Genomic DNA, 55,747 nt, shown 5'->3' with positions numbered 1-55,747 from the left:
GCGGGTCACCGGGTGATCGGTGACCCGCCGCAGGCTCGTGCCGGTCAGCAGTAGCCCATCGGGCCCATGTCCGTGTAGTAGACGTAGTCGACCTTGACCCAGCCGGTGACATTGCCCCGGTGGGCCGTCAGGTAGATCCAGTGGCCGTCGCCGTTCCAGCAGTGGGCGGTGAACGTCTCGCGGAAGTACCCCTGGCCGTGGATCGTGCCGTCCACCGGCCTGCTGCGGATGTTGACGCCGTCGCCGAGGAAGTAGCCGCCCCGGGACTGAACTTGCTGGGTCGACGTTCCCGAATCGGGCGCCTGCTCCTGGGCGTTGGCGGTGACGGGCGACAGCATCAGGGCCGCGCCCGCGAGGGCGAGACATGCGGCGCGCCGGAGGTGTCTGCGCATGACTGACTCCTTCTTGTCGTCCTGTGTGGTGGGGGTGCGGATCAGTACCAGCCGGTCGAGGTCAGGTCGTGGCCGTCGCACGAGAGCAGCGCGCGCGAGACGCGACCGTTGAGGTTGTTGCCCATCTGCGTGTAGGCGTAGTTGATGCCGGGGTCGACGGTCTCGGAGACCCATCCGTCGACCCGTCCCGCGCCACTGTTGGATCGCTGCAGCACGGCCGCGCAGCCGGGCCGGGAACTCTCGATCCGGGCGAAGGAACCGCACTTGTCGGAGTAGAAGTACTTCAGGGCCATGCCTTCGGCGTACTTGGTGGCCCCGATCTGCCGGAACGAGCCCGAGCAGAAGGAGGTGGTGGGGTACTGCCCCTCCATCCCGTAGGCCCCGTAGTTGCCGCCCGAGTACGGGGCGGCCTGGGCGGAGGTGGGGAGGAGCGCCATCACCGCGGCGGCGCCCCCGGCGGCCAGCAGTGTCCTGAGCGATCGGCGGCTCATGAGCTCTCTTTCGTTGTCGACGGGTGGTCTGGTCGTGACCGTAAGGGCCGTCACCACATCCCCGACACCTGACACTTATCAGGGTCGAACCCCCAGGTCGTCCCGTTTCGGGGGCTCCCTGACATACGTCAGGACCGCCCGCCCCCGGCCTCCTCCTAATGTGGCGGCGCGGGGCAGGTCCCGCCGGACACTCGGGCGACATGAAGGGCAACCATGCGCACTCTCCTGCGCGGCGCCGCCGCGCTCGCGACCGTCGTCACGATCGTGTCGCTTCCGGGCGGCGCGACGGCGGTCCCCCGGCCGGCCACGGCCGTTGAGGCCGACCGGAGCGCCGAGGCCGTCCGGATCCCGGACGGTGTCACCGCCGGGGTCGCGGTCTTCGACCGCCGTACCGGCACCTTCACCGAACAGGTCGACGAGAGCGCGCGGTTCCGGTCCGCGTCGGTCGTCAAACTGCTGCTGGCCCTGGACTTCCTGTGGGACCGCGGGCCCGACTACACCGTCCCCGAGGCCGACCGGGCCCGGCTGGAGCCGATGCTGCGCAGCAGCTGGGACGATGCCGCGGACCACTACTGGTCGAATCGCGGCGGCCCGGCGATCATCGACCGGATGTCCGCCCGGCTCGGCCTGCGCGACACCGCGCCGCCGCCCGCCGGGTACGAGGGCTACTGGGGCTACACCGCCCTGTCGGCCCGCGACACCGTGGCGATCTACCGCTACCTCCTGGACAAGGCGCCCGCGCCCGTCCGTGACTTCGTCATGGACAATCTGCGCCGCTCCACGCGCTGCGCCTCGGACCGCTTCGACCAGCACTTCGGCATCGCCGGGTCGTTCGAGCGCCCCTGGGCGGTGAAGCAGGGCTGGTCCGGGAAGTACGCGAAGGGGACGTGCGGCGCGTCGGGAACGACGGCCGCGGCGGAACCGGCCCCCGCTCCCGCCGCGAAGGGCGCCGCGGCCGTGGATCTCACCCGTCCCGCGCTGCACACCACCGGCACGGTGGGCACGGACGACCGGACGATCGTGGCGGTGCTGACGCTGCATCCGGTCGGGACGTCGTACGGGAAGGCCTACACCGACCTCGGCCGGCTGACCCGCTCGCTGAACGTGCCGGGCGGGGTGCGGCCCGCCGGGACCTGGTTCGGCACCTGGGGCGAGTTCGTGAACGTCCGCAACGGACCGGCCACGGGCGACGGCCGGGTCACGCAGCTCCCGGCCGGGGTCGAGGTGCTGGTGGGCTGTCAGGTCCGGGGCCAGGTGGTCAGCGTGCCGCCCTACACCAACGAATGGTGGGCCTACCTGCCCCAGTACGGGGGCTACATCTCCAACATCTACGTCAGCTCGCCGGACAACCGGCTGCCGAACGTCCCGGAGTGCGCCTCGGCGCGGCCGTGACGGGAACGGGGGACGAGCGGTGGGCGGGGCCCTGTCGGGTCCGGCCCACCGCTCGCGTGTGCCCGGGGGTCAGCGCTCGTACTCGGCCAGGTAGCGCAGCACCTTGTCCACGTGCGGCCGCACCCGGGCAGGGACGCCGCCCTCCTCGATGACCGTGCGGTCGCTGGTGCGGTAGCCGGCCGCGACCAGCGCGGGGAGGTCCTTCTTCGGCAGCCCGGCCTGTTTGAAGCGCTGGTCGAGCCAGCACACGTAGAGGCTCATCGTGGAGATCGCGTCCGGCGGCGACATGTGGTCCTTGTCGCCGTCGCCGTCCCCGTCCACGGCCCAGGCGCGGAACACCGACGGGGTCCACATGGCGATGCCGTACTCCTCGCTCTCCGGGCGGGACGCCTTCGTGTCGAAGCCGCTCTCGGCCTTGATCAGCGCGGCGAGCAGGACGGGCGTGATCTCCTCGTCGGTGCAGCGGTGGGCGGCGCGGGCGATGACGGGGCGCAGCGCCTCGGGTACGTCGGAGTCCGCGGGTATCTCGCCCGGCACCGGTCTGCGCGCGTCGGTGACGGTGGCGGAGACGTCGCCGTCACGGTCGTCGTCCCACGTGCCGATGCCGCCGCCGAGCAGTGCCACCCCGGCGACCGCTCCGGCGGTCAGGACGACGAACCCGGCGGCGACGGCCGGTACGAGGCGTCGCCGGCGGCGGCGCGGACTGCCGGTGATGTCCTCGATCCGGGCGGCGATGTCGGACGCGGTGTGCGGGAGGCGCGTGGTGTGGTCCGGGGCCAGGCAGTCGGCGATCAGCCGGCGCAGGTCGTCGCCGAGGCCGGCGTCGAGCCGCAGGGGCGCGGTGCCGCGCGCGTAGCTCTGGGCGGAGAGCGAGCGGGCCCGGGCCGTCGCGCCCGCGAAGGGATGCAGTCCGCCGGTGAGCACCTGGTGGGCGAGGACGCCGAAGGCCCAGATGTCGGCGGTGGGCCGGACGACGGCGCCCTCGGTGCCGGTGCGCTGGGACCACCACTCGGGCGGCAGATGGTCGAGGGTGCCGAGCGGCGGCAGATGGGCGTGGGTGCCGTCGAGTTCGGTGGCCAGTCCGAAGTCGGCCAGCCACACCCGCCCGCCCGGGCCCAGCAGGACGTTGGCGGGTTTGAGGTCGCCGTGCACCCAGCCGGCGTCGTGCATATGGGCCAGTCCGGCGGCGACTCCGCGCAGGACGCGTTCGGCAGCGTCGATGGGCCTGCCGCTCGCCGCGGCGTCCAGTACGTCCTTCAGGCTCGCCTCCGCACGGTCCATCACCAGCGCGATCGCACCGTCCAGGGCGGGCAGTTCCGGGGCCTCGACCGTGCACACGGCGTGGGTCCTCACGAGGTGGGGGTGGTCGGCCTCCGCGCTGAAGCGGACCTCGCGTGCCACGAGTTCACCGAGCGCGGCGCGCTGGCCGGGGCCCAGGGCACCGGTCGGCAGCACCTTCACCGCCACGGGCGTGCCGTCGGCGACCGTACGGGCCTCGTACACGGTCCCCCAGCCGCCGGAGCCGATGACCGCGCCGACTTCCCAGCCTTCGATCCGGAAGCCCTCGGGGAGTCGAGGGCGGGGCGCCTCGAGGTCGTCGTCCCGGGATTCCTGGGAGTCCCGGGATTCCTGGGGGTTCTGGGCGTCGGGTGTCGTCATGCTCCGGCCTCCTGCGGGGCGAGGCGGCCGGCGCTGCGGGGCGGCAGCAGGCCGAGGTGCTCTTCGCGCACCAGGCCGAAGCGCAGGGCGACCGAGGCGAGCCGGGTGCGCTTGGCACCGGTGCGGCCGCCGTCGGTTCCGGCCGCGGCCTCCTCGCCCAGGTCCAGGCGCAGTTTGGCGAAGGCGAGGTAGTCGATGTGGTAGTTGACCGCGGAGCGGGTCAGGTCCCGGCAGCCTTCCAGTGGCCGCAGCCGCTCCACGATCTGTCCGACGCCGGGCAGCGCCGAGTCGGAGGGATCGCGCAGCCGGGGCTCGCACAGGGCCACCAGGACGAGGAAGTACTTCGACGTGGGGTCCAGGGCGAAGGGATGGACGGTCTGTTCCCCGCCGCCCGGCACGGACCGCTCGCCGAGGTAGGCGTGCTGGGGTGCGAACACCTTGAAGGTCGCGTTGCCGGACAGGGCCGGGAGCACCACCCGGGAGAACTCGAAGGGCACGGGCGCGCCGAGGCGCCCGGGGGCGACGGTGAGGTACTCGCCGGCTCCCTCCAGGTTCTCCACGACGTACGACACGCTGCGGCTGAAGTTGGACAGCCGCCAGTAGTCACCGGCCGCCTCGAGTTGCCCGGCGCGGCGGGAGACGCCGGGGTCGGTCAGGGTGATGCGCACGTCTGTGCCGCCGGGCATGCCGCGTCCGAAGTCGGCGATGTCCCCGGGGCCCAGGTGGATCAGTTCGGGACTGCCCGTCTCGTCCGCACTCCACGGTGCGGGACCGGGCAACTGCACGATGATCGTTTCCACAACAGGATCTCCCCCGATGCCGACGGCCCCCGATTTGGTCGCGAGGATTGTACGGGCGGATTCCGGTTGCGCAGAGCCGGCGGGGCCGTCTCAGTGAGCGGATTCCGGACGTCGCGCGACGAACACGAACTCCCTGCCCGGCCGGTCGGGCGCGTCACGTACGTCCTCCACCACGAAGCCCCGCGCGACGAGTTCCGTCTCGACCTCCCGCCGCTCGCGGAAGCGCAGCGTCGACTCCGAGGTCAGCACGTGTCCGTCCGCGGCGAACCGATAGACCTGACGGAAGGTCACCAACGGGCCGGACACGTCGAGCAGTTCGACCCAGTACTCGACGGCGCCGCTTCCGGGGATGTCCGTCGCGGCGTACGTGGCCTCGCGATTCCACTCCTCCCAGGCGCGGCGTGCCGGGATCCGGGTCTCGAAGACCAGGCGTCCGCCCGGCCGCAGAGCCGCTCGGGCTCCCCGCAGGAACGCGTGCCAGTCCTCGGGTTCGGTGATCTCTTGCGCGGCGTTGCCCGTCATCGTCGCGAGGTCGGCGGCCAGGGGCGGGAGGGTCGTCGCATCGCCGTGGATCCAGCGCACCCGCTCGCCGCCGGGCTTGCCGCGGGCCACGTCGAGGGACGCCTCGGCGGGATCGACGCCGACGACCTGGATTCCGCGTGCGGCCAGGCGCAGCGCGAACGTGCCTGTCCCGCAGCCGATGTCGAGCACCCGACGCGCCCCGAACTCCTCCGCCATGCGCAGATACGGGTCGAGGTCGCCGCGCTCGGGGTCGAGCGGGTCGTAGACCGCGGCGAGCCGCGGATGCCGGAAGCACTCGTCAGCCATACGCCCGAAGGTACGAAGAGCGGGCCTCGGGCGGCCACCGGTTTTCGGCGACCGCCCTCTCGTCGCTCAGCCCAGGCAGATGACGAGCAGGCAGAGTTCCTTCGGCTTCGAGTCCGAGCCCGATCCGGAGTTCGAGGGAGAGGACGGCGTGGGGCTCGCCGACGGCGGGGGTGTCGTGGAGTCCGCGGGCTGCCGCGTGTCCGCACCCCTCCCGGACGCGGGCGGTGTCGTCCGCTCGGTGGCCTCCGACGTGGCCGCACCGGCGGTGCCGGTGACCGTGTCTGCGGTGCTCGGGACGCTGGTCCGCTGCTGCGGGGTCGTCAGCGGCAGCTCGCGGGGCGTGGCGGCCGCGTCCGTCCGCGGGTCCGCCGGCGTGGTGCGGGGAGCGGCGGTCCGGGGCTGCTCGCGGTGCGGGGCCTTGCCGGTCGCCGGCTCCGTAGGAGTGGAACGCGGGGTGTCGCGCTGGGTCGACGTCGGTTCGGTGTACGCCGAGGCCTCTCCCCCGGCGCCGCCCATGGTCGTGTCCTCCGGCGCCGTGGCCGCCTGGACTCCGGGCTTGGCGTCCCCCTTCATGGCGGCGACGGTCAGACCGCCTCCGACGAGCGCGACGGCGGTCGCCACCACGGCCCGGCGCTGGTTCTTCTTCCAGCGGGCCAGCTGACGCCGCCGGGCCGCCCGCCCCTGCTGCGGGGCCCGGTAGTCGTCGGCCGGGGCGGTGTCCGCGCTCCCGTGGCCGTCGGACGGCGCCGTGTCCGGGGTCTCGTGGCCACCGGCAGGGTCCGTGACCGGGTCCGCGGCCGGGGTCTCGCGGCCTGCGAACGGCCCGGGGTACGCGAGGTGGAGCTCCCGTGTGCCGGCGCGGTTCTCGTCCCACACGGTCCGGTCGTCCCACACGTTCCCGTCACGCCACGCGGGGGGCGCGGAGGGGTCGATGTCCGGGGCGTAGGCACCGCACCCCGGGCAGACCAGGGCGCCGTTGAGGTGCCGACGGCACGAGGAGCAGTAGTCCATGTGTGGTCTTCCCGATCTGGCTGGCTGTGTCGGCGTGCGCGCCGGCCGCAGCCTGGTCACGTTCGCACGTGGGATCGAGCCGTAACGCTAACGAGACTTTGAAAGGGCCGTGTGCAGCCTGTGTGACACCCCTGCGCAGATCCTCTGCACTTCGCGTGTGCCATAAGTGACCCGTGAGTAAAGCCGGATGAGTCTGGGCACACTCGCGCACCCTCCGTCTCGCCTGAATTTCCCGCGAGTTGGCGCACAACCCTTTGGACGGCCTGCGGGTCACATCATGCAGGAGCAACCACCTCGAAGAGTTGCAAGGGGGAAATATGAGATTCACCCGTTCCGTCCTGGCCGCGTCCGCGGTGGCGGCGCTGTCGATGGGGACCATGACCGCCCTGGCGTCGCCCGCCTCCGCCGCGCCCAACACGACTCCGCAGAAGGTCTGTGGCAGCGGCTACAAGACCGTGAACTCCGCGGCCGTCGGCTCGCTCGGCACGATCTACCTCACGTACAACGCCTCCAACGGACACAACTGCGTCACGACCATTCGCAACAACCCGGGGACCGCCGTGGACATGTCCGCGTACGTCTGGGTCCCCGACACCGAGGAAGGCGACTCGGACGCGGGGCTCTTCAAGTCGTACGCCGGACCGACCTACGTCCGCGGCAAGGGTCACTGCGTCGACTGGGGCGGCAGCATCTCCAACGTGTACGTCCAGGTGGTCGGCTCCAACTGCGGCTCCCTGAAGGAACACCGGACCACCTTCACCCGCTGACCCCCCTCCAGCCGGGTCACCACGCCCCCTGCCGCGCGCTTTCGCGGGGGACCGTGGTGGCCCGGTTCTTCACGCGGGGCCCAGCGGGCTCAGGCCCGTGACGTGAGAATGCTGAGCGCGTTGGCGGCCACGATGGCCGCGACGGCCGCCGCCTCGGTCCAGCCCAGGTTCTGGCCGAGGACGATCCAGCCGACCACGGCGGCCAGCACGGGGTTGACGCTCATGAAGAGCCCGAAGACCCGGGCCGGGACGCGGCGCAGGGTGAGAAGGTCCGCCAGGTACGGGACGGCCGAGGACAGGACGCCGGCCACGAGGGCGTAGGCGACGGATCCCGCGGTCGGCGGACGGTCGACGACGAGGACGATCCCGACCGGCAGGAACATCAGGGCGGAGACTCCGGCCGCGGCGGCCGATCCCTGCACTCCGGGTATGCGTCGGCCGACGGTGCGGTTGAGCAGGATGTACGACGCCCAGCAGACGGCGGCCAGCAACCCGAGACCCATGCCCGGGTAGTCGGTGGAGGGCTGCGGCCGCATCAGGGTGACGACACCCGCCGCGGCGATCAGCGCACAGCACGCGTCCACGCGGCGGCGTGCGGCGGCGAGGGCGATGCTCAGCGGCCCGAGGAACTCCAGGGTCACCGCGAGGCCGAGGCCGATGCGGTCGATGGCGCTGTACAGGGACAGGTTCATCGTGCCGAACACCAGCGCCAGCAGCAGCACCGGCCACCACTGCCGCTTGGTGAAGGTGCGCAGCCGGGGGCGGCCGACGGCCAGCAGGACGATCGCGGCGACGTACTGGCGTACGGCGACGACACCGACCGGTCCGAGGACGGGGAAGGCCAGGGACCCGATCGCGGCGCCGGTCTGGTTGGACAGACCGCTGGCGAACATGGTGACCACACCGGCCAGGCGCTTTCCGGCGGGGTGCGGGGCGCCGAGGTCCGGGGCGGAGGGGGCCGTGAGGGTTCCCTGCGCGGGTGCCGGCGTCGGTGCGGAGGCTGCGTCCATGGCCCGATCCTGGGACGGCACGGCGGTTGCGCAAAATGTATCCGGGGCTCCGTCTATACGCTGGAGTCATGGATGTGGAGCTGCGGCAGTTGCGCTGCCTCGTCGCGATCGTCGACGAGGGCAGTTTCACCGACGCCGCCATCGCGCTCGGGGTCTCCCAAGCGGCCGTGTCGCGCACGCTGGCCTCCCTCGAACGCGCCCTCGGGGTACGGCTGTTGCGGCGGACCTCCCGTGAGGTGAGTCCGACCGGAGCGGGGCTGCGCGTGCTGGGGCACGCCCGGCGGGTGCTCGCCGAGGTGGACGATCTGGTCCAGGAGGCCACCTCGGGCCATGCCACCCTGCGGGTCGGATACGCCTGGTCGGCCGTGGGCCGCCACACGCTGGCCTTTCAGCGCCGCTGGGCCGAGACGCACCCGGAGACGGAGCTGCGGCTCGTCCGCGTCAACTCCGCCACCGCCGGCCTCGCGGAGGGGGCCTGCGACCTGGCCGTGGTCCGCAGACCGCTGGACGACCGCCGCTTCGACTCCGCGATCGTGGGCCTGGAGCGGCGCCTGTGCGCGATGGCGTCCGACGACCCCTTGGCCCGGCGCCGCTCCGTGCGGCTCGCCGACATCGGCGGACGCACGCTGCTGATCGACCGGCGGACGGGCACCACCACGACCCGGCTCTGGCCGGCGGACTCCCCTCCGGCGACCCAGGCCACCCACGACGTCGACGACTGGCTGACCTCGATCTCGCTGGGCCGCTGTGTGGGCATGACGGCCGAGTCGACCGCGCACCAGTACCCGCGCCCCGGCATCGTCTACCGGCCGGTGCGCGACGCCGAGCCGATCGCGGTGCGCCTCGCCTGGTGGCGGGACGAACCGCATCCCGCCGCCCAGGCCGCGCTCGAACTGCTCACCACGCTGTACGGCACGGGCTGATCGCGCCTGCCCTCAGTGCCCCAGCCCGGCGCCTCCGTCGACCGGGACGACGGCGCCGCGCACATACCCGGCACCGGCCAGGAACGCCACCGCGTCGGCGACCTCCTCGGGGCGGGCGAGACGCCCGGCCGGGGTCCGGCGCAGCAGATCCTCGCGCTGCCGGTCGGTGAGGGCGCGGCTCATGTCCGACTCGGTGAGGCCGGGCGCCACCACGTTGCAGGTGATGTCCCTGGGGCCGAGCTCGTGGGTCAGCGACCGTGCGAATCCGACCAGTCCGGCCTTGGCCGCGGCGTAGTTGGTCTGCCCGGGGGCGCCGTGCAGCGCCGCCGTGGAGGAGACCAGCACGATACGGCCGTGGCCCTCGCGGAGCATGCCGCGCACGGCTCGGCGGGCGGCCCGGAAGGCACCCGTGAGGTTGGTGTCGATGACGGAGGTGAAGTCGGCGTCGCTCATCCGCACCAGCAGGCGGTCGTTGGCGGCGCCCGCGCTCGCGACCAGGACGGTGACCGGGCCGTGGGCCGCCTCGGTCTCCGTGAAGGCGCGGTCCACCTGATCGCTGTCCGTCACATCGCACCGTACGGCGAGGAAGCCCTCGGAAGCGGGCGGCTCCTCACCCCTGAAGGTCACCGCCACCCGGTCCCCCGCCGCCGCGAAGCGGCGGGCCACGGCCAGCCCGATGCCCCTGTTTCCCCCGGTGACGAAGACCGAACGGGTCGTTGCCTGCGCCGGCATGGCGTCCCTCTCCTGTTCTGCTCCCGTGCTGTGGTCACTCACGTGGACTCCACCGGTTCGTCCCGCGCCCCTCGTTCCGGGACGTTGCGCGGTCGCGGTACCCGGGTGCGCAGCCCCACGACGGCCACCGCGCATCCGACGAGGGCCAGTGCGGCGACGGCGAGGGTGGCGGCGTACATCGCGTCGAGGAAGGCCCGGTCCGCCGTGGCGGCCAGTTCGGGAAGGCGCAGGGAACCGGCCAGTGAGCGGGCCGCCTCGGCGGAGGCCCGGGCCTGTTCCTCGGCTGCCGGGGACAACCCCTGTGCGGTGCCCGGCAGTTCGGCGTCCGCCATCCGCTCCCGGTACACGCCGGAGAGGATCGAACCGGCCATCGCCACCCCGAGGGTGCCGCCGACCTGCCGGGTGACGCTGTTGACGGCCGAGCCGGCGCCCGCGAGATGCGGGGGCACCCCGCTCATCATCGCGGCCGTGACCGGCGTACCGACCAGGCCCATCCCGAAGCCCTGGATCCACAGCAGCGCGACGATGACCGGGACCGGGGTCCGCCCGTCGAGCCAGGCGTACGCGACGTAGGTGACCGCGGTGGCCAGGACACCGGCCGCGACCGTCCACCGGGCCGACAGCAGCCTGCTCAGCGCCGGGGACGCCTGGCTGCCCAGGACGATGCCGACCGCGGCGGCGATCATCACGGTGCCGGCCCCGGAGGGGGAGAGGCCACGGGGCCCCTGGAGATAGAAGGCCGCGTAGAACAGATGCCCGGCCAGTGCCATGAAGGCGATCAGCAGCACCACGCTCCCGGCCGTGAACCCGGGCTGCCGGAAGAGCCGCAGATCCAGGCTGGGCGCCGGGGACCTGCGCTGACCGGCCACGAAAGCGGAGAGCAGGGCACCGCCCAGGGCCAGCGGGAGAAGGACGTGCGGCCCGTACCAGGCCTGTCCGTCGCCGGCTTCGATGATCCCGTAGACCACGCCGCCGAGGCCGAGCACCGACAGGGCGAGGCCCGGGAGGTCGAGCGGTCTGCGCCGGGGACCCTTCAACTCGGGTACGACGGCCGCGACTCCGGCCAGGCACAGGGCGACGATCGGCACGTTGACCAGGAACACCGACCCCCACCAGAAGTTGCCGAGCAGTGCCCCGCCCACCACCGGGCCGACGGCCACGCCCAGACCGCTGGAGGAACTCCAGATCGCGATCGCCCGGGTGCGTTTCGCCTCCGGGGTGCTCTGCACGATCACCGACAGGGTCGCCGGCATCAGCAGGGCACTGCCCGCGCCCATGAACGCACGCGCCACGACCAGCCACGCCGGGCTCCCCGCGAACGCCCCGGCGGCGGAGGCCGCTCCGAACAGCGCCAGCCCGGCGAGGAGGGTGGCCCGGGGCCCGAACCGGTCGGCCAGCGCGCCGCCCGCGAAGAGACCGCCGGCGAAGACCAGGGTGTAGGCGCTCGCCACCCACTCCAGTTCGGCGGGCGTCGCGCCCAGGCCCTCGGCCGGGTCGGCCAGGGTGGTGACGGCGACGTTGAGGATCGAGGTGTCCAGCCAGATCAGCATCTGGGCGCAGACCACGACCAGCAGGACGGCCCACGGCCGCGACGGGACGGCCGCCGGCTCGCCGGGCCCGGTCATCGCGTCCCCAGCCCGTCGCGCCAGCTCGGCCGCAGCGGCTTCCAGCCCAGCGTCGTACGCGCCCGGTCGTTGGACGCGCCCCGCGCCGCGGTGAGCTGATGGGTCGTGAACCAGCCGAGCAGCCTGGGCGCCATCGCCGCCGGAACCGTGCGCGGGGCGGGGGCGCCCAGCACACGGGCGTAGTGCGGCAGCCAGTCGATGGCCGGGGCCGGTTCGTCGTCCGTGATGTGGAGGACGCCGGTGGCCTCCGACTCGACGGCCGCCACGGCCGCTGTCACCGCGTCCTCCACGTGCAGGAACGAGGTGACCCCCGACCCGCCCTCGGGCAGCGGGAGCTTCCCGGCCAGCACCCGCTGTCCCGTCCCGCCGGTACGGGCGTACGCGGTGCCCGGGCCGTACAGGGTGCCGTACCTGAGGACCAGGCCGCTCAGGTCCGCAGCGCTCGACACCTGCCGTTCCAGCTCGGCGACGGCCCGTACGGTGGCGGCCCAGCCGGGGTCCGGGGCGTCCACGTACAAGGGTGCGTCCTCGTCGAGGACCGGGTCCCCGGCCGGGGCCGCGGCGAAGGCGATGGACTGCGCGACCAGCCGTCGCGCACCGGCCGCCCGGGCCGCCTCGACCAGGAGGGCGGTGCCCTCGGTGCGCAGCCGCGCGGTCCGCTCGAAGGCGCCAGCGGGATCGTCGCGCAGCAGCCGCAGCGCGGTCATCTGGTGCACGACCACGTCGGGCCGGGCGGCCGAGACCGCCGGCAGCAGGGACTCGCGGTCGAGGGCGTCGGCGAGCAGGGCCTCGTCCGCGTCCGGGGCCCGGGAGGGGTCCCGTACCAGCGCGCTCACCTGGTGCCCGCGCGCCCGCAGCGCGCCCACCAGGGGATGTCCGACCACTCCGGAAGCACCGGCCACCAGTACCCGCACCGCTCAGCCCTCCGTACGCGGGGCGACCCGCATCAGCAGGCGGCACGCCTTGTCGCCGTCGCGCAGACAGCTCTCGGCCCGGTTCTCGGTCAAGGTCACGCCGAGCCCCTCGGACCAGCCCGCGTGGATGTCGGTGCAGGGGCACCGGTAGCCCTCCAGCGAACCGGCCATCCGCACCATGGTGATGGCGAAGTTCCGCCGCAGGGTGAGGACGATTCTGTCGTCGTCCTCGACCTCGGTGGAGGCGTTGCGCAGTTCCGGCGGGAACATGCGGTCGCCGCACTCGTCGTAGCGGCGGCGCAGTTCCTCCAGGTCCTTGCCGGTGTCGCCGCCGTCGGGCAGCGGGCCCGACCGGCGGGCGACGCGCTGCCCGACGTGCACGGCCACCTTGCGCATCGCCTCCGCGTTGATCTCGTTCGCGGCCTCCTGCCCGAAGCGCCCGGCCACGCCCTGGTACCAGTGGGCGTCGTGCTGCCACCACAGTCGGTACGCGTCCACCGTCTGCGCGCGGTGGTTGGTCCCCTCGTCCCTCACTCCTGCCCCCTGGTGGCGAACCGGTCGCGCATCACGCGTTTGAGGACCTTGCCCGTGGCGCCCTTGGGCACCTCGTCGGGTTCCATCCGCAGGGCCCGGGCCACCCGGGGGAACCCGGCGGCCGCCAGGACCGCGTTGACCCGCTCGGTCCACGCCTCGCCGTCGCCTACCGGGGCGTCGTCGTCCGTGAGCTGGAGCAGCGCGTACGCCTCGGCCTCTCCCCCGCCGTCCCAGTCCGCCCGTACGCCCTCGGGGGCCACCCCGACGACCGTGCAGTCGGCCAGTTCGGGCAGCTCCAGCAGGAGCAGTTCCTCGGTCCGGGTGCTGAACAGGATCCCCTCGCGGGTCCGGATCGCGTCCGGTGCCCGGTCGAGGTGGTAGAAGTTGCCGTCCTCGTCCTGGTGGGCGAGGTCTCCCGTGAGCCAGTAGCCGCCCAGCCGCAGCCGGTTCCAGGTCAGCGAGTCGTTCCAGTAACCGGGCGTGAGGGTCGGCGACTTCAGGCCGAGGCGGCCGATCCGCCCCGGTGGCAGCGGGGTGCCGTCCTCGGCGAGCACGGCGGCCTCGGCGAAGCTGATCGGCTTGCCGACGCAGCGCGAGTAGGCCGAGGTGTCCTTGGTGTGCCGGTTGTGGAAGACGGAGTAGCCCGCTTCGGACGAGCCGAGCCCGTCCACGAAGACGGAGCCCTCGACCCGCGTACGCCGCAGATCGCGTCCGATCCTCTCGTGGCTGCCGTACCGCACCAGGGCGCGGATGTGCGCCTCGTGCGCCGCGTCCCCGGTGTTGAACCACACCTGGACACTGTCCAGCCGGCGGCTCGTCAGGTCCTGCGCGGCCATCTCGCCGAAGGTCCCGGCGAAGGCCAGCACCGTGGTCGGCCGGAACTCCTCGATGGCGTCCAGCACATCGGTGCCGTGCCGGCTGGAGAGCAGCTTGATGTCCGTGCGGAGCAACAGGCAGTACAGCAGGGTCGCCACCATGGCGTTGTGCGCGCCCGGCAGCCCGACCAGGGTGCGTTCCATGTCGGTCCCGGTGGAGTAGCGCAGCCGGTGCAGCTGCGCGTACATCAGCGTCCGGTGGGTGTGCGGAACCCCCTTGGGCATGCCGGTGGTTCCGGACGAGTGCGAGATGAGCACCGGGTCGGTGGGGTCGTGCCGGTACGGGTACGACGGCGGCAGGGCGGCGCGGTCCCCGGGCCGGATGTCGGCGGCGGTGACGCAGAAGCCGAGCCCCGACCCCGACAGCACCGCGTGGTGCTCCCGGTCCGTGAAGGCGCCCACCGCCCCCTGTCCGCGTACGTACTCCCGGGCGGTCTCCGGGGCCAGGTTGCCGTTGACGAACGAGGGGATCGCGCCGAGGGAGGTCAACGCCAGGAAGTTCACCGCGAACTCGGCACTGGAGTGGGAGTGCACGGCGACCGGGTCGCGGGGCCGTACCCCTCGGGCGGCGTACCAGCCCGCGTAGGTCTCGACGGCCTCGATCAACTGCCCGAGCGTCAGCACCCGCGGGCGGCTGCCGTCCGGCGCCTGCCAGCTGCCGTCCGTCCGCAACACCGGCTCGTCGAGCGGGCGGTCGTACGCCGTCAGCCGCTCCAGGACGTTGCCGGCGCCCAGTTCGGTGTCGGAGCAGATCCGAGCGCGCTCCTGCCTACTGATGAGCATGGGTCTGCGTCTCCTTCCTCGCCTCGGAGTGGGTGGCCGCCAGATCGAAGAGGCCCTGGATGCTTCCGGGGCAGGCCGCGGACCAGGTGACCGAGTCGTGCGTCTCGTCCGCCCGGATCGTGACCGGGACCCCGGCGCCTGGACGGGCGAGCAGCAGCGCCGCTGCCCTGCCCGCGTTCGCGGGGCGGCCCGCCAACGGGTGCTCGCCGACGACCAGTTCCCGGTACACGGCCGCCGCCCGCTCACCACCGCCCAGTTCCACGCCCAGCACCAGCACCCGGTCCAGCTCCGGGTCCTCCAGCAGGAGATCCGCCATGGCCAGCAGCTCGGTCAGCGCGTCGTCGAGGGTGGAGAGGCTGAACATCTGCCCGGTGATCCCGAACTCCCGGCTCAGATGGCCCAGCACGGAGTTGGGGGTGGCCTGCATGAACAGGAGCGGGTTGTGGACCCGCCCGGCGACCATCCGGCTGCTGGCCAGATCCGCGGTGGTCGTGTCGCCCAGCAGGGCGGCCAGCGCCACGGCCGTCCGGGAGCCGCCACCCGCGGGCAGTTCGGCCAGGCACCGCCCGGCGACCTCATAGGCCAGCGGGCTGAACGCCGACTCCACGAAGCCGGGCAGCCTCGGCAGCGCGATGTCGTCCGGGCTCCCGGTGCCGTGCGTCGCGGTGGCACTCGCGAGGACGCCGAGGTGGGTTCGCGGTACGGGCTTGTCCGTCGTCACGGCCGCTCCAGCACGAGTGCGGTGTTGGCGCCCCCGAAGGCGGCGTTGATGGTGAGGGCCCGGCGCGGGTCGGCCCGGCGCGGCCGGTTCGGCACGTAGTCGAGGTCGCACTCCGGGTCGGGCCGGGTGAACCCGGCGGTCGGCGGCAGCACACCGTCCGTCAACGCCAGCATCGTGATGACGAACTCCACGATGCCCGCTGCCTCCAGGAGGTGCCCGGTGGTGCTCTTGGTCGAGCTCACCGGGATCGAACCGGCCCGCTCCGCGAGGGCGGCTCGCAGCCCCCGGGTCTCGGCGCCGTCGTTGTACTTGGTGCCGGTGCCGTGGGCGTTGACATACCCGAGGGCCGCGCCGTCCGGGTCGCCTGCCAGCCGCAGCGCCTGCCGTGCGGCCCGGGCCAGGCCTGCCCCCTCCGGATGCGGCTGGGCGATGTGGTGGGCGTCCGTCGCCGCGCCCCAGCCCGGCACGGACGCCAGCGGCCGGGCACCGCGCCGCCGGGCGTGCCCGGCGGACTCCAGGACGACGGCCGCGACTCCGTCGCCGAGCAGCAGCCCGCTGCGGTCGGCGCTGAACGGGCGCACCATGCCGTCGCGGGACAGGGCCCGGCCGGAGTCGAACTTGCCGAAGGTCTCCTCCTCCACGAGGTATCCGCCCGCGCAGACCGCCACGTCGATCCGGCCGGAGGAAATCAGCCGGCAGGCGTGGATGATCGCGGCGGCGGAGGCGACACAGGCGTTGGTGAAGGTGAGCCGGGGCCCGGCCAGCCCGAGGTGACCGGCCAGCAAATCGGCGAGCCGCGCGGGCACGGCGTCGGCGAACCGTGCCGCGACTCCCTCGGGCTCGGCACCGGGGTCGCCCGCGAGCAGGACGCCCGCGCCCTCGCCCCCGGCGCCGTTCAGCACCACATCCGCGTTCCGGCCGACGCCCTCACCGGCAGCACCGTTCCGGACGACGCCCCCGTTCCGGCCCGCGTCCGTTCCCGGCCCACGCGCCGACACCGACGCGGCCTCCTCGCCCCGCCAGTACCGCGTGACGCTCGTATGGTCGCCTGCGACGCCGAGCAGAATCGCCGCCTCCGTGCCCGGGCCGAGGCCGGCCATGTCGAGGGCTTCGGTCCCGCAGGAGGCGAGTGCGTGGCGCAGCGCCCAGTCCTCGACCGCGTCGGGCCCGTCGGGTGCGGCGGCGGCCATCGGCGTCCGGTAGGGGCCGGTGTCGAACCGTGTGGTGGGGCGGAACGCGGGGATCCCCGCGAAGACGCCACGCCGGAGGGCATCGGCGCCCGTGCCGAACGCGGTGCGTACGCCGAAGCCGGTGATCGTCACGTCACCGCTCATCCCGGCCGCTCCCTTCCGCCCGGTCGGTCTGTGCCGCGCGCAGGTATCCGGTGAGCCGCCGCAGCGAGGTGAGTCCGGCGATGTCCTCGTCGGTGGGCTCGACGACCAGGCCGTAGCGCTCCTCGACCACGTGGAGCAGCCACACCAGCCCGAGGGAGTCCAGCACCAGCTCGGCGTCCTCCCCGAGGTCGTCGGGCAGCCCGGGGAAGACCTTGCGGTCCGACAGCAACTGCCGGACGGTGTCGGTGGTGATGGGGGCCGGCGAGGCTTCCGTGCTCATGCCCGCGCACCGCGCCGGACGACCTCGGCGACGAGTCCGCCGAGGGTCAGGGAGGCCAGCGGCTCGATGTCGGTGTCCGGGATCTCCACGCCGAACCGGGACTCCAGCCGCATCGTGAGCTCGATCAGGCTGAGCGAGTCGACGTCCAGCCCGCCGACGGTCACCGGGCTGTCGTCGGTGATGCCCTCACGGCTGGTCAGGATGTTCATCTCGTCGATGACCGCGGTCAGCACGAACTCGCGGATCTCTTCTTCCAGGGTCGATGTGCTCATGGTCGACAGAACTCCAGTGAGAGGTACCGGTGGGGGAAACGAGGGAACGGGGGATGTTGCGGAAGGTGTTCGGGCGGCCCGGTCCGGCCTACGACGCACCGCTCGCCGCCGCCTGCAACGCCGCCGCCTGGCGCAGCAGCTTCCCGTTGGACGTACGCGGCAGGGTCTCCAGCAGCCGGATCACCCGCGGCAGCTTGTAGTCGGCCAGCCGCTCCCGGCACCACCGCAGCAGTTCCTCCGCGGACGGCTCCTCGGCATCGGCGGCCACCGCGACATAGGCCTCGGTCACGCCCTCGTGGACCAGGACCGCCTGCTCGACCGCCGGGTGTTCGCGGAGCACCTGCTCGACCTCGGTGAGATCCACCTTCAGACCGCCGATCACGACGAGCGAGTCGGCTCGGCCGTGCACGCTGACCGCCCCGGTGTCGTCCACGGTGGCCCGGTCCCGGGTGTGCAGCCAGCCGTCCGCGTACTGCGTACCGCCCGAGTCGAAGAGATACGGGGACTCGGCCAGCGCCACGTCCAGTTCGCCCCGGTACTGCCGTACCACCACGCCCGGTGCGGCCCGGCCGACCGAGGGCCGCAGCGCGCCGCCGACGTCGATGGCGACGATGCCGGTCTCGGTGGTGCCGTAGGCCTCGCCGACCGGGACGCCGTACCGTTCGGCGAACCGCGCCGCCACCCGCGGGGGCATCAGCTCGCCGCCCGACACCGCGATGCGCAGCTCGGGCAGGGCGGGCGGATCGAGGGCGGACGCGAGCAGTTCGAAGTGCATCGGCACTCCGAACAGGGCGGTGACCCGGTGGTCCGACGCGGTCCGCAGGATGTCGCGAGCGGAGACGCGGGGCGCGAACACCACGGAGACTCCGGCCGCCAGCGAGTACAGCAGCCCGCCGATCAGTCCGAAGCTGTGGGCTGTCGAACTGAGCAGCAGCAGCCGGTCGCCCTCCTCCGGCATACCGGGAACCGTGGCGAACGCGTCCACTTCGGCGGCGAGCGACCGTACGGTCCTGCCGATCACCTTCGGCCGTCCCGTGGAGCCCGAGCTGAACTGCACCAGCCGGTGCCCGGTGGCGGCCGGCCGGCCGGTCCTGCGGCACTCGGTGGTGACCTCGTACTCGGGCCGGAAACCGAACGCCGCCCGGACGTTGGACCCGGCGCCGACCAGGAACTGCGGCCGGCAGACCGCGCAGAGGGACTCCACCTCGGCCGGCTTGAGCCGGAAGTCGAGGAGCAGCACCTGGGCGCCGAGCCGCCACAGCGCGAGCAGGACTTCCACCTGGGTGAAGCTGGGCGGTGTCCGCAGTCCCACGGTGCTGCCCGGGCCGATGCCGTATCCGGCGAACACGGCGGCCTGTTTGGCCACCCGCTCACGTAACTCCGCGCGGCTGACCGTCTCCTGTCGGTGAATCAGGAACGGCAGCCCGTCGTCCCGGGCGTCGAGCAGCCGCTGGACGAGGGAGCCCATGGAGCCGGCCGGGTCTGTCGCGCGTTCGCCCATGAGGCCTCAGACCTCCTTGCAGAACTCGCCGATGGGCAGGCCGACATGGCGCTTGTCCGTGGCCAGATAGCCGAGCAGTTCGTCACCGGTCCGCAGTTCGGTGACGTTGAGGACCTTGCCGCCCGGGCCGAGCACCCGTACGTGCCAGTCGTCCTGGACGGTCAGGCTGACCAGCCGTCCGTCCTCGGCGTGGGTGCGGATCTCCAGCAGCGGCCGGGACTCCAGCTTGGCGCGGCCGACCACGACCCGCCGGGTGCGGCCGTCGGCGCCGACCGCGAGCAGGACGCTGCCGGAGCCCACCTCGCTCAGGTAGTTGGTGCGGTTGTCCGGTCCGAGCGTGTACGAGTGCAGGGCTCCGGCGTTGACCCGGAACGGCCGGGTCGGCATGTACGGCAGCGGGTGGGTCTCGCTGCAGCACAGGACGAAGCCGGAGGAGTAGGAGCCGACGAGGATGCCCTCGTCCTCCTCGAAGTGGGAGCAGGTGTCGACGCAGACCCGGTCACCGAGTCCGACGTGCCGGATGCTCTCCACGGTCAGCGTGGACAGCTCCAACTGGGGTGTGCTCGCCTGCAGCAGCCGGGCCAGCGCGAACACCTCGTCGGCGCTGCGGGGTGTGAACAGGATGCCGTCCGAGCCGCGCTCCAGCACGTCGAAGACGATCGCCGCCTCCTCCAGGCCGTCGACGACGGTCACCAGTTTGCCGTCGGCGGACTCGGCCGCGGCGAGCACGATCTCCAGCGGGATCTTGGTCGGGTCGGCGAAGTGGATGACGGTGTACGGCAGCTTCATGGCACCGGCGCACGACAGCTGGAGCGTGCGGTCGTCCCGTACGTCGACGATGCCGGCGGCGGGTGTGCCCCCGGCGGCGCGGTTGCCGGCGGCGAGGGCGTCCAGTTCGTCCTCGGTGCCGAACCTCCGCAGCAGGACGTCGATTCCGCCGCCGGCCGGGGAGCTCCCGGACCGGGTCGGTGACCCGGCGTCGGCGGTGCCCTTCGTCTCCTTGGCGCCGGTGGCCTTCCCCTCCTTGTCACCGGGCTTCTTCGCGGCGGCCGGGGCCCGGCCCTCGGGTGCCAGCACCCGGGTGACGGTCGGGGGCAGCGTCGCGAGCAGCTCGGCATCGGCGGCCACCACCCCGGCCATCCGGGCGTGGACGGCCGCGTCCACCACCGCCTGGAGCTGGGGGCCGGGGACTTCACGCAGATCGATCCATGCGAACCTCATGCGACTCCTGCCACGAACGTCGAGGGGTGGGTCATGCTCATGTCATGCGAAGTGCCACCGTCGCCGTGCACGACCGCGGCGAGGCGGGCCACCAGGGAGGCGGGCGAGGGGGCCGAGAAGATCCGGCGGCCGACGGCCAGTCCCCGGCAGCCGGTGGCCATCACGGCGGTGCCGTACTCGACGAGGTCGGTGCCGTCCGGCGGACCGCCCGCGGCGAGGACGGGGATGGGGCTGCCCGCCACCACCTCCGCCATCCGCTCGACCGGCAGGGCGACGGAGGTCTTCACCATGTCCGCGCCCAGGTCCGCGGCGACGTTGGCCAGGTGCGCGAGGAGAGCGGGGTCGCGCGGGTCCTCGATCCGGGGGCCGCGAGGGTAGACCATCGCGATCAGCGGCATGCCCCACGCGTCACAGGAACGGGCCACCGCCCCCAGATCGGAGAGCTGCCGCGCCTCGGTGTCCGAGCCGATGTTCACATGGACGCTGACCGCGTCCGCGCCGAGCCGCAGGGCCTCCTCGACATCGGCGACCAGCACCTTGGCGTGGACGTCGACGGAGCAGGCGGTACTGGCGCTCAGGTGCACCACCAGCGCGCAGCTCTTGAGGATGTCCGGCGCGAAGGCGCGGGCGCGCCCCTTGTGGACGATGATCCCGTCGGCCCCGCCGTCCACCAGCGCCCGGAGCAGGCCGTCCCATTGGCCGGCGGGGACGATCGGGCCGTCCGAAACGCTGTGATCGAGAGGAACGAGCAGATGCCGGCCGTCACCGGCCAGCGAAAGCCTTCTCAAGCGTAATAACTTGCCGGTTTTCAGCATGGGTAATACGCCTCCCCAGCCGGTGGCCGCATAAAGTCCGAAAAACGATGGTCGTAGAACTTTCAAGTTGCGCCGTTGCGAGCATTTCCCGTGCGGCGGCCGGTTGGCAAGGTGTGATCACCCGTCAATTTTTATGCGTTCCTCGGAATTATTATTGACAGCAACGTGACAGGTGCAGCGGGATTGACGGCCACGTGAGGTGCTGTTCGTTGCATTTTGTTGCGGATGCCACGTGTAAACGGTCGCCTATTCTTCCGTCACCCCCGCCGTCTCGTTCGATAATTCGGACGCCCGGATTTCCCTCACGCTTCTTCGGACGCTTCCTTGTCGAATTCGAATTCCCGGCCCTAGGGTGACTGCCCATGCCCGAATCACCGTCCAAGACCGGTCCCGAGACCGCCGGCCCGAGAGCCGCCGCGTCACCACCCCCGGCGGAGAAATCCGCCGCGCGGACCGAGGCACCGCGAGTCGCCGCCGCGAGCCTGGTCGGCACCACGATCGAGTACTACGACTTCGCCGTGTACGGCACGGCCTCCGCGCTCGTCCTCGGCCCCGCCTTCTTCCCCTCCGGCAACCCCACCGTCTCCTCCCTCGCCGCGTTCCTCACCTTCGCCGCGGCGTTCCTCTCCCGTCCCCTCGGCGTCGTCCTGTTCGGGACGATCGGCGACCGGCTGGGCCGCAGACAGGCCCTGGTCGCCTCCCTCCTGCTGATGGGCGTCGCCACCGTCGGCGTCGGACTGCTGCCCACGTACGAGACCGCCGGACTCCTCGCCCCCGTGCTGCTGGTGACACTCCGTCTGCTCCAGGGCCTCAGCATGGGCGGAGAGTGGGGCGGGGCGGTGCTGCTCGCCGCCGAGCACGCACCCCCCGGCCGCCGCGCGCTGTACGCGTCCGTCCCGCAGGCCGGCCCCTCGCTCGGCTTCCTGCTGTCCAGCGCGGTCATCCTGCCCACGCTCCACATCGCCGGCCGGGACGGCTTCGCCGACTGGGCCTGGCGCATCCCGTTCCTGCTCAGCACCGTGCTCGTCGTCATCGGCCTGTGGGTGCGTACGACGGTCTCCGAGTCACCCGTGTTCCGCGACGCGGCTCAGCGCACCGCGCAGGCATCGGCCCCGGCGCCGGAGTCCCGCTTTCCGCTGGCCACGCTCCTCAAGCGGTATCCCGGCCGGCTGCTGCTCGGCACCGGCGCGGCGATCGGCGGTTCGGCCGTCTACTACCTGACGATCGTCTACAGCCTCTCGTACGGCCCGAAGGAACTGGGCATCCCCCAGAACACGATGCTGACCGCCGCGAGCATCGGCGCCGCGGCCGGTATCGCCATCACCCTCCCGGTCGCCAGACTGTCGGACCGGATCGGCCGCCGCCCGGTGATGCTGACCGGAGCCGTCGGCTGTGTGCTGTGGGCGGTGCCCATGTACGCCTCCCTGAGTTCGCGCGACGCCTGGCTGATCACCGGCGCCTACACGGTCGGCCTCATGCTGCTCGCGCTCATGTTCTCCCCGGTGGCCGCGTTCCTCCCTGAGCTGTTCCCCGCCCGGCTGCGCTACAGCGGAGCCTCCGCGGCCTTCATCCTCGCCAACACCCTCGGCGGCGGCTTCGCCCCCCTGGTCGCCACCTGGCTGAACAGCCGCTGGGATTCCCCCCTCGTCCTCGGCTTCTACACCGGCGGCCTCTGTCTGCTGAGCATGCTGTGCCTGCTGGCCCTCCCGGAGACCCGCGACCACGAGTTCGACAGCTGACGGTTCGTGTGGTCCCCGGGGACGCGCAGGGCGTCGACTCACGCTCAGGTGCGGGCCGGGCCCTGGAGAGCCACTGCGTGCCCGGCGGGGCGCCTCCATCCGGGCGGCCTGACCTGCATACCGTGCACGGAGATCACTACGTGCCCGGGAGTTCCCATGATCGGTACCCGTCGAAGAAGGCCGCCGGACGCCCTTGAGGCGATCGAGCCTCCGGGCCACCTCGCGCTGGCCTTCGGCGTGGTGTCGGTGACGGCCCTGGTGGAGATCCTCGGTGCCCTGTCCGGGTCCGAGGTGTGGCTCCTCGGTCTCCTGGTCTTCCTCCCGGGTACGGCGTCGGCGCTGTGCACCGTTCAGCAGACGAGGTTCGTGTCCGCCTGGACCACGGTCTTCGTCACCCTCACCGTGCTGCTGCGCGGCAGTGACGTGGGCCGGTCGCTCGACCGGGCCCTGCTGGTGGTGCTCACGCTCGCCCTGGCCGTGACCTCCGTCTACGCCTGCCACCGCCGTGTCAGCCGCGAGCACGAGATGCTCCGCCTGCGCTCCACCGCCGCCGCCATGCAGCGGCACATCCTCCACCCTCTGCCCCTGATCACCGACGACGTCCTGGTGAACGGCGTCTACGAACCCCTGCAGGAGGACCGGCTCGTCGGCGGTGACATCTACGAGGTCGTCGCCTCGCCCTGGGGGACACGGGTGCTGATCGGTGACGTGCAGGGCAAGGGACTGGCCGCCGTGGGGGCCGCGTTCGCCGTCATCGGCACCTTCCGCGAGGCGGCCCACCGGGAGGCCACGCTCACCGCGCTCGTCGACGCCATGGACGCCTCGGTCGTCCGGCACAACTCCTACGCCGAACAGAACGGGGACGAGGAGCGGTTCGTCACCGCGCTCGTCATCTCCGTCGACGCCCACACCGAGGCACAGGTCGTCAACTGCGGGCACATCCCACCCCGGTTGGTGCACGACGGCGTCGTCACCGCGCCGCCGCTGGAGTCGGGTGTCCCGCTCGGTCTCGCCGAACTGGCCTCCGAACCGACCACCGTGGGCTGGTTCGAGTTCCCGGCCGGTTCGACGCTGCTGCTGACCACCGACGGCCTCACCGAAACCCGCGCCGCCGACGGCACGTTCTACCCGGTCGACGAGCGGCTGACCGAACACCTCGCCCTCTCTCCCACCCAACTGCCCCAGGCCCTGTACCGAGACGCCCGCGCCTTCGCCGGCAAGGGCAGCCAGCACGACGACGTCGCCGTCCTGACCGTCCGCCGCTCTCCGTACGGCTGAGCGAGGGCGCAGGTCAAGCCCAGGCCGTCACCGGTACGAACGAGCTGCCCTGCGGGGAACGTCCAGACACGTCTGGAACCCGCTCTGACCTGCACAGAAGCCCCGTCACCCAGGACCGCGTGCACATTGCGTGCGCACTACCGACAGCCAACTCGCATGCGATGGGCACGTGCACGATGAGCGCGCAGTTCACGACTTCTTCCTCCCCTTGCGAGCGGCGACACCTGACGGCTACGCGGCCCCGCAGCTTCGCCCTAGGCACCGCGGCGGGTGACCTGACAGCCAGCGGTCACCTTCGGGGGGCTCCTGCTGTTCGTGGTCGTGGTCACCTTTGTCGCGATCAAGCGCCCTGCCGTGCAGGATTCGATCGAGAGCATCAACGCCCACCGCGTCGCCTCTCGCACTGGGACGCCGAAAGCCTAAGCCGGGGGGACTGGCGCGGCGGCTGACGATCCGCTTCCGGTCCCCACCGCTGCAAACGTGTGGGGGGTCCCTGCACACGCCTTGTGAGGTGAACGGGGCCGGCTGTTGGCGGTCTGCTGTGCGCGCAGAACCCAAGGTGCTGGCAGCGCGAGGCGGTCGGCAGCTACCGCCGGCGCGGGATGGTGACCCGGACATCCGCGAGGACGGTGCCGGTCGCCGTGTCGCGATGCACAGGTGCCTACAGCCCCCAGTCTGACGATCACAGCGTTACCACCTATCTCTGGCGGGGTTCTGCCGCCTTCACCTCTTCAGTAATCGGCTCGGGGTGTTAGGGCAGGAGGAGTACTTTGCCGGTCTGCCGGTGGCTTTCGAGGTAGGCGTGGGCTTCGGCGGCTTCTTCCAGGGGGTAGGCGCGGTCGATGATCGGGGTGATCTTTTTGTCAGCCAGCAGTTCCAAGCAGAGTTGCTGGTCGCGCAGGGTGGCGCCGCGCACGCTGGCGATCCTCACCTGTCGGCCGATGAGGGCGAGTGCGTCCAGTTCGAGGCGGGAGCCCTGGTCGGTCGGTGTGCCCAGGACGATGACCGTGCCGCCGAGCCGTGTACAGAAAAGAGAGAGCTGGAAGAAGTCGTTGCCGCCGACACAGTCCCAGACGGCATCGGCGCCCAGACCGTGCGTCAGCTCCCGCACGTGTGCGGGCAGTCGGGGATCGGTGGAGTGCAGGATGTGGTCGTAGCCGAGCTTGCTGAGCGCTTCGTCGCGGTCCGGCTTCGTGGTGGTGCCGATGACGGTGGCTCCGCTGAGCTTGGCCAGTTGTGCGCAGGCGATGGCCATTCCGCCGCTGGCGCCGGTGATGACCACGGTGTCGCCGGGACCGACGGGTGCTTGCCGCGCGCAGTTGAGCGGGGTGGTGTAGGTCCACATGGTGGCTGCGGCCGTCTCGAAGTCGACGCCGTCGGGGATGGGCAGGATCGCGTCCTGGTGGCGCACGATGTACTGGGCGTATCCGCCGAAGACCTGGTGTCCGGGGTAGGCGGTGTCGACGCACAGGTTTTCGAGGCCGCGTACGCACAGGGCGCAGTTACGGCACGGCGGGTGCGGGAGCTGCACCGCCCTGTCGCCGGGATGCCACCTGGTGACGTTCTCGCCGGTGGCGGCGATTTCACCGGCCGCGTCCCGGCCGAGCTGGAACGGCAGGGGCCACGGCGGCCGTCCCGGCAGAGGCTGCGGCAGGTTGCCCGCGCGGTAGCGCAGGTCCCAGCTGTTGACGGCCGTGGCGTGCACGCGCATCAAGACGTCGTCGGGACCGACCTCGGGAATCGGCGCCTCGACGTACTTGAGCACCTCGGGCCCGCCATGTTCGAACAGGCGGACCGCCATCATGGTCTGTTCCACTCTCACGTTCCTTCACATCGTTACGCAGTTCATCTAGGGGTTCATGGAGCCGCCTGCGCCTCGCCCGCCCCGGTCAGAACGTGTGGGAGCGGACCTCGGCCAGACGGCTCACCAGGGGCGGACCAGGGACTGAACGGTCCGACGATCGGCCACTTGGTCCCGGGGCGGGTGAGCGTCATCTGGAAGATCCGCCCCGTCGTCTCCGGGTCGGACGCCGGCGTCGGGTTCGCGAGCAGGTCTACGACTGAGCACGAGTCCGGCGCACCGTTCCTTCATGCAGCGCGTACTCGCTGAGCGTGCAGCCAGCCGGATCCACGTGCCCGGTCGACTCCAGACGGAGGGACGCGCCTCGCACGGCGGGAACCGGACAGCGCGGAGTGCGCGACCGTTGTCAGGTGCCGCAAACGGTGGTGATCAACGGCGGTCGATGACGGGACGAGGAAAGCCTGCATGACCGCCAGGCAACAGCCGCCTCATAAAACACGTACCACTCGGCGTATGAAGCTTCCATGAAGCCGGCTCTCCATGCTGGCGCCCCCATCCCGTCCCCGACCGAGATGCCGGTGACGCCCTCGCCGGCCTGGTCGACGATGCCGACCGCTTCCGAGGCCAGGGTGGCGGGGAAGGTGACGGGGAACAACTGCGCCGAGCACCGATGTGATCCGGGCGCCACTGACCAGGCCCTGCCGCGCCTGTACGCTGCCCCGGCCGTGGTGATTCCCCACAGCGGGCTGGCGGATCTGTCCGCCAACGGTGCGTACGCACCGTTCCAGGTCAGGTCTACAAGAAGTCCTCGGGTGGGCCGGCTCCGCCGTCACCACCGCCGAGGCGGAAGGGAGTTGGCAGGGCCGGCGGGCGCCGACGTGCCGGTGCTGGCCCTGGCCAGCGGCGTCACCGAGACCGCGCCTCTGCTGGTCGTCGTGCGAACTCAGGACACTTCCCTGCCCGAGGTGCATCTGACGCCCGCTCACGCGCTGTGGGACCTGCTGACCGCTCACCGGAAAGACCCGCGGACCGAGCGGTTCGCGGGACGCTGGCCGTGTCACGCGCCGCGGCAGCCGCACGCGCCCTCGCCGACCGCGACCTGCTCATCGCCGCCGCTCCGGGGTCGATGCGTCGATAGAGTCAGCGGGAGACCTGAGGCATGCCGCCCTCGGGGGCGGGTTCCTGCGGTAGGCGCAAGGTGAAGGTTGCTCCCTTGCCCAGCCCGGCGGATTGCGCGGTGATGTCTCCGCCGTGGGCTCGGGCGATGCCCCGGGCGATGGTCAGGCCGATGCCGCTGCCGCCGGCGGCGGCGGGGCGGCCAGGATGATCAAGGCGTTCGAAGCGATGGAAGATGCGTTCGAGGTCGTGCTCGACGATGCCGATGCCGTCGTCCTTGACGCGGACGATCACGTGGTGCACGGGAGACGGTTCGATGTGCACGGACAGCGCCACATGCCCGTGCCGATCGCATGCTGCCAGTGCGTTGCCGAGCAGGTTCACCAGGACCTGGGTGATCCGGTCCGGGTCGCAGAGGGCGCCGACGGGGGTGCCTGCATCGACGACGAGGGTCACCATCTGGTCGTCGTACTGGGGGCGCAGTCGCTCGACCGTGGCCCGTGCCAGCGTGGCCACGTCGGTGGGCTTGCGGTGAAGATCGAAGGCGGCCTCCTCCGACCGGGACAGGCTGGAGAGGTCGCCCGCCAGGCGCTGCAGCCGGTGAAGGTCGTCGGCGAGGGAGGCGAACATCGCCTCATCGGGGATGAAGATGCCGTCGGCCATGCCCTCGATCTGGCCGCGTAGGAGGGTGATGGGGGTGCGCATCTCGTGGGCGACCTCGGAGATCAGGCGGGCGCGGCGGCGTTGGGTGTCGGCGAGCGCTGCCGCCAGTGTGTTGACGTCCTCGACCAGCGCTGCCAGGCCCGGCTCGCTGGGGAGTTCGAGGATGTCGTCGTAGTGTCCCTCAGCGAGCCGGCGCGTGGCGGCGCGCACCCTGTCGAGCGGACGCAGCAGAAACCGGGACAGGGCGACGGAGGCCGGGAAGGCCGCGGCCACTCCGAACAAGAGGCCGATCTGCAGGACCACGTCGGCTTCGACGTCGGCAAACCCGAGCCACACCTCGATCAGCGCGCTGATCGCCGCCATGGCCAGCAGCGCCAGGAGGAGCACCATGACGTGCGAGAGCACCAGCCGGTTGCGGAGCGACAGCCGCTCCTGGATTCGGCGCAGCCGCGCACGGGACCTGTGGTAGGCCGGGAAGCCGGAGGGAAGCATGGGCGGGGTGTCCTTCCTGGCCGCTAGGCGGGGCGCCCGAGGAACCGGTAGCCGATGGTGCGGACGGTGCCTACGAACCGGGGTGCGTTCGCGTCGTCGCCCAGCGCGCGCCGCAGCGTGCGGATGTGCACGTCCACGACGCGCTCGTCGCCGAAGAAGTCCTCGCCCCACACCTGGATCAGCAGTCCGCGCCGGGTGAAGACCCGCCCAGGAGCGCGGGCCATCGCGAACAGCAGATCGAAGTCGAGAGCGGAAAGCTCCACCGTCCGGTCGGTGTCGACGAGGACGGTCCGTGTCTCGGGATCGACGGTCAGTCCGTCGAAGCGCAGCATGTCGTCCTCGTGTGCCTCCTCGGGGCGGCTGTCGGTGCGCCGCAGGATGGCGCGCACCCGTAGTGCCAGTTCGCGGGGGCTGAACGGCTTGGTGACGTAGTCGTCGCTGCCGGTGGTGAAGCCGATCAGCCGGTCGACCTCCTCGTCCCGGGCGGTGAGCATGATCACCGGGATCTGGCTCGCCTCCCGGATGCGGCGCAGGACCTGGAATCCGTCCAGCCCGGGGAGCATCACATCGAGCACCACGAGGTCCGGCCGGTCGCGGGTGACCGCCCGCAGGGCGGACGGTCCGTCCGCGGCTTCGAAGACGTGGATCCCGTCCGCCTCCAGGTAGCCGCGCACGGTCATGCGGATCTTTGGTTCGTCATCGACGACCAGAACGCGCTGCGTGCTCATCGTGCTCGCTTTCCATCGCCGAGTTGAGAACAGGGAGGGGGAAGGCCGTCATGGCCGCGGGGGCACCGGCGGCATGGAGGCAGAGGACCTGGAATACGGCCAGCGTACGGTGTCTGTCGTGGCCGCCATCTGTGTCCCTCGTCGGCGCAGGGCGGCCGCCAGGCTCCGGCAGACGGCGAAGTGGGACGGGATGTGCACGACGTCGGAACCGATCTCCTTCAGCGGCCGGGCGACCTGCCAGGGCAGGCAGGAACGGGGTGCGGTGGAAAGCTGGCCGGTACACCGTGCTCCCCTTCTCCACTCTGGTCCTGGCACCTGCCTCCGCCGCCGGGCAGATCAGGAACCGGCTTCCCCATCCCGCGGGCCGCGTTCGCCCGGCCAGGCGACGTCGATCTCCGTCGGTGGCCCCTCCGTCGGCCGGCGCTGACCTTTGCCCAGAGCGCCGCCCGCGCCCCGTCGGCAGGGCAGCGGGCGGCTTTGTGCGCGGTCGCGGCTCAGCGCGAGCCGGCGCGGCGTATACGCGCCCGCAGCTTCGGGAACTGCTCGAGGGCGTTGGTCCGCTCCAGAGCGATCCGCTGGCGCCGACTGTAGATCGCGTCGACGGTCGGTTCGGGGTCGCCTGCCTTGAGGACCGGCAGGCTGCCCTTGAGGAAGGGCATCGTCTCGACGTTGTCGGCCGCGTAGAGGTGGCGGGTCGCCGGCCAGTCGCTGCCGAACATGATGTGGTCGGCGGGCACCAGCGACGACAGCGGCTGCAACTGCGCGGCGGTGAACGCCTGTGCGTCGTCGAAGTACATCCGCTTGATGTACTTGAGGGGGCCTTCCGGCAGCACCTCGTTGAACGGCGGGAAGGCCGAGTGCCGGGTCGCCAGCCGGTAGGCCAGGAACGGCAGTGCCCCACCACTGTGCGTGAAGTGCCAGCGGATGTTCGGGTAGTCCCGCAGGACACCGTTGTAGATCAGGCTCGTCATAGCACGGGTCGCGTCGAAGGTGTACTCGAAGACGTTGTTCCCGGCCGGGATGTCGGGGCCGAAGCAGAGCTTCGGAGCCGGGTTAACCTCCGGGCCCGTCGGATGGACGTAGACGTAGGCACCGCGGTCATTGAGGATCTCGTACAGGGGCGCGAAGGCAGGATCCCCCAGGTAGGTGCCTTTGTAGTTGGTGAGCAGGCAGATGCCGTCGAGATCCAGTTCGCCGAGCGCGCGGTCCACCTCGGCCACCGATCCCTCGATGTCGGGCATCGGGGTGACCGCGAAGATCCCGAACCGGTCACCACGGGTCTGCACGAGGTCGCGGGCGTAGTCGTTGACCGCGCGGGCGGTGGCACGCCGGTCGTCGACCGGGCCGACGGTGACCTGGAGGTCGCCAAACGACAGGACGCTGGCCTGGATCCGGTACTGGTCCATGAAGGCCAGGTGCCGATCGACCGACCACGGACCGTACGCCCCGTTAATGGCGCCGAGCAGGCCATAGCGCTTCAGGTAGTCGTTGTACACGTCGGGGGAATAGTGCGCGTGGGTATCGATACGCCAGTTGCCCTTCGGCAGCCCCGAGCCGGACGGTGCCGCCTCCGGAGTAGCCATGGCAGCCGGCACCGTGGCCGCCGCCGCCCCGACAAGCGCCGCGGCCGAAGCCCCTTCGATCATCCTTCGACGCGAGATGTTCCGTCGCAGGTTCATGTCCAGTTCCCTCTTCATTCTGTGTGCGAGTCAGGTCGTATGTGCGCATCACGGCGCCGCCGCCAGGCCGGGCGCGGCCCTGTGCAGGACGGCGATGGTCCCCGCCGTAGTGCAGACCGCTGCCTCCACGCGCGGCCGTGCGCGCGGTGCAGGCCAATCGCGGAGCGCAAGCGGGTAGTCGCTCCTCGGCCGAGCCAGTGGCCGCCAACAGGTCGATCAGGCGCTCATGAGTGGGAGCCCCATGGCGCCGACGCAGCCGCGCCGGCCGGCAGGCGGCTGTGGAGCGGACCCGCGAGCAGCGCCACCGCGCCCGCCGGCGCTGCCCCCACGCAGGTCAACAGGCCGCCGGTTCCTTCATGCAGGGCGGCATCGCCGACCTCATGCCCAGCGGGGTCCACGCGCCTGGCCGACCCCAGACGAAGGAACGCGCCGATCACGAAGGAACCGGACAGCGCGGCGTCAACTGCCGTAGTCAGGTGCCGCACAGCAGGGTGATCAACGCTGTCCACCGGCGGGACGAGGAGTACGTGCATGACCGCCAGACAACAGCCGCCTCATAAAGCACCTACCGCTCAGCACATGAAGCTTCCATGAAGCCAACCGCCGGACCGGCGCCCGTGCCTTCGAGAGCCTCGTAGCGGTGCAGGGCCTCGCTCAGGTCGGTGGTCGGCCACACAGGCTCGACCAACCGACGTCGCCGAGCACGCCCGGGTACCTGACGGCGCGCTGCCTGAACGCACGTGTCCCGGTTGGCCTCTGCCACGAGTTCTCGGTGACTACTACGCGGAGTCCTGCGGTGCGTCGGCACGCCGCAGCATGGTGAGCCACTGGGCCACGACGGCGTCGATGAAGGCGTCGGTGACCTGGCCGCGGTCGAGGAAGAGCCGGGCGAGGACGGGCCCGTACAGCAGGGTGAACTCGTCTTCGCTGATTTGGACGCCCGAAGGCTCCAGCAGCCTGTTGAAGCCGACGTAGCGGTCTTCGCCGATGCGGACGAGTGCCCGGGCGCTGTCGGGGTCGTGGTCGGCCTGGGCGGTGACGGCCAGAGCCGCGGTTCGCACGGACGGCACGCTGACCCCGGCGCGCAGGCTCTTCAGCCAGGCGGTGGCCACGGCGCCCACGTCGCTGCCCGGTTCGGGATAGGTGCCGAGGTCGGGGCCTTCGAGGACGAGGTCGAAGAGCAGTGCGGCCCGGGTGGGCCAGTGCCGGTAGAGGGTCTGACGGGTGACGTCCGCCCGCTCGGCCAGCAGGGCATAGGTCAGCCCGGCCGGTCCCACCTGAGGCAGCAGTTCCCGCGCGACGGCCAGCACGCGGTTGCGGGTCCGCTGCACGCGCGGGTTGCCCGGGGTCGGCTGACGGCGATGGAGGGGCTGCTTCATGCCGCCACCCTACCGGCACATCATACGGCGAGTGTGATTGACGCCACAGGCGCCAATCATACGCTTCGTGTGATAAACCTTGGAGAGCAATCACACGCACTGGATGATTCTTGCGTGACGGTGCACATTCGAAAGGCAGACGGCCATGTCACCTCGCAACCTGCTCGCACCCACGTTTTCCCGCACGCGCCTCGGTTCCGGCCCCGGCCTGCTCCTCGCCCATGGCGCCGGCAGCAGCCTGGCCGGCACCTACGGCCCCGTGCTGGAAGCACTCGCCACCCGCCACACCGTCGTCGGCATCGACTACCCCGGCAGTGGTGACACCCCCCGCTCCACCGCCCCGCTGTCCGTCGACGACCTCGCCGACCAGCTCATCGCCGCCGCCGACGCGGAGGGCCTCGACCGCTTCGCCGTGTCCGGCTTCTCCCTCGGCGGCCCGGTCGCCATCCGAGCCGCCGCCCGCCACCCCGAGCGCGTCACCGCACTCGTCCTGACCGCCGCCTTCCCGCACCGCGACAACCGGCTCGCTCTCGCCACTTCGGTCTGGAGCAAGATCGCCGCGTCCGGCGACCGCGAGCTGCTCGCCGAATTCCTGCTCCTGATGGCCCTCGGCACCCAGGCGCTGGAGTCGATGCCGGCCGAGCAACTGCGGCAGACCCTCGGCTACACCGCCGCCACCGCGGCCGACGGCAGCTCCGAGCAGACCGACCTCGTCGGCCAGGTCGACGTCCGGGACGACCTCGCCGGAATCACGGTCCCCACCCTGGTCGTCTCGACCACCGACGACCGGCTCACCTCTACCGCCCTGCACCGCCAGCTCGCCGAGACCATTCCCGGCGCCCAGCTCGCGGAAATCGCCACCGGCCACCTGCCGATGCTGGAACGGACCGAGGAGTGGCTGCAGCTCATCACCGACTTCCTCGACAAGCACCACGCCTGAAAGCACACCACGAGTGGGGCCACGCGGCGGCCATCGGCGTAGCCCCTCACGCGGACCGCCCACTGATCACGACTCACCGACACGCAAACGGGCCGCCTCCCGGTCCCGGATCACTTGAATCGCTGTGGGTTCGTAGACCCACTTCCCCCTCGATTTCACGGAGAAATCATGCTCAAGTTCGGCCACCTCGACGCGTCCACCCACTTCCACGACCAGCAGAAGGAGAAGGCCGGCCCGGTCACCGTCATCAACACGTTTGTCGCCCCGGAAGGCAAGGAGGACGAGGTGGTGGCCGCCTGGACGGACGACGCGGAGTACATGAAGAAGTCGGGGAGCCTTCTCTCGGTGCAGCTGTACCGGGGCATCGGCGGCAGTCGGCTGTTCACCAACGTCGCGGTCTGGAAATCCACCGAGCACCTCCGTGCAGCGCTCGGCACACCGGAGTTCGCCTCGCACCTGGAGGGCTACCCTGCCGGCACCGTCGCCTACCCGCACCTGTACCAGAAGCTCGCAGTCGAAGGCGTCTGCGAAGGGGAATGACGACCGCTCCCCGATTCCGGCCTGCCGTTCGCCACGCACACGACGTGTGGCGAACGGCAATCCCTGAGCGGCGGACGACTCGCGCCGATGACGCCGATCTGTTCCCTCTGACCGGCAGGCCGGTGCTCGAAGCGCTCGGCCTGGTCCGCGCGGAGAAAACGCAGCGGCAGGACAGCTTTGACTCCCCCGGGGGAAGCGGGAGCATCACCGCAGCGTCGTCGGCTCGCCCTGTCACACCGCCTCGACGGATCCTGCCTTGGCACGGACGACATCCCGCAGACGCTTCTTGTCGATCTTGCCGACCTTCGTCAGCGGCAGTTCGTCCATGACCAGCAGGTCTTCGGGGAGTTTGTAGCGGGCCACCTGCATCGCGGTCAGGGCGGCGCGGACCGATTCGAGGGTCAGGTCGGCCCCCGGTTCGACGACCACGACCGCGCACACCCGCTCCCCCAGGTCGGGGTCAGCCTTCGCGACGGCCGCGACACGGGCAACACCGGGCAGGCGGTAGATGAGGTTCTCGACCTCCTCGGCGGAGATCTTCTCTCCGCCCCGGTTGATCAAGTCCTTGTCTCGTCCTTCGACGACGAGATTGCCCGAGGGGTGCAGCCGGACGACGTCACCGGTGCGGTACCAGCCGTCGGGCGTGAACGCGCGGGCGTTGTGCTCGTCGGCCCGGTAGTAGCCGCGTGGGGTGTACGGGCCGCGAGTGAGCAGGGCGCCCATCTCGCCAGGCGGGACCGGGTTGTCGGAGGCGTCGACGACGAGGATCTCGTCCTCCGGGCACATGGGGCGCCCCTGGGTCTCGATCTTGATGTCGTCGGGGTCGTCCGGGCGCGTGTAGTTCAGCAGCCCCTCTGCCATGCCGAACACCTGCTGGAGCGTGCCGCCGAGCACGGGTTCGGCGCGGCGGGCGACCTCCGGGGCGAGTCGGGCGCCACCGACCTGCAGCAACCGCAGCGCGGGCGGCGCGGCGTGGCGGCCGGAGGCGACGGCGTCGATCCAGCGCTGGACGACGGCGGGCACGGCTGCGGTGGCCGTCACGCCCTCGGCGGCCATCAGCGGCAGCACCTTGTCGGGGTGCGGGGTGCCGGCCAGGACCACGCGGCCACCGTTCATGAGGGTGCCCAGGATCCCGGGGCAGGCCAGCGGGAAGTTGTGTCCGGCGGGCAAGGCCACCAGGTAGACGGTGTCGGAGTCGATGCCGCAGACCTCGGCGCTGCGCCGCGCGTTGTACTCGTAGTCGTCGTGGGTGCGGGCGATGAGCTTCGGCAGTCCGGTGGTACCGCCGGAGAGCAGGAAGACGGCGATGTCGCTGCTCTGCGGGGCGAGCCGGTCGAGCCGGGCCCGTGCGGTGGCCGGGTCGTCGGCCGGTGCGGCCAGGGCGCGCAGATCCGTGGCAGCGGTGCCGACCGTGCCACCTGCTACGAACAACAGCCGTACGCTCGGCGTGGCTTCGGCGACCTCCAGACCCAGGGCCTGGTGGTCGAAGTCGCCGAGTCGGTCAGGTACGGCGATCGACGTGACCTCGGCATGCTCGGCCAGGTAGCGCAGTTCGTGACCGCGGTGCGCGGGCATCGCCATCACGGGAGCGATGCCCGCCCGCAGACACGCCAGGGTGAGCGTGACGAACTCCCAGCCGTTGGGCAGCTGGACGAGCATCGCGTCACCGGGGTTGAGACCACTGTCCAGCAGGCGACACGCCAATCCATCGACTCTGTCGCTGAGTTGCCCGTAGGTCAGGCACGTGCCGCCGTCCACGACGGCCACCGCGTCGCCGTAGGTCGCGGCCCACTCGTGGAGGGACGACCCGAGCGGCCTGCCACGCCAGTACCCTGCGTCGCGGTATCGGTCGGCGGCCTCCTTGGGCCAGGGAACGAATCCCTCACGCATCGTCGGATCCTCCTTGATCCCGGGAGTCACGCAGCAGCAATACGGCGTCGAGCGCGACGACATCGCCGTCGGGCAGGACGCGCAGGGGGTTGATCTCGCACTCGGCCACCGTCTTGTCGGTGGCCAGGGACGAGAGGGCGAGCAGCACGTGGGTGAGTCGCGCGCGGTCGACCGGGGTGGCGCCGCGCGCACCGAGGAACATCTCGCGGGTGGCGAGCTCGTCGAGCATCGTGTCCGCTTCGTGCGCGGACAGGGGCGCGAGACGCAGGGAGATGTCGCCGAGGATTTCGGCGGCCGTTCCCCCGGCGCCCAGAGCCAGCACGGGGCCGAAGACCGGGTCGCGGCGTACGCCGACGATGAGTTCGGGGCCCGCCGGGGCCATGCGCTCGACCAGCAGGGCGGGGCTCGCGGGCATGCGCGCGAGGGCGTCGTCGAGCTCCTCGTGCGTGCGGATGCCGACCTGGACCCCGCCGACTTCCGTCTTGTGCAGGATCTCCGCGTCGAGGATCTTGACCACGACCGGTCCGCCGAGTTCTTCGAGAGCCGCATGCGCCGCGACGGGGTCGGCGCACACGCGCCGTACGGGCGTACGGATGCCCAGGTCCGCGAGGACGCCCTTGGCGGTGTGCTCGTCGGCAGCGCCGGACAGAGGCAGCGTGGGGGCACTGGGCTCGGTGATGTCGGCGGCCTCCAGACGTGTGCGGGCCGCCGCGTCCTCGACGAGCGCGCGCACCATGACCGAACCAGAGGCCGGCGTGGCCGCGCAGGGAATGCCGGCTTTCCCGAGTTGTCGGCGGGTCTGCCGTGCCTGCTCCACGGGTCCGCCGACGACGGCGACGAGCGGGGTGGCGGTGCGGGCGGCGGTCAGCGCGGCCGGGAGGTCCACCACGGTGGGTTCCAACAACCCGTACACGGCGGTGACGTCGATGCCGGGGTCCTCCGAGACCCGCTCCACGACCTGCGTGAGCGCGGGTGAGGGGCGGCCGGTGTCGACGGGGTTGTTCAGGTAGGTGAGGGCGGGAAGCAGCTCGCGCAGTTCCTTCACCGACCGTTCGACCAGGGGCGGAACCTGGATGCCGTGCGAGCGCAGGTCGTCGGTGAGCAGCAGTCCGGGTCCGGCCTGTGCGGTGACCAGGCCGATGCCCGTGCGTGGGTTGGCGGGGAGCCGTACGCGGCTGAGGGCGGTGACGGCGTCGACGAGGTCGCGTTCGTCGTCGACGAGGACGGCTCCGGCCTGGCGCAGGGCCGTCCTGGTCACGCGCCAGGAGGTCGCCAGGGCGCCGGTGTGGGAGCGGGCGAAGTCGCCGATGTCGCTGCGGCCCACGACCAGGGCCACGACAGGGACACGATCGGTCAGGCGGCGTACGGCCTCGGTGAGACGGCGGCCTTCCGCAGCCGTCTCCACATGCAGGGCTACGGCCCGTACGCCGTCGTCGTCGGCGAGGTGGTTGAGGACGTCGGCCTGGGTGACGTCCAGGCTGTTGCCCAGCCCGACTCCGAGGCGCAGGCCGACGCCGGCCTCGGCCAGTGCGAAGGCCAGCGCGTGGTTCACGCCGCCGCTGGCGGCCACGACTGCCACCGGACCCGGCTCCAGGTCGGCCACGCCCGGGACGAAACTGGCCGTGAGCCGTCGGTGCGGGGCGAGGAAGCCCGAGGTGTTCGGCCCGAGGACACGGATGCCGGTGTCCCGCACCACCTCGGCCAGCGCTTGTTGGTACAGCGCACCGTCGCCGCCGGCTTCGGCGAACCCGCCGGCGCACACGAGGGCGGCGCGGGCCCCTGCGGCCGCCGCCTCGCGCAGGGCGTCGGCGGTCACAGCTGCTGGGATGCAGGAGACAACCAGGTCCGGCGTGATGCCCTGGGCTTCGGCCGCCTCGTCGGCGGTGGGGAAGAAGCCCCGATCGGGGTCCGGGCGGCCGGAGTTGACCTTCATCACCGGTCCCGGGAAGGAAGCCAGGGAGTCGGACATCGCCGCGCCGAGCTTCCCGGGCGTGACCGATGCGCCGAGTACGGCGATGGCTCGGGGTGCGAACAGTGGGTTCAGGGCGCTCACTTGGTGCCTCCGACGAGGTCGGCTCGGCCGGACAGCACGAGCGTGGTCGCCGTGTCGTCGTCATACGCGTCGATGACCGCGGCAGGCAGTCCGTGCACGAGCCGGGCCTCCTCCGCGACCAGTACGCGGGTCAGTGCCGTACCGCCACGTACGCCGATGAGCGGTGTGCCCGCCTGTGCTGTCTCGCGCACCTGATCGAGGGCGAGCGGCAGACCCTCCTCCGTGCCCGGGGCGTCGATCCACACGCCCGCGCGTGACGGCTGGCCGTCGAACGGAAGCATCGGGATGCGGGTGCCGTCAGCCCCGGTCAGCCCGTCGTCGCCGGCCGTCACCTGGCGCGAGGGAAGGCGGAACGGCCCGGCACGGAAAGGCGTCTCCAGGGGCGGCGTCTCGTGGTGTTGGAGCCACCATCCGTCGACGCGGTCCACGTAGGCCGCGTCGCGCACGGCGAGTTTGCGGCGCGGGATGCTGCGGGTGAGGAAATGGAAGGCGAACCGTGTGGGATCGTCGAACGAGCGGACGTAGCGGCCGAAGTGTTCCCACCAGGACAGGCTGGGACGTGCCGAGTTCTGGATCCTCTCGACCTTGGGGCGGCGGCGTTCCTCGTAGATCTCGAGTGCCTCCGGCACGCTGTGCGACGCCTCGCCCAGGGCCTCGGCCAGTGCGACCGCGTCCTCCATGGCCATCTTGGTGCCGGACCCGACGGAGAAGTGCGCGGTATGGGCCGCGTCGCCCAGCAGCACCCACTTGCCACGCCGCCACGAACGGGCCCTGCGGGTAGCAAAGTTGGCCCAGCGAGAGTTGTTGCCGACCAGCGGATGCCCGTCGATCTGCTCGCGGAACAGGTCCTCCAGGTAGCTCTTGGTCTTCTCGTCGCTCGGGCCCGGCGGGGTGGAGGGATCGAAGGCGTCGAGGCCGGCTGCGGCCCAGGAGTCGGCGTCGGATTCGACGATGAAGGTGCTCAGCGAGTCGCTGATCGGATACGCGTGGGCGGCGAAGACACCGTGAGGGCCGTCCTGGTGCACGAAGGTGAGCCCGTCGAACATGTAGGTGGTGCCGAACCAGATGAACTTCGCGCTCGCCACCTCGGCGGTCGGCCCGAAGCCGTCGGCGAACAGGGTGCGGAAGCGGCTGTTGGCGCCGTCGCACACCACGACCAGGTCGAACTCGTCCAGCTCGGCGGGATCGCGGACCTCGTGCTGGAAACGCATCTGCACGCCCTCGGCGCGGGCCCGTTCCTGCAACAGGCTCAGCAGCGTCTTGCGGACCACGGCCGCCATGCCCATGCCGCCGACGCGCTCCCGCGTACCGTGCACGCGGACCTCGATGTCGTCCCAGTGCCGGCCGTGCTTCTCCAGCGCCTCGCTGAGGACAGGGTCTGCGGCGTCGATGGCGTCGAGTGTGGCGTCGGAGAAGACCACTCCGAAGCCGAACGTGTCGTCGGGGCGGTTGCGTTCGAAGACCACTACCTCGGCGCCGGGTCGGCTCCGCTTCAGTAGCGTGGCGAAGAACAGTCCTCCGGGACCTGCGCCGATGCAGGCAACTTTCATGGCTTTTCCTTCGTGCTCACAGCCACGCGGGCAGCTTCGGCAGGGATCCCCCGCCGGTCGGGTACAGAGGGCCGGGCACGGGGCGCCCGGTCGCGTAGGCGGCCAGGCTGGGAAGGTCACCGCTCACCGCGACCGGCTCCGCGCCGCCGGGCGCGCCCAGGAGCCAGGTACGGACAGCGCTCTCGGTCCGCAGCTCGACAGGGGGGCAGTCCGGGCGGGCCCGAAAGGCGGCGGCCACGTCGTCGACGAGCGCCGCGCACACCTCGTGCGGGACATCGTCGAAGGTGGTGATGTTCAGATCGACGGTGTGGACCCACACCTCGCGCACGCGCATCCAGGGCACCTGGGAGGCCGGCACCTCGCGTCCCCGTGCCGTCCGCACGGTCGCGCCCCAGCACTCGTCCGGCAGGCCGGCGAACGCCTCGGCCAGTCGTCCGTCGGCCGCGAGGAGTTCCTCACGCAGCACGCCCGCCGGTCGGCGGGCGCCGTCCTCGATCCCGTCGGCACGCTGGTCGGCACTGGCGTACATCGGGGTCTCCACACCCGTACGCGCCCAGGTCATCAGGTTGACGAGCGCGTCGGCGTTCCGGGCCACGTGGGCGACGACGTGGGCCCTGCTCCAGCCCGGCAGGTACGACGGTCGGGTGAGCCCCGCGTCGGTCAGCCAGTGCACGGCCGCCTCGAAGGCGGCCGTCCCCTTGGCGGCCCACTCCAGCACCGGGTCCGGGCGTGCGCTCACCGCATCTCCCGGTGGCAGGTGTTGCGGCACTCGCCGATCCCCTCGATGCGGGTGACGAGGCGCGTACCGTCCTGGAGATAGCGAGCGGGCTTGCGGGCGTGGCCGACCCCGCCCGGAGTACCGGTGGCGATCACGTCGCCGGGCACCAGCGTGATGATCTCGGACAGGTACGCGACCAGCGTGGCCGGGTCGAAGACGAGGTCGCCGGTGTCGGCCTTCTGGACCGTGTCGCCGTCGACTTCACAGGTCAGGCTCAGGCCCTGGGCGGACACCGCGGGGTCGTCGGCGGTCACGAGCCACGGTCCGATGGGGGTGGTGGCCTCGAAGGTCTTGCCCTGGTCCCACTGGGTGGTGCGGTACTGCCAGTCGCGGGCGGTGACGTCGTTGAGCACGGTGTACCCGGCGATCGCGGCCCGCGCCTGCGCCGTGTCGGCGTGCCGGACCTCGGCTCCGATGACGACGCCGAGCTCGGCCTCCCAGTCCATCTGCGTGGACGCGGCGGGCAGGGCCACGGCGTCGTAGGCACCGACCAGGGCCCGCGCATACTTGTTGAACAGCGTGGGGTGCGAGGGGAGTTCGCGGCCCATCTCCAGAATGTGGGTGCGGTAGTTGAGGCCGACGCACACGACCTTCTCCGGCGCGACGACGACGGGGGCGTAGTCCAGGGCGCCTTCGTACGTTTCGTCATCGGCGGTCGCGGCACGCGCCGCCCAGTCACTGTGGCGCAGGAAGGCCACCAGGTCGCTCTCGCCCAGGTCCACCGCCCTGTCGTCATCGATGCGGACGGCGCGCGTGGCGCCGTTGACCCGGATGGTGGCGAGCTTCACTTGTGTTCTCCTCGGGAGGTACGGGCGAGGCCGAGCGCCTCGTAGACGGGCTCGTCGCTGAACCGGAACAGGTCGACCTGGGTGCGGGCTACGAGGGAGACCTCGCACCAGGACGGGACGACGAACAGGTCGCCCTTGGCGATCTCGAAGACCTTGTCGCCGACGTGGGCGACCGCCTCGCCCTCGAACACCTGCCAGATCGAGGAGCCGACCTGGCGCACCGGGGTGGTCCGGGCGCCGGCCCGCAGTCGGCGCATCTCGGTACGCATCGTGACCAGGGCGTCCCTGCCGGTGGTGGGGTTGGAGAAGCGGATGCCGGCGTGTCCGGGCTCGATCACGCCGGGCACGCCCTCCTGCTCCAGTTCCAGCTGGGCGGTCAGCGCGGCGTCGGTGTGCTCCCAGCGGTAGGCGGCCAGCGGGGAGTTGGGCTGGTCGGGCAGGCCCATCGGGCGCAGCCCGGGGTGGCCCCACAGTCGTTCGCCGCGCGAGCGCTCGGGGGTTTCGCGGGTGGAGAGCTCGTCAGGGCCGAACTCGAAGAAACCGGCGTCCAGTTGGGACACGAGCGGGATGTCGAGGCCGTCGAGCCAGGCCATCGGCTGGTCGGTGACGTTCTGGTGCTCGTGGAAGGCCCAGCTCGGCGTGAGCAGCAGGTCACCGCGCCGCATCGCGACCGCGTCCCCGTCGACGTTGGTCCACACACCCTCGCCTTCGACCACGAACCGGAAGGCTCCCTGGCTGTGCCGGTGGGAGGGGGCGACCTCGCGCGGACCCAGGTACTGGATCGCGGTCCACAGCGTCGGCGTGGCGTATGGACGGCCCGGGAGGCCGGGGTTGGACAGGGCCATGGCGCGGCGCTCGCCGCCACGTCCCACCGGCACCAGGTCGCCGGAGCGCTGTGCGATGGGCAGCAGCTCCGCCCACCGCCACAGGTGCGGGACCGCTGCGGACTGCGGCGACATCGGCATGAGGCCGTCCACCTGGGTCCACAGCGGGATCAGGCCCGCGTCCTCGAAGTCCGCGTAGAGCTCGTCGAGCAGCTTCTGCTCGGTCTGCTCGCTGGTTGTGTCGGTCAAGACAACCTCCACGTAGTGGGTTCTGTGTATCGCCCGAGGGCGCGCTCACTTGCGCGCTGCAGAGGACGCTACGCCGCCATTTCCCCTTTGCGGAATCTTCTCGGGATAGAATTCCTCTATGGAGAATTTGGAAGGGCCTGGACCCTCGTATCCCGTGAGTGCGGCCGGCAACGCCCTACGTGTCGTCCGCCTGTTGCACGAGCTCGACGAGCTGCGGGTGATGGACGTATCCGACCGGCTAGGCGTCGCGCGCTCGACCGCCCACCGGATCCTCGCGATGCTCGTCTACGAGGGATTCGCGGCGCAGGACCGCCGCAAGGTGTACCGGCCGGGGCCGGCTCTGCAGGCGATCAGGGGAAGTCAGGCCGCCCCTCCCCCGGACCTGATCACCATCGCCCACCCCCACCTTCAACGACTGGCGGACGCCGTCCGTGAGACGACCCACCTGATGGTGCTCGAGGGCAACGGAGCCCGCTTCCTGGACGGCGTGGAGGGCCCCCAGGCCCTGCGCGTCAGCTACCGCACCGGCACACTCCTGCCCGCCCACGTGACCTCGGGCGGCAAGGCCCTGCTCGCGGCGATGCCGGCGGACCGGCTCCTGGCCCTCTACCCCAACGGACTCCCCGAGGACCGGGCCAAGGCTCCCAAGGACTTCGAGAGCCTGATGAACGAGCTGGTAGCAGTGCGCCGGGACGGCTACGCGACCAACCGGCAGGAGAGCGAGCGCGGAGTGCACGCCGTCGGTGCGTGTGTGCGCGACCGCACGGGCACCGCCATAGCTGCCGTGGTCGTGGCGGCTCCGTCCGTCCGTTGCACCCGCGCAAGGCTCGCTGAACTGTCCCAGCCTCTGCTCACGACCGCGCGGGACATCGGTCAAGGTCTGTGAACGGCAGCGGCGCACGCCACCGCCAAGCCGCATGGTGGCGCGCGCCGTAGCAGTACCCCTGCCGGATCGCGGCCCCGCCGGGCTGATCCCGGCGGCCGCCATCCTGACGAGTAACGGTCCTTCACCGGGCCCGGGCCCTTCGACGTCGCCCACCTTCAGTACGCCGATCCCTACTCCACGAATCGCGCCCTTTCGGCATCGCGTCTCCTCACAGTCTCAGAACGCGCTCGGCGTTGCCGTGCGCGATGCTCGCGAGGTCGGCCGGCGCGTACGGTGCGGAGCGCAGGAATCCCACCGCCTCGGCGCTCGACTCGAACGGGTAGTCGATGGAGAACAGCACCCGGTCGACGCCAACGGCATGGACGGCTCCCAGCAGCGCGGCATGCGACATGACTCCGCTGGTGGTGACATACACGTTGTTCCGCAGGTAGTACGAGGGCAGGTGCTGCACCCTGTGCTCGGCGGGCACCTGGTCGTAGCGGCTGTCGAGCCGGGCCATCTGGAACGGCAGCAGCTCGCCCATGTGCCCCAGCATCACCGAGGCGCCCGGGAATTGGTCGAACACACCGCCGTAGATCAGCCGGAGCGCATGGGCACCCACCGTCGCGGTCCAGCCCCAGGACGGCCCGACCAGCACGGGATACCCGTCGAAGACCCGCCAGTTGTCCGCCGGCACAACAGCCGGATGCAGATACAGCGCCACGCCGAGGCGCTCCAGCTCGGCCCAAACCGGCCTGAACTGCGGCTCGTCCAGGTAGTGCCCCCGCACATGATCGTTGTACAGCACACCCTTGAATCCGAGCTCCTTCACCGCCCGACGCAGCTCCACTACCGCGGCTTTGGGGTCCTGCAACGGAAGCGTGGCGAAGCCCGCGAACCGTTTCGGATGTGCGGCGACCGCCTTGGCGAGATAGTCGTTTATGTGCCGCGCGGCCGCCACGGCCTCCGCGGGATCCTCGATCACTTCCACGCCCGGCGTGGAATACGAGAGGATCTGGACATCGACCCCGTTGGCGTCCATGTCCGCCAGCCGCAGCTCGGTCAGATCGTCCAGGCGCCGGAACCACTCCTGCTTGATCGCCTCCGGCACCGCCATGTGCTGCCGGATCGCTGCCTCCTGCCGGATGGCTCCGGGAATGGAGAAGGCCTCTTCCACGGCCACGATGCGCATCTTTTTCTCCTTCTTGGCGTTTCGATGGCCCTTCGAGCCTCCGACCGTTGTGGAGGCACGGCTGCCGGGCGCCGTCTCGGCGGCGAGCGCCGACTGCCCCGCGACCAGACCGCCGACCACGGCGGCTCCCCCGGCAGCAGCGGTCGCGGCGAGGAATCTTCGCCGGGTGGCCTCGGTAGGAGGCTTGGTGCGGGGCTCGGCGGGCGGAGTCACGGCTTGGAAGGGACGGTCGTCGGGCATGTCCACTCTCCCTCAAGGCACGCGGGTGATTACCGGGGTCCTGCCAATGGCTGTTGCGCTCCACGAGGGTGCGCGTCGTTCGCGAGTGGTCCGAAGGCCCTCCAAGCCGCGGCCGCTGAAGGCATGGCGGCAGTCAGAGAGTGGGCTGTCGTGACCGGCTGGTCCTGGCCGGCTCGCAGAGTCGGCGGGCCGCCTCCGGCGACCGGGTCCGAGGGCAAGTGCACCCTCTCGGGCCGGGGCCAGCCCGAACGATGTCAGGCAGTTGTCTCGGCAAGTCGCTGACGCCCATCCCTGCGGGCTGCCTGAGCAGAGGAGCTGTTGGCGCTTGCCGCTCCAGAGCGCTCCTGGGGGGACGTGGGGCTGCTACCCCGCTTCCCCTCTCTTGAACTGGAGCCAAGCTATTTCTAGGGCACTTTCCAGTCAAGACCAGTGAGGAAGTCAGTTGGACGCAGCCCTATCTCATGACCCACAGTCAAGGACCCGGGCGGTCTGTCAACCTCTGCCGATCGCCACGGCCAGGCCACGCCACGGGCCACCCCGGGGCATCGTGCTGCCGCGTACCGAGCAGCCGTTGACCCCCTGGTGGCTTTCCGTAGCAGTCCCTGCGCGGAGCGCTCAGCCTCGCGCGGCGAACGCGGTGGCCGCTTCCTCAAAGGGCGCGGGTTCACGGCCGAGCAGCATCCGCAGGACGTTGCTGTTGCCGCGCAGGCCGTGCCGGTCATAGTCCTGCCACATGGCGCGCATGTCCGAGGCCCGGGACGCCGAGTCGGCCACTCCCGGCGGGAGCGGTGCGTCCGCCCAGTCCACCGTCCTCGCCTCCAGATCCACTCCCCGTGCACGTCCGGCGAAGCGCACCGCCTCGGTCAACGTGAGGGTAGGTCCGGCGAGTTCGTAGGTCGCCGAGTCGTGGCCTTGCTCGGAGAGCACCTTGACGCCGGCTTCCCCGAGGTCACGCAAGTCGATGAACGAGAACTCGTTGTCGACGTCGAACGGCACCCCGACGGGGCCGGCCGGAGCCCTCCCCCACGTCGACAGGACGATCTGCGCGAACATCGAGGGCTGGAGAATCGTCCAGTTCAGCCGCGAGGCCCGCACGGCGGCCTCGGCGTTCGCCTTGCGCAGGTGGTGGCGCAGCCCAGGGGTGTGCGGGTGGAGGACGGACAGGTACACGAACCGGCGCGCGCCCTCGTGCTCGGCCGCCTCGAGCGCCCTGATCGCGAGCATGTCTTCCTCCGGGTGGAACGCCGGTGGAATCATGAACACGAAGTCGGCGTTCTTCAGCGCCTGACGGACGGCGTCCGGCTCCTCCAAGTCGGCCTCGACGATGTCGTTCACGCCCAGGGCAGCCACTCGTTCCCGCCCTGACGGGCCGTGCACCACGGCCCGGACCCGGAAGGGAGCCCGCAGCGCGGCCTCCACCACGTACGTACCGCAGAGCCCTGCCGCCCCGATCACCGCGATCAGGGGCTGCTTCTGACTGCGTACGGCTTCTGACTCGGACACTTTCCCGGCTTCCTCTCGCTGTTCTGAGGTGACTCCGCGGAGCCGTGACGCGCTCGCGCGTCGGGTCAGGGGTTGATCACGGTCATCCACATGGGGTCGTCTACGCGTTGCTGTATCGCGTCCATGGCCTTGAGCGCTTCGGTGAGCGGGAACCGATGGGTGATGAGCTCGTCGGCGGTGAGGGTGCCCGTCTCGAGCAGGCGCAGGACATCCGTTGCGTCCCGGCGGGTGTAGGCGCGAGTGGCGACGAAGCGCCAGCAATGCATCATCAGGGCGATGGGGGGCAGCGACAGCGGGGTGGAGTTGCCGCCCATGTGCACGAGCGTGCCGCCGGTGGCCATGCCCGCCATGGTCTGGCCGAGGGCGGGACCCTCCGGGATGAAGTCGATGACGGCATGGGCTCCCTCGGGTACCAGCTCGCGCAGCCGACGGGTGAGAGCGCCGTCGGTCGACCAGTTCTCAGGGAGTTCGTCGAGTGCGACGACACTGGCCGGTACGCCGCCGGCGAGCCCGGCGACGCGGTGGAGACGCCCGGTGTCGCGGCCGACGAGGATCAGACGGGCGACTCCGAAGTGCTCCGCGAGTTTGACCGTCGCGGTTCCCATGGTGCCGGTCGCGGCGGTGACCACGAGGGTGGCCCGTTCCGGAAGGTCGGCGCACTTGAGTGCGCGCACGGCGTTGGCCAGATCCTGGACCTTGGCCGCGACGTCGAAGCCGACGGAGTCCGGCAGGGAATCGATCAGCCAGTGCGGGACACGGACGTACTCCGCGAGTCCGCCGTCGTGGTACTGCTCGTACAGCGGCATCGGACCATCGCCGAAGGCGGCGTGACCGAGCATGGCCTGCTGGGCGCACATCATGTCCCGGTCGGTACGGCAGTAGTCGCACTCACGGCAGTTCAGCAGGGGGTGCACCCGCACCCGGTCGCCGACCGCGTGGCCCGTGACGTCCCGGCCGACAGCGGAGACGACGCCTGCGGCCTCGTGGCCGAGTGTGGTGGGCAGATACTTGAGCGCGCCCATCCGCAGCAGACGCATGATGCCCGGCGCCAGGCCCGCCGAGGCGACCTTCACGACCACGTCGAGCGGACCCGGCTCGGGGACGGGCACCTCGTCCAGGACGAGTGCTTCGGCGCCTTGGTGCGCTCGTAGGGCGAGCATCGTGGCCATCAGCGGACCTCCACCGAGAGGCTCGGGAGCCGTTCGGAGGTGTAGGCATCCGCTGTACGCGTGGTCTCGGCTACCTGGGGCAGTTCCTGGTGCGAGAGGAGACTGACGTAGTCACCGGGCTCGGTCACGACACTGGCGTGGGAGATACCGAGCGGGATGCGCACGAAGTCGCCCGGCTCGAGGTCGACGACGCCCCGCTGGGTGATCAGCGTGCGGTGACCATGGGCCTGATACTGGATCTCGTCGGCGTCGAGGGTGCGCCGGTAGCGGCGCTGCCCGCCAGGAGTGGTGGTGACCATGCCGAGGCGGATGCGATCGGTCGTGTACAGCCAAGTGACGTCCTGACCGGGATCGGCCCGCAGCACCGCCATCCGCCTGTCCTCGTGGTGCACCTGCTCGAGCAGGAGCTGTTCGTCGACCCCGAAGACGGTGATGTCGTGGCCGAGCGCGGCCATGCACTGAGTGATCGCCTCGTTGGCCTCGCCGGGCTGCCAGCCGGGGAACGGCGGGAACATGGCCCCGGACTCCCGCTGGGCCGGCGCCAGCTCGGTGACCGGCGCGGGGATGTAGAACAGCACGTGGCTGTCCTCGCGGCCGTAGTTGTCGTGGGCGACGCCGCGCGGGATACGGGAGAAATCGCCGGGCTGGAACTCGATCACGCCGAGTTCGGACATCAGAGTCCGCTCGCCGCCGATCTGGTAGGAAATTTCGTCGACGTCGCAGTTGCGGTGGTAGAACGGCTGCCGGCCGTCGAGTTTCTGCCACTCGACGCGGATCTCGTCGTTCTCGTAGACACCGCGCGGCGGGGCGAATGCCTCCGGCTCGTACTGCTGCGGGTAGTGCACCACGGTCAGTGGCGGGTGCTCCCCCCACAGCTTGACGGGCACCTTCGGGGGATGCGGCGGCGAGAGCAGCAGGTGCTCGTCGCGGACGATGCTGCGCAACGGATGGTCGGAGCCCAAGACCATGACGTCTTCAACGACACTCACGGGGACCTCCTTGTCCTTGGGTGAAGAGTGGATCGACTCGGGTGACGCGGAGGGAATGTGTGCCGCAGCCTGTTGCCTGAAGCCCGTGGCAGCGCTCACTTCTTTCGGCCCCAGTACATCTCGATGCCCTTCCATTCCATCAACTGAGGGCTGTCGACCTTGTCCCCGAACGCCTCGCGGATCTGCTCTCCGGAGTAGTAGGGAATGTCGTCCACGGGGACGTGTGCGAAGAGTTTGTCGAACCACTGCCGAAGGTGGACGTCGGAGTTGATACGGGAGGAGAACGTCGCTCCCTTCAAGACCGATTCGGCCAGCACGATACGCCGGCCGGACTTCATCACCCGCAGCAGGTCCGCGGCCGTCTCGTGCCAGTCGTCACAGTGCTGTGTCGCCTGCAACACGGCGACGCAGTCGTATGCCTCGTCGCCCACCGAGTCCGTGTACGACCAGCGCCAGCAGCCGATCTGGCCGTTACGGCCGGGGACCTTGCCCAGGACGGCGTTTCGTCCGTCCTTGATGATCTCCACGGTGTCGATGACGCCCTCCGGTCCCACCAGGGCCCGCATGTCCTCGACCCACCCGGAGGGCGCGATGCCCTCACCGATGAGCAGAACCCGGTCTCCGGGACGGAGTTCGAGCAGACCGTAGACGATCTCGGAGATCGGCCGGGCCAGCTCCTGCCAGATGTACGGCAGTCCACCGGCGATGGCCATGGCCATTTCCCATTTCGCCCGCTGGGTGACGTCGTGGATCTCCGGCCCGAAACGCTCCTCGTCCCACGGCTGGATGTATCCCCACGGGTCGCCGCCACCGAAGCTGTTTGTGGCTTGTGTACTCATGTCGTCATGTCCTCCGTAGCCTGCCGGAATCGTGTGGTGAGGGCGCCGTTCCTTCGGCTGGAATGCCGCCCCCGATGCGCCCGGTCAATCAAGCGCAGGTGTTGACAAGGGCGCCGATGCCTTCGATCTCGATGCGCACCTCGGTGCCGGACCGCAGGAAGACTCCTTGGTCATGGCCGACGCCGGCCGGGGTTCCGGTGCTGATCGCGTAGCCGGGTTCAAGGGTCGTCTGGCGGGACAAGTAGGAGACCAACGCTGGAACGGGATGGATGAGCTGCGAGGTGCGGGCGTCCTGACGGGGAGCTCGTCGTCGACCCAGGTGCGCAGGCGCAGGTCGTCGGGATCGGCGAACTCGTCGAGCGTGGCCAGGGCGGGCCCCATGGGGGTAAAGGTGTCGAGGCTCTTGGCCGCGGTGACATTGGCCGCCCGTCCTGGGGTGCGGCTCTTCTGCACGTCACGGGCGCTGACGTCGTTGACGATCGTGAAGCCGGCGACGAACGCGTACGCCTCCGCCTCGGACACATCGCTCGCGCGCCGACCGATGACGACCGCGAGCTCGCCTTCGTAGTCGACCTCGTTGGGGGCTGCCTTCGGGAAGCGGATCTGCTCGCCCGTGCCGATCACCGAGGACGGCGCCGTCAGGAAGACGACCGACTCCTCCGCCACGCCGTTGTAGTCCACCTCGGTGCGGTGGTCGGCGTACGCGTAGCCCACCGCCCAGATCTTGGAAGGTCTGGGGACGGGGGCGATCAACTGAGCCTGAGCCACGGGGACACAGTCGCGGACCGCGGCCGTGGCGATGGACGCCATGTCGAAGCCGGCCTGCAGGGCGGCGCCGAGGTCCGCCGCGTCGAGGTCGAGAAGGGCGATGGTTTCGCCGTCGTCCTCAAGTCTGCCGATGCCCTTGGTCGTGCTGACAAGCCTGGTCACAGGGCCACCGCCTGGTTGTCCAGGCGCAGCAACTCGCTCTCGGGGTCACCTGCACGGTAGTGGGCGACGAAGCGATCGGGGTCGAGCTCCAGGCCGGAAGGGTTCGCCGCGAAGACGGGCCCGGACATGAAGGCCACCTCCTCCTCGGTGGTGGCGAAGTTGGCGCAGGAGAACTCGACGATGTTCCCGTCCGGGTCGCGGTAGTAAAAGCTGGTGGCCTGGCCGTGGTTGGCGGCACGGTGCGGGCGCGCACCGATGGAGGTCATGTGCTCGTGCTGGGAGATGAGGTCGCCCAGGGTGCCGACGCCGAACTGGAAGTGATGCAGGCCCGGCCCGGAGGCGCCGGTCCCGATCAGGCTGTCGATGCCGAACAGCGCGAGGACCTGGCTGTGCTGGGAGTCATGCACCCGGAAGAAGCCCAGCCGGACGTCGACCGCTCGCTCGGGCATCCCCGCGGGACGCGGCGGGGCGTCGGGATCCGGGGTCCGCTCGTAGAACGGGCCGTGTCCCAGTACGTGCGTGTAGAAGGCGGCCATGTCGTCGTAGCGGCCGGTCTTGAGCACGAGCTCGGAGAGCTGCAGCGCGACGGCTTGCGTTCCGTCGGCCCCTGTCCCGGCCTCGGTCTGGGGGGTCGTCGTCATCGTGGGGCCTCCTTGCCCGTCAAACGGTGCGGTGCAACGGCCTTGAGGTATGGCGCGTGATGCGCCACTTGCCGCCCGCACGGCGGAACTGGTGCGTGGTGTTGAGGACGCGGTCGAGGACGTAGGCACCATCGGGCTGCCCCACGTGCAGCAGGATCAGCGCCGGCAACTGGACGGACTTGCCGTGAGGCCCGCCGGCCTGGGCGGTGGTGACCTCATCGGCAAGTACGTGGACGGTCTGCCGCGCCGTGTCGGCCTCCCGCGCACGGAGGAAGTTGCCCGGCCTCTGTCGATGTCGTGGTGTATCCGACAACCAGAGCCAGGAAGTGGCTCCCGGCATCGTCTTGATCAGCAGGAGTCACCATGGCGTTTCCTGTCTCTTGAACCCAAGACGAGCGTAGCACCGCACATGACCCCTCAAAAGTCTTGTATTTTTCCAGGTCTTCCATACAGCGGCATGCGCATGCGACTCTGACCCCGGTTCAAGAGATCGGGCCATGAGCGGTCCGACCCTTGCTCAGGAAGGCAGATCTTTGATGTCTGACCAGCACGAGAGAGCCGGATCTCGGCGCGTCCTGGTCGTGGGAGCGGGGCCCGTGGGCCTCGCCCTCGCGACCGAGTTGGGGTGGCGTGGTGTACCGGTCACCGTGATCGACCAGGGCGACGGCCGCGTGCCCTTTCCAGCAGGCGAGGCGATCTTTTCCCGCACCATGGAACACCTTCGCCGCTGGGGTTGTGCGGAGGAGGCACGCGCGGAGTCGGCGCCGCCCCCGGACTACCCGCACCGCACGGTGTTCGCCACTTCCGCCACGGGGCGGGTCCTCACCGAGTTCGACTACGGGGTCACCAACCGGTCTTCGGGTGTGTACACCCCGCTGACGCCGGAGGGTCCCGCGTTCCTGTCCAAGTTCTCCTTCGTGCCGCTGCTCGCACGCACGGCGAGTGAACTACCAGGAGTCGAGATCAGGTACGGCACCCGCCTGGAGACGATGGAGCAGGACTCCGAGGGTGTCCTGGCCGTGGTGCGCGACATGGCGAGCGGTGCCACCGAGAAGCTGGCCGGCACGTACCTGGTGGCCTGCGACGGAGGCCGCAGCGGCATCCGTCGGAAACTCGGCATCGAGTTCGAGGGCAGGTTCGCGCAGGGCCACAACTTCGCTGTGCACTTCCGTGCGCCCCAGCTGCTCGACCTGCTGCGGCAGCGGCTGGGCGGCCCCGCGGTGCAGATCCACACCCTGTCGTCGGCGCGCAGGCCGTACATCACGGTGGTCAACGGCGTGGACGAGTGGCGGCTCTCGGTCTACCTGGACGAGGAACCCGACCCCGATGACGCGGTCGCCTGGATACGCGAGGCCGTCGGTGCGCCGATCGACGTGGAGGTCCTCGCAGCGCAGCCCTGGAGCGGGCACTGCGTCGTGGCCCGCACCTACCGTGCGGGGCGGGTGTTCCTCGCGGGCGACGCGGCGCATCTGCTGTGGCCCAAGGGGGGCTTCGGCGCCAACACCGGGATCGGCGACGCCGTGGACCTCGGCTGGAAGCTCGCCGCGACCCTCCAAGGGTGGGGAGGCCCGGCGCTGCTGGACAGCTACGAACAGGAGCGGCGGCCGATCGCCGTCCGCAACGTCACGGAAGCCTCCAGCAACTGGAGGGCCGACGCGCGGCTCGCCCCCGATGCAGTGCTCGACCGCATGGACGCGGAAGGCGAACAGGTCCGACGTGAGATGGGCGAGGAGATCCGCCGGTCCCGCGCCAAGGAGTTCCGCTGCACGGGCGTCCAGCTCGGCTACCGCTACAGCGGCTCCCCGATCTGCGTACCGGACGGCAGCCCGGAACCACCCGACGAACCGGACGAGTACGTACCGTCGACGTGGCCCGGCTGCCGCGCACCGCACGTCTGGCTGCCCGACGGCAGCTCGGTGCTCGACCACTTCGGGCGCGGGTTCACGCTCGTGGTCTCGGGTTCCGCGGACCCGACGCCTCTGGTGAAGGCCGCGCGCCGGTGTGGGGTGCCGTTGACGGTGATGCATCTCGCCGACCAGGCCACCGCGGAGCCGTACGAGCGGCCGCTGGTGCTCGTCCGCCCGGACGGTCACGTCGGCTGGCGGGGCCGGCAGGCTCCCGCGGATCCCCTCGCCGTGCTCGACATGCTGCGTGGGGCGACGGTCCCGACTCAGGACGCGACAGCGCGCGGAGCGGCGCAAGCGGTGTCAACGGGAGTCGGGGCTCACCTCGTCTGAGGTGCCGCGCTCAGCGCTCCCGCCCCTTGGCCCCTGCACTCCTGGCCATGACGGACTCCATCAGGAACCGGATCATCTCGTGGGCCGGTCTGTTCCGGTCGTTGGGCACGTTCGCCCCTTCGAACACAGCGAGCGCGACATCGCGGACGAGTGCGGCATCGACGCCTGGATCGTGAACGAGGCCGCGCTCGGCCATGAGCTCGTCGACCAGTCCCACGATCCAGTTCAGGAAGGTGTCGTGGGCCTCGCGGACTGCCTCCGAATGGGGAAGCCGGTCGTGCATGGCCTGGTGCAGCGGCCGGGAATAGCGCATGTCGGACAGCCCGCGCACGAGGCGGCTCAGTGGGTCGGCACCGGCCTGCTCCTCGTTGAGGATGCGGATCTCGCGACTGAGCAGGCGGTTCATGACGGCGGCGAAGATGTGGTCCTTGGAGTCGAAGTACCAATAGACGTTGCCCCGGGCCACGCCGGCGGCGGAACTGATGTCCGCCATCGTGGTCTTGGCGTAGCCCTTCTGGAGAAAGAGCTCGGTGGCCGCGGCTAGCAGATCACCCGTGCGCTCCTCCCGGGGGATCTGTTGGCGGTTCCGCGGCATCCCGACTCCTCCCATGAGTTCACTACATCTCACGTGAGTGTAGACACCCGGCAGGCCCCGCCCTGCTCAGGAGAAAGGAGTGCTGTGACCATCGGGCCCCGGCGAGGGGTCCCTGGAGATCCTTTGCCGAGAAGAGGCGGCGCGTTTCCCGCGAAGAACGTGCCGCGGAACTGCTCGCCGCCGTGACGTGACCCGCGGGTGCGCCGGCACGGCATTGGCGGCAGGGCGGCAGGTGTCGCCCGAGGTAATGTCCGCGGGTGCCACTCGTCGAAGGACGACATATTCGCCGCGGTGGTGGACGGGATGCTCAGCCGCGAGTTCCGGACGCTGGACAGCGAACTCCGTGACCGCGAACCGCTCACCGCGCTGCCCCGGAGCCTCGCGGACAGGCGCACTGTCCGCTCGCTGCACCGGGCGTTGCGCGAGCGCGACTCGACCACTACGGCACCAGGACGATCTTTCCGGTGGTGTGGCCGGCCATACTCTCGCGATGGGCGGCGGCGACGTCCCGCAGCGGGTAGCCGGACGCGATCAGGATGCGCGGTTGTCCTGCTGCCGCAACTTCCGCGAGCTGCAGGCGGGCGGCCGATCCCTGATCTCGGTGCCGAGGCCGGCGCCGGGCTCGCCGCCGAGGAGTTCGATCCTCGCCTGGGCCCTGCGCTGGAATGCCGCATCGGTGGCCTGCGGGAGCGGTCGGTCACGAATTCCCAGGTGCGGTTCATAGTCGATCAGGGGAGCAGCCATGCCCATGAGTTGAATCAGTCCGACTTCTCGCCGCTCTCGGCCAGGATCCTGTTACGGACACCAGCGAGGGCTCCCGCCATGGCACCCGCGGGCCTGCCGAAGGTCGAGGCGGAGAACCGGGCAGGGCCGCTCTTAGCGGTGAAGGAGTGCGCGTAGGCGAACTCCCGCAGTCCCTCTTCGCCCTGCTTGCGCCCGTAACCGCTGTCGCCGCGACCGCCGAAAGGCACTGCGGGGTTCATGGAGAACACCAGTGCATCGTTGATGCTGGTCATCCCCACGCGGAGGCGACGGGCGATGGCTTCGCCGCGATCGCGGCTGAAGACTGCGCTGCCCAGTCCGTACCGGCCGGCGTTGATGTGAGCGACGGCCTCATCGGCGTCGGCGACCTTGATGACCGCCAGTGTCGGCCCGAACGTCTCCTCCGTCGCCGCGAGGGCGTCGGGGGCCACTCCGACCAGAATGGTGGGCGCGACATAGCGGTCACCCACCGCGTCGAGGCCGCCGACGGTGACTGTCGCGCCGCGCTCCAAAGCGTCCTGGATGTGTTCCCGGATGATCGAGGTCTGGCTCGGCAGCGGAACCGGCCCGATCTCCGCATCCTCGTCGCTGCCGACGCGTACCTGCCCGGCAAGCTCGCTGATCTTCCGGACGAACTCGTCGTGCGCCGACTCGACGACGTAGGCCACTTCGAGACTGATGCAACCGTGCCCGGTGTTCTGCATGGCGCCCCACACGATGTGAGCGGCGGCTTCGTCCAGGTCGGCGTCCTCGGCGACGATGACGCCGTCCTTGCCGCCGAGTTCCAGCAGAACGGGGGTCAAGGTCTGAGCGCATTGGACGGCCACCGTCCTGCCCGTGGCGACGCTGCCCGTGAACGCGAGCTTGTCGAGGCCGGCCTCGATGAGCTCCTGCCCCGTGGCCCCGTATCCGTTCAGGTTCTGCAGGACGGCGGGGAGGTCCGGAACGGCGCGCTGCCAGGTCCGGATGAGCCATTCAGCGACGCCGGGCGTGATCTGGCTGGGCTTGAGGACGACGGCGTTCCCGGCCGCGAGCGCGTCGGCGAGGATGGCCGCGGGAGTGAGCAGGGGGAAGTTCCACGGGCCGATGACGCCGACCACGCCGTAGGGCTGGTACTCGACCCACGCACGCTGGTTGGGCGTGGTGGGGCTGGCCGGGACCTCCCGGCGCTCCAGGACGCGCGCGGCGTTGTCAGCGGCGTACTGCAGGTGCTCGAGAGTACCGAGCACTTCGACGCGGGCGTCGTCGAGGGGCTTGCCGTTCTCGGCGTGAATGAGTGCGGCGCCCTCCTCGCCACTCAGGGCTATCTGCCGCCGCCACGCGTGCAGCCGCTCCGCGCGGCCCTCGAAGCCGAGGTCCCACCAGGCTCCGGTGACCGAGCGTGCGGCGGCGACGGCCGCGGCGGCCTCTTCCTTGCCGGCCACGGGGTATCGCGCGAACTCGGCTCCGGTCGCCTGGTTGATGGTGACGATCTCGGTCGCGTCGTGTGCGATGGCGCCGTCACGCGTGGTCGTCGGAGTGTTGTCGGTCATAAGTCTTCCTCTGCTTTCTTACGCCCGCCCGCGTGAGCCGCACGCAGGGGTGAGGGCAGGTGGCGGACGTGGTCTTCGGCACGAGCGGCCACTGGACTGCAATCGGCGCGGGCCGACATGAAGGACCGCGCGGACGAGATCATTGAGAACGTGTGCCATGCCAAGCGTTTGACAGTTGGGCACGGGTAGCCGCATATCCGGAAGGCGCCCTCGGCGGGCGGACGTATCGCAGCCGTCGGAAGGCGACCCACGTCAGGGGCGGGGGCAGCGCCGAGAAGGCGCCCGCTCTACGCCTGGGGGCCGCGGTAGCGAGCCGCAGGCGTGGGCTGGTTCCCGCCGGTGACCAGAGCGGACTCCGCGGCCAGCAAGGCATCAAGGGCTGCGGCCTGGCCCTCCAGACCGGGGGTGCAGACGGTCTCCCCCAGGCGCAGTCCGGCAAGGCTGGCCGCGGCCACGTCCTGCGGGGTCATCGCCCAGGGGATGTCGCGGCCGGCGCCCTCGTTCCACTCCGTGGCCACGACGCCGGGCAGCAGCAGCTGCGTACGGAGGGGGGTGTCGGCGAGTTCACCGGCGAGGGTCCGGGTGAAGGCGACGGTGGCGGCCTTCGCCGCCGCGTAGAGAGTGCGTCGGGGTGCGCGGGGACCCTCGAGGCCCCCACTGAAGGCCAGCAGCGAGGCCACGGTGATGATCGTGCCCTTTCCGGCGGCGAGCATTCCGGGAAGCGCGGCGCGGACCAGCTGAACGGGGGCCACGGCGTTGAGGGTGAGCAGGCGGTGGATTTGGGGGGGGGCGGCAAAGGGAGGTGGGGGGGGACCCCCCGGGCCCGCCATTTAATAAAACAAGGGGCCCGGACCAAAGGGCCCAGGGATACGGCCAACGGGGTAAC

52 protein-coding genes and 1 pseudogene are annotated in these 55,747 nt (G+C 70.9%); 9 read left to right on the top strand and 44 right to left on the bottom strand.

Features of this window, described 5'->3' with window-relative positions; all coding sequences use genetic code 11:
- Window positions 1-44 precede the first annotated feature (44 nt).
- The gene (locus ACFT4A_RS32255) at window positions 45-392 is read right to left on the bottom strand and encodes a hypothetical protein (RefSeq protein WP_382837170.1); all 348 of its coding nucleotides are present in this window, start codon (window positions 390-392) and stop codon (window positions 45-47) included.
- 41 nt (window positions 393-433) lie between these two features.
- On the bottom strand, window positions 434-883 hold the full coding sequence (locus ACFT4A_RS32250; protein WP_382837167.1) for a hypothetical protein: 450 nt from the start codon (window positions 881-883) through the stop codon (window positions 434-436).
- 213 nt (window positions 884-1,096) lie between these two features.
- On the opposite strand from ACFT4A_RS32250, the gene ACFT4A_RS32245 reads away from it, so the two are divergent.
- Window positions 1,097-2,275: a hypothetical protein gene (locus tag ACFT4A_RS32245; protein WP_382837165.1), complete on the top strand. Its 1,179-nt coding sequence runs from the start codon at window positions 1,097-1,099 to the stop codon at window positions 2,273-2,275.
- A 69-nt stretch (window positions 2,276-2,344) separates the two neighbouring features.
- On the opposite strand, the gene ACFT4A_RS32240 is transcribed toward ACFT4A_RS32245, so the two are convergent.
- From ACFT4A_RS32240 to ACFT4A_RS32225, 4 genes are all read right to left on the bottom strand, one after another.
- Window positions 2,345-3,934: a serine/threonine-protein kinase gene (locus tag ACFT4A_RS32240; RefSeq protein ID WP_382837162.1), complete on the bottom strand. Its 1,590-nt coding sequence runs from the start codon at window positions 3,932-3,934 to the stop codon at window positions 2,345-2,347.
- Window positions 3,931-4,734 (bottom strand): serine/threonine protein kinase, encoded by an 804-nt coding sequence (locus ACFT4A_RS32235; RefSeq protein ID WP_382837159.1) that lies wholly within the window; start codon window positions 4,732-4,734, stop codon window positions 3,931-3,933. The genes ACFT4A_RS32240 and ACFT4A_RS32235 overlap by 4 nt, the downstream gene beginning before the upstream one ends.
- 90 nt (window positions 4,735-4,824) lie before the next feature.
- On the bottom strand, window positions 4,825-5,562 hold the full coding sequence (locus tag ACFT4A_RS32230; RefSeq protein ID WP_382837157.1) for a class I SAM-dependent methyltransferase: 738 nt from the start codon (window positions 5,560-5,562) through the stop codon (window positions 4,825-4,827).
- A gap of 66 nt (window positions 5,563-5,628) precedes the next feature.
- Window positions 5,629-6,573, bottom strand: coding sequence for a hypothetical protein (locus ACFT4A_RS32225; protein ID WP_382837154.1), 945 nt, complete (start codon window positions 6,571-6,573; stop codon window positions 5,629-5,631).
- A 317-nt stretch (window positions 6,574-6,890) separates the two neighbouring features.
- Between ACFT4A_RS32225 and ACFT4A_RS32220 the strand changes: the two genes are divergently transcribed.
- Complete coding sequence (locus tag ACFT4A_RS32220; RefSeq protein WP_382837151.1) at window positions 6,891-7,340, top strand: spore-associated protein; 450 nt, start codon at window positions 6,891-6,893, stop codon at window positions 7,338-7,340.
- Window positions 7,341-7,429: 89 nt separating this feature from the next.
- Here the strand turns inward: ACFT4A_RS32220 and ACFT4A_RS32215 are convergent, their stop codons facing one another.
- Window positions 7,430-8,350, bottom strand: a complete 921-nt coding sequence (locus ACFT4A_RS32215) for a DMT family transporter (protein WP_382837148.1) — start codon at window positions 8,348-8,350, stop codon at window positions 7,430-7,432.
- A gap of 68 nt (window positions 8,351-8,418) precedes the next feature.
- Here ACFT4A_RS32215 and ACFT4A_RS32210 point away from each other — a divergent pair, with 68 nt between their 5' ends.
- On the top strand, window positions 8,419-9,273 hold the full coding sequence (locus ACFT4A_RS32210) for a LysR family transcriptional regulator (protein WP_382837145.1): 855 nt from the start codon (window positions 8,419-8,421) through the stop codon (window positions 9,271-9,273).
- 12 nt (window positions 9,274-9,285) lie between these two features.
- Here the strand turns inward: ACFT4A_RS32210 and ACFT4A_RS32205 are convergent, their stop codons facing one another.
- The 12 genes from ACFT4A_RS32205 to ACFT4A_RS32150 all read right to left on the bottom strand — a co-directional run bounded on the left by ACFT4A_RS32205 (window position 9,286) and on the right by ACFT4A_RS32150 (window position 20,880).
- Window positions 9,286-10,005 carry an SDR family oxidoreductase gene (locus tag ACFT4A_RS32205; protein WP_382837142.1) on the bottom strand — a complete coding sequence of 240 codons (720 nt, stop codon included), beginning with the start codon at window positions 10,003-10,005 and terminating at the stop codon, window positions 9,286-9,288.
- Window positions 10,006-10,043: 38 nt separating this feature from the next.
- Window positions 10,044-11,630 carry an MFS transporter gene (locus tag ACFT4A_RS32200; RefSeq protein ID WP_382837140.1) on the bottom strand — a complete coding sequence of 529 codons (1,587 nt, stop codon included), beginning with the start codon at window positions 11,628-11,630 and terminating at the stop codon, window positions 10,044-10,046.
- Window positions 11,627-12,544, bottom strand: a complete 918-nt coding sequence (locus ACFT4A_RS32195; RefSeq protein ID WP_382837137.1) for an NAD-dependent epimerase/dehydratase family protein — start codon at window positions 12,542-12,544, stop codon at window positions 11,627-11,629. The genes ACFT4A_RS32200 and ACFT4A_RS32195 overlap by 4 nt, the downstream gene beginning before the upstream one ends.
- A 3-nt stretch (window positions 12,545-12,547) precedes the next feature.
- The gene (locus tag ACFT4A_RS32190; RefSeq protein WP_382837134.1) at window positions 12,548-13,078 is read right to left on the bottom strand and encodes a hypothetical protein; all 531 of its coding nucleotides are present in this window, start codon (window positions 13,076-13,078) and stop codon (window positions 12,548-12,550) included.
- Window positions 13,075-14,736, bottom strand: coding sequence for a class I adenylate-forming enzyme family protein (locus ACFT4A_RS32185; protein WP_382837132.1), 1,662 nt, complete (start codon window positions 14,734-14,736; stop codon window positions 13,075-13,077). The genes ACFT4A_RS32190 and ACFT4A_RS32185 overlap by 4 nt, the downstream gene beginning before the upstream one ends.
- Window positions 14,723-15,457, bottom strand: coding sequence for a hypothetical protein (locus ACFT4A_RS32180; RefSeq protein ID WP_382837129.1), 735 nt, complete (start codon window positions 15,455-15,457; stop codon window positions 14,723-14,725). The genes ACFT4A_RS32185 and ACFT4A_RS32180 overlap by 14 nt, the downstream gene beginning before the upstream one ends.
- A complete protein-coding gene (locus ACFT4A_RS32175) occupies window positions 15,454-16,791 on the bottom strand; it encodes a beta-ketoacyl-[acyl-carrier-protein] synthase family protein (RefSeq protein WP_382837126.1) in 1,338 nt (445 codons plus the stop codon). The genes ACFT4A_RS32180 and ACFT4A_RS32175 overlap by 4 nt, the downstream gene beginning before the upstream one ends.
- Window positions 16,781-17,071, bottom strand: a complete 291-nt coding sequence (locus ACFT4A_RS32170) for an acyl carrier protein (protein ID WP_184587592.1) — start codon at window positions 17,069-17,071, stop codon at window positions 16,781-16,783. Before ACFT4A_RS32170 ends, ACFT4A_RS32175 begins: the two co-directional genes overlap by 11 nt.
- Window positions 17,068-17,343, bottom strand: a complete 276-nt coding sequence (locus ACFT4A_RS32165) for an acyl carrier protein (protein ID WP_031105264.1) — start codon at window positions 17,341-17,343, stop codon at window positions 17,068-17,070. The genes ACFT4A_RS32170 and ACFT4A_RS32165 overlap by 4 nt, the downstream gene beginning before the upstream one ends.
- Before the next feature lie 88 nt (window positions 17,344-17,431).
- Window positions 17,432-18,844 (bottom strand): class I adenylate-forming enzyme family protein, encoded by a 1,413-nt coding sequence (locus ACFT4A_RS32160; protein ID WP_382837123.1) that lies wholly within the window; start codon window positions 18,842-18,844, stop codon window positions 17,432-17,434.
- 6 nt (window positions 18,845-18,850) lie between these two features.
- The gene (locus ACFT4A_RS32155; protein ID WP_382837120.1) at window positions 18,851-20,065 is read right to left on the bottom strand and encodes a 3-dehydroquinate synthase II family protein; all 1,215 of its coding nucleotides are present in this window, start codon (window positions 20,063-20,065) and stop codon (window positions 18,851-18,853) included.
- Window positions 20,062-20,880, bottom strand: coding sequence for a 2-amino-3,7-dideoxy-D-threo-hept-6-ulosonate synthase (locus tag ACFT4A_RS32150; protein ID WP_382837117.1), 819 nt, complete (start codon window positions 20,878-20,880; stop codon window positions 20,062-20,064). Before ACFT4A_RS32150 ends, ACFT4A_RS32155 begins: the two co-directional genes overlap by 4 nt.
- 362 nt (window positions 20,881-21,242) lie before the next feature.
- Here ACFT4A_RS32150 and ACFT4A_RS32145 point away from each other — a divergent pair, with 362 nt between their 5' ends.
- Together ACFT4A_RS32145 and ACFT4A_RS32140 are read left to right on the top strand one after the other, a co-directional pair.
- Window positions 21,243-22,619, top strand: a complete 1,377-nt coding sequence (locus tag ACFT4A_RS32145; RefSeq protein WP_382837114.1) for an MFS transporter — start codon at window positions 21,243-21,245, stop codon at window positions 22,617-22,619.
- A 156-nt stretch (window positions 22,620-22,775) separates the two neighbouring features.
- The gene (locus ACFT4A_RS32140; protein ID WP_382837111.1) at window positions 22,776-23,897 is read left to right on the top strand and encodes a PP2C family protein-serine/threonine phosphatase; all 1,122 of its coding nucleotides are present in this window, start codon (window positions 22,776-22,778) and stop codon (window positions 23,895-23,897) included.
- 751 nt (window positions 23,898-24,648) lie between these two features.
- Here the strand turns inward: ACFT4A_RS32140 and ACFT4A_RS32135 are convergent.
- From ACFT4A_RS32135 to ACFT4A_RS32115, 5 genes are all read right to left on the bottom strand, one after another.
- Window positions 24,649-25,713: a zinc-binding alcohol dehydrogenase family protein gene (locus ACFT4A_RS32135; protein ID WP_382837108.1), complete on the bottom strand. Its 1,065-nt coding sequence runs from the start codon at window positions 25,711-25,713 to the stop codon at window positions 24,649-24,651.
- Between the two features lie 1,125 nt (window positions 25,714-26,838).
- Window positions 26,839-27,969 carry a sensor histidine kinase gene (locus ACFT4A_RS32130; RefSeq protein ID WP_382837105.1) on the bottom strand — a complete coding sequence of 377 codons (1,131 nt, stop codon included), beginning with the start codon at window positions 27,967-27,969 and terminating at the stop codon, window positions 26,839-26,841.
- A gap of 23 nt (window positions 27,970-27,992) precedes the next feature.
- Window positions 27,993-28,697 carry a response regulator transcription factor gene (locus tag ACFT4A_RS32125; RefSeq protein WP_382837103.1) on the bottom strand — a complete coding sequence of 235 codons (705 nt, stop codon included), beginning with the start codon at window positions 28,695-28,697 and terminating at the stop codon, window positions 27,993-27,995.
- A gap of 494 nt (window positions 28,698-29,191) precedes the next feature.
- Window positions 29,192-30,280, bottom strand: coding sequence for an amidohydrolase family protein (locus ACFT4A_RS32120; RefSeq protein WP_382837100.1), 1,089 nt, complete (start codon window positions 30,278-30,280; stop codon window positions 29,192-29,194).
- 875 nt (window positions 30,281-31,155) lie between these two features.
- Window positions 31,156-31,755: a TetR/AcrR family transcriptional regulator gene (locus tag ACFT4A_RS32115; RefSeq protein ID WP_382837097.1), complete on the bottom strand. Its 600-nt coding sequence runs from the start codon at window positions 31,753-31,755 to the stop codon at window positions 31,156-31,158.
- A 145-nt stretch (window positions 31,756-31,900) separates the two neighbouring features.
- Between ACFT4A_RS32115 and ACFT4A_RS32110 the strand changes: the two genes are divergently transcribed.
- Both ACFT4A_RS32110 and ACFT4A_RS32105 read left to right on the top strand, forming a co-directional pair.
- Window positions 31,901-32,695, top strand: coding sequence for an alpha/beta fold hydrolase (locus tag ACFT4A_RS32110; protein ID WP_382837094.1), 795 nt, complete (start codon window positions 31,901-31,903; stop codon window positions 32,693-32,695).
- 168 nt (window positions 32,696-32,863) lie between these two features.
- A complete protein-coding gene (locus tag ACFT4A_RS32105) occupies window positions 32,864-33,235 on the top strand; it encodes an antibiotic biosynthesis monooxygenase family protein (protein WP_382837091.1) in 372 nt (123 codons plus the stop codon).
- A 231-nt stretch (window positions 33,236-33,466) separates the two neighbouring features.
- Here ACFT4A_RS32105 and ACFT4A_RS32100 read toward each other — a convergent pair whose 3' ends face one another.
- From ACFT4A_RS32100 to ACFT4A_RS32075, 6 genes are read right to left on the bottom strand one after another with little or no spacing between them, the layout of a single operon-like run.
- Window positions 33,467-35,125 carry a (2,3-dihydroxybenzoyl)adenylate synthase gene (locus ACFT4A_RS32100; RefSeq protein ID WP_382837089.1) on the bottom strand — a complete coding sequence of 553 codons (1,659 nt, stop codon included), beginning with the start codon at window positions 35,123-35,125 and terminating at the stop codon, window positions 33,467-33,469.
- Window positions 35,118-37,178, bottom strand: a complete 2,061-nt coding sequence (locus ACFT4A_RS32095; protein WP_382837086.1) for an acetate--CoA ligase family protein — start codon at window positions 37,176-37,178, stop codon at window positions 35,118-35,120. Before ACFT4A_RS32095 ends, ACFT4A_RS32100 begins: the two co-directional genes overlap by 8 nt.
- Window positions 37,175-38,728: an FAD-dependent monooxygenase gene (locus ACFT4A_RS32090; protein WP_382837083.1), complete on the bottom strand. Its 1,554-nt coding sequence runs from the start codon at window positions 38,726-38,728 to the stop codon at window positions 37,175-37,177. Before ACFT4A_RS32090 ends, ACFT4A_RS32095 begins: the two co-directional genes overlap by 4 nt.
- A 16-nt stretch (window positions 38,729-38,744) precedes the next feature.
- Window positions 38,745-39,467, bottom strand: a complete 723-nt coding sequence (locus tag ACFT4A_RS32085) for a maleylpyruvate isomerase family mycothiol-dependent enzyme (RefSeq protein WP_382837080.1) — start codon at window positions 39,465-39,467, stop codon at window positions 38,745-38,747.
- On the bottom strand, window positions 39,464-40,294 hold the full coding sequence (locus ACFT4A_RS32080; RefSeq protein WP_382837077.1) for a fumarylacetoacetate hydrolase family protein: 831 nt from the start codon (window positions 40,292-40,294) through the stop codon (window positions 39,464-39,466). Before ACFT4A_RS32080 ends, ACFT4A_RS32085 begins: the two co-directional genes overlap by 4 nt.
- The gene (locus tag ACFT4A_RS32075; RefSeq protein ID WP_382837074.1) at window positions 40,291-41,367 is read right to left on the bottom strand and encodes a cupin domain-containing protein; all 1,077 of its coding nucleotides are present in this window, start codon (window positions 41,365-41,367) and stop codon (window positions 40,291-40,293) included. Before ACFT4A_RS32075 ends, ACFT4A_RS32080 begins: the two co-directional genes overlap by 4 nt.
- A gap of 154 nt (window positions 41,368-41,521) precedes the next feature.
- Here ACFT4A_RS32075 and ACFT4A_RS32070 point away from each other — a divergent pair, with 154 nt between their 5' ends.
- Entirely contained in the window at window positions 41,522-42,253 is a 732-nt protein-coding gene (locus ACFT4A_RS32070) for an IclR family transcriptional regulator (protein ID WP_382837071.1), read from the top strand.
- Window positions 42,254-42,461: 208 nt separating this feature from the next.
- Here ACFT4A_RS32070 and ACFT4A_RS32065 read toward each other — a convergent pair whose 3' ends face one another.
- From ACFT4A_RS32065 to ACFT4A_RS32025, 9 genes and pseudogenes are all read right to left on the bottom strand, one after another.
- Window positions 42,462-43,664, bottom strand: coding sequence for an amidohydrolase family protein (locus tag ACFT4A_RS32065; protein WP_382837069.1), 1,203 nt, complete (start codon window positions 43,662-43,664; stop codon window positions 42,462-42,464).
- 615 nt (window positions 43,665-44,279) lie between these two features.
- Window positions 44,280-45,167, bottom strand: coding sequence for an SDR family oxidoreductase (locus tag ACFT4A_RS32060; RefSeq protein ID WP_382837066.1), 888 nt, complete (start codon window positions 45,165-45,167; stop codon window positions 44,280-44,282).
- A 65-nt stretch (window positions 45,168-45,232) separates the two neighbouring features.
- Window positions 45,233-46,336, bottom strand: a complete 1,104-nt coding sequence (locus ACFT4A_RS32055) for an alcohol dehydrogenase catalytic domain-containing protein (RefSeq protein WP_382837063.1) — start codon at window positions 46,334-46,336, stop codon at window positions 45,233-45,235.
- The gene (locus ACFT4A_RS32050) at window positions 46,336-47,325 is read right to left on the bottom strand and encodes a hypothetical protein (protein ID WP_382837060.1); all 990 of its coding nucleotides are present in this window, start codon (window positions 47,323-47,325) and stop codon (window positions 46,336-46,338) included. Before ACFT4A_RS32050 ends, ACFT4A_RS32055 begins: the two co-directional genes overlap by 1 nt.
- Before the next feature lie 95 nt (window positions 47,326-47,420).
- Entirely contained in the window at window positions 47,421-48,164 is a 744-nt protein-coding gene (locus tag ACFT4A_RS32045; protein WP_382837058.1) for a hypothetical protein, read from the bottom strand.
- Between the two features lie 88 nt (window positions 48,165-48,252).
- Window positions 48,253-48,417, bottom strand: coding sequence for a fumarylacetoacetate hydrolase family protein (locus ACFT4A_RS32040; protein ID WP_382837178.1), 165 nt, complete (start codon window positions 48,415-48,417; stop codon window positions 48,253-48,255).
- 68 nt (window positions 48,418-48,485) lie between these two features.
- Window positions 48,486-48,974: pseudogene (locus ACFT4A_RS32035) on the bottom strand (fumarylacetoacetate hydrolase family protein); the annotation flags it as partial.
- Between the two features lie 116 nt (window positions 48,975-49,090).
- Entirely contained in the window at window positions 49,091-49,735 is a 645-nt protein-coding gene (locus ACFT4A_RS32030; RefSeq protein WP_382837055.1) for a VOC family protein, read from the bottom strand.
- A 19-nt stretch (window positions 49,736-49,754) separates the two neighbouring features.
- A complete protein-coding gene (locus ACFT4A_RS32025; RefSeq protein ID WP_382837052.1) occupies window positions 49,755-50,075 on the bottom strand; it encodes a hypothetical protein in 321 nt (106 codons plus the stop codon).
- 196 nt (window positions 50,076-50,271) lie between these two features.
- Between ACFT4A_RS32025 and ACFT4A_RS32020 the strand changes: the two genes are divergently transcribed.
- A complete protein-coding gene (locus ACFT4A_RS32020) occupies window positions 50,272-51,972 on the top strand; it encodes an FAD-dependent monooxygenase (protein WP_382837049.1) in 1,701 nt (566 codons plus the stop codon).
- A gap of 10 nt (window positions 51,973-51,982) precedes the next feature.
- Here the strand turns inward: ACFT4A_RS32020 and ACFT4A_RS32015 are convergent, their stop codons facing one another.
- The 5 genes from ACFT4A_RS32015 to ACFT4A_RS31995 form a co-directional block, all read right to left on the bottom strand.
- Window positions 51,983-52,567 carry a TetR/AcrR family transcriptional regulator gene (locus ACFT4A_RS32015; RefSeq protein ID WP_382837046.1) on the bottom strand — a complete coding sequence of 195 codons (585 nt, stop codon included), beginning with the start codon at window positions 52,565-52,567 and terminating at the stop codon, window positions 51,983-51,985.
- Between the two features lie 439 nt (window positions 52,568-53,006).
- Window positions 53,007-53,099: a zinc-binding dehydrogenase gene (locus ACFT4A_RS32010; protein ID WP_382837175.1), complete on the bottom strand. Its 93-nt coding sequence runs from the start codon at window positions 53,097-53,099 to the stop codon at window positions 53,007-53,009.
- Entirely contained in the window at window positions 53,099-53,311 is a 213-nt protein-coding gene (locus tag ACFT4A_RS32005; protein ID WP_382837043.1) for a hypothetical protein, read from the bottom strand. The genes ACFT4A_RS32010 and ACFT4A_RS32005 overlap by 1 nt, the downstream gene beginning before the upstream one ends.
- A gap of 14 nt (window positions 53,312-53,325) precedes the next feature.
- The gene (locus ACFT4A_RS32000; protein ID WP_382837040.1) at window positions 53,326-54,861 is read right to left on the bottom strand and encodes an aldehyde dehydrogenase family protein; all 1,536 of its coding nucleotides are present in this window, start codon (window positions 54,859-54,861) and stop codon (window positions 53,326-53,328) included.
- A gap of 287 nt (window positions 54,862-55,148) precedes the next feature.
- Window positions 55,149-55,691 (bottom strand): SDR family NAD(P)-dependent oxidoreductase, encoded by a 543-nt coding sequence (locus tag ACFT4A_RS31995; protein ID WP_382837036.1) that lies wholly within the window; start codon window positions 55,689-55,691, stop codon window positions 55,149-55,151.
- Between the last annotated feature and the right edge of the window lie 56 nt (window positions 55,692-55,747).

Source organism: Streptomyces sp. NPDC057099, from assembly GCF_042671245.1.
GTDB lineage: Bacteria > Actinomycetota > Actinomycetes > Streptomycetales > Streptomycetaceae > Streptomyces > Streptomyces purpurascens.
This window is presented reverse-complemented; position numbering and strand designations above follow the sequence as displayed.

Coding starts and splice junctions, on each gene's coding strand:
- ACFT4A_RS32255 (WP_382837170.1), bottom strand. CDS start 392: ATGCGCAGACACCTCCGGCGCGCCGCATGTCTCGCCCTCGCGGGCGCG.
- ACFT4A_RS32250 (WP_382837167.1), bottom strand. CDS start 883: ATGAGCCGCCGATCGCTCAGGACACTGCTGGCCGCCGGGGGCGCCGCC.
- ACFT4A_RS32245 (WP_382837165.1), top strand. CDS start 1,097: ATGCGCACTCTCCTGCGCGGCGCCGCCGCGCTCGCGACCGTCGTCACG.
- ACFT4A_RS32240 (WP_382837162.1), bottom strand. CDS start 3,934: ATGACGACACCCGACGCCCAGAACCCCCAGGAATCCCGGGACTCCCAG.
- ACFT4A_RS32230 (WP_382837157.1), bottom strand. CDS start 5,562: ATGGCTGACGAGTGCTTCCGGCATCCGCGGCTCGCCGCGGTCTACGAC.
- ACFT4A_RS32225 (WP_382837154.1), bottom strand. CDS start 6,573: ATGGACTACTGCTCCTCGTGCCGTCGGCACCTCAACGGCGCCCTGGTC.
- ACFT4A_RS32220 (WP_382837151.1), top strand. CDS start 6,891: ATGAGATTCACCCGTTCCGTCCTGGCCGCGTCCGCGGTGGCGGCGCTG.
- ACFT4A_RS32215 (WP_382837148.1), bottom strand. CDS start 8,350: ATGGACGCAGCCTCCGCACCGACGCCGGCACCCGCGCAGGGAACCCTC.
- ACFT4A_RS32210 (WP_382837145.1), top strand. CDS start 8,419: ATGGATGTGGAGCTGCGGCAGTTGCGCTGCCTCGTCGCGATCGTCGAC.
- ACFT4A_RS32205 (WP_382837142.1), bottom strand. CDS start 10,005: ATGCCGGCGCAGGCAACGACCCGTTCGGTCTTCGTCACCGGGGGAAAC.
- ACFT4A_RS32200 (WP_382837140.1), bottom strand. CDS start 11,630: ATGACCGGGCCCGGCGAGCCGGCGGCCGTCCCGTCGCGGCCGTGGGCC.
- ACFT4A_RS32185 (WP_382837132.1), bottom strand. CDS start 14,736: ATGCTCATCAGTAGGCAGGAGCGCGCTCGGATCTGCTCCGACACCGAA.
- ACFT4A_RS32175 (WP_382837126.1), bottom strand. CDS start 16,791: ATGAGCGGTGACGTGACGATCACCGGCTTCGGCGTACGCACCGCGTTC.
- ACFT4A_RS32170 (WP_184587592.1), bottom strand. CDS start 17,071: ATGAGCACGGAAGCCTCGCCGGCCCCCATCACCACCGACACCGTCCGG.
- ACFT4A_RS32165 (WP_031105264.1), bottom strand. CDS start 17,343: ATGAGCACATCGACCCTGGAAGAAGAGATCCGCGAGTTCGTGCTGACC.
- ACFT4A_RS32160 (WP_382837123.1), bottom strand. CDS start 18,844: ATGGGCGAACGCGCGACAGACCCGGCCGGCTCCATGGGCTCCCTCGTC.
- ACFT4A_RS32155 (WP_382837120.1), bottom strand. CDS start 20,065: ATGAGGTTCGCATGGATCGATCTGCGTGAAGTCCCCGGCCCCCAGCTC.
- ACFT4A_RS32150 (WP_382837117.1), bottom strand. CDS start 20,880: ATGCTGAAAACCGGCAAGTTATTACGCTTGAGAAGGCTTTCGCTGGCC.
- ACFT4A_RS32145 (WP_382837114.1), top strand. CDS start 21,243: ATGCCCGAATCACCGTCCAAGACCGGTCCCGAGACCGCCGGCCCGAGA.
- ACFT4A_RS32140 (WP_382837111.1), top strand. CDS start 22,776: ATGATCGGTACCCGTCGAAGAAGGCCGCCGGACGCCCTTGAGGCGATC.
- ACFT4A_RS32130 (WP_382837105.1), bottom strand. CDS start 27,969: ATGCTTCCCTCCGGCTTCCCGGCCTACCACAGGTCCCGTGCGCGGCTG.
- ACFT4A_RS32125 (WP_382837103.1), bottom strand. CDS start 28,697: ATGAGCACGCAGCGCGTTCTGGTCGTCGATGACGAACCAAAGATCCGC.
- ACFT4A_RS32120 (WP_382837100.1), bottom strand. CDS start 30,280: ATGGCTACTCCGGAGGCGGCACCGTCCGGCTCGGGGCTGCCGAAGGGC.
- ACFT4A_RS32115 (WP_382837097.1), bottom strand. CDS start 31,755: ATGAAGCAGCCCCTCCATCGCCGTCAGCCGACCCCGGGCAACCCGCGC.
- ACFT4A_RS32110 (WP_382837094.1), top strand. CDS start 31,901: ATGTCACCTCGCAACCTGCTCGCACCCACGTTTTCCCGCACGCGCCTC.
- ACFT4A_RS32105 (WP_382837091.1), top strand. CDS start 32,864: ATGCTCAAGTTCGGCCACCTCGACGCGTCCACCCACTTCCACGACCAG.
- ACFT4A_RS32100 (WP_382837089.1), bottom strand. CDS start 35,125: ATGCGTGAGGGATTCGTTCCCTGGCCCAAGGAGGCCGCCGACCGATAC.
- ACFT4A_RS32090 (WP_382837083.1), bottom strand. CDS start 38,728: ATGAAAGTTGCCTGCATCGGCGCAGGTCCCGGAGGACTGTTCTTCGCC.
- ACFT4A_RS32065 (WP_382837069.1), bottom strand. CDS start 43,664: ATGCCCGACGACCGTCCCTTCCAAGCCGTGACTCCGCCCGCCGAGCCC.
- ACFT4A_RS32055 (WP_382837063.1), bottom strand. CDS start 46,336: ATGGCCACGATGCTCGCCCTACGAGCGCACCAAGGCGCCGAAGCACTC.
- ACFT4A_RS32045 (WP_382837058.1), bottom strand. CDS start 48,164: ATGAGTACACAAGCCACAAACAGCTTCGGTGGCGGCGACCCGTGGGGA.
- ACFT4A_RS32030 (WP_382837055.1), bottom strand. CDS start 49,735: ATGACGACGACCCCCCAGACCGAGGCCGGGACAGGGGCCGACGGAACG.
- ACFT4A_RS32025 (WP_382837052.1), bottom strand. CDS start 50,075: ATGCCGGGAGCCACTTCCTGGCTCTGGTTGTCGGATACACCACGACAT.
- ACFT4A_RS32020 (WP_382837049.1), top strand. CDS start 50,272: ATGTCTGACCAGCACGAGAGAGCCGGATCTCGGCGCGTCCTGGTCGTG.
- ACFT4A_RS32015 (WP_382837046.1), bottom strand. CDS start 52,567: ATGCCGCGGAACCGCCAACAGATCCCCCGGGAGGAGCGCACGGGTGAT.
- ACFT4A_RS32005 (WP_382837043.1), bottom strand. CDS start 53,311: ATGGCTGCTCCCCTGATCGACTATGAACCGCACCTGGGAATTCGTGAC.
- ACFT4A_RS32000 (WP_382837040.1), bottom strand. CDS start 54,861: ATGACCGACAACACTCCGACGACCACGCGTGACGGCGCCATCGCACAC.
- ACFT4A_RS31995 (WP_382837036.1), bottom strand. CDS start 55,691: ATGGCGGGCCCGGGGGGTCCCCCCCCACCTCCCTTTGCCGCCCCCCCC.